This is a genomic window from Mycobacterium sp., from assembly GCF_046095365.1.
In the GTDB taxonomy this organism is placed as follows: domain Bacteria; phylum Actinomycetota; class Actinomycetes; order Mycobacteriales; family Mycobacteriaceae; genus Mycobacterium.
Map to the genome: position 1 here is coordinate 1 of NZ_JBJTJF010000082.1, position 52,465 is coordinate 52,465.

Annotated in this window: 51 protein-coding genes and 1 riboswitch; of the genes, 18 read left to right on the top strand and 33 right to left on the bottom strand. The window is 70.3% G+C overall.

Annotated features, from left to right (window positions below):
• Positions 1–1,117 (top strand): D-alanyl-D-alanine carboxypeptidase family protein (locus ACKOQ4_RS06985; protein ID WP_526290209.1); only part of this gene is annotated, 1,117 nt, incomplete at its 5' end.
• Here ACKOQ4_RS06985 and yhjD read toward each other — a convergent pair.
• Both yhjD and trpS read right to left on the bottom strand, forming a co-directional pair.
• Entirely contained in the window at positions 1,065–1,928 is an 864-nt protein-coding gene (gene yhjD / locus ACKOQ4_RS06990; RefSeq protein WP_526290211.1) for an inner membrane protein YhjD, read from the bottom strand. The genes ACKOQ4_RS06985 and yhjD overlap by 53 nt on opposite strands.
• Positions 1,928–2,938, bottom strand: coding sequence for a tryptophan--tRNA ligase (gene trpS, locus ACKOQ4_RS06995; protein ID WP_526290213.1), 1,011 nt, complete (start codon positions 2,936–2,938; stop codon positions 1,928–1,930). The genes yhjD and trpS overlap by 1 nt, the downstream gene beginning before the upstream one ends.
• 17 nt (positions 2,939–2,955) lie before the next feature.
• On the opposite strand from trpS, the gene ACKOQ4_RS07000 reads away from it, so the two are divergent.
• Positions 2,956–4,002, top strand: a complete 1,047-nt coding sequence (locus tag ACKOQ4_RS07000; protein WP_526290215.1) for an alpha/beta hydrolase — start codon at positions 2,956–2,958, stop codon at positions 4,000–4,002.
• Here the strand turns inward: ACKOQ4_RS07000 and ACKOQ4_RS07005 are convergent.
• Positions 3,999–4,592, bottom strand: coding sequence for a TetR/AcrR family transcriptional regulator (locus ACKOQ4_RS07005; RefSeq protein ID WP_526290217.1), 594 nt, complete (start codon positions 4,590–4,592; stop codon positions 3,999–4,001). The two genes, ACKOQ4_RS07000 and ACKOQ4_RS07005, sit on opposite strands and share 4 nt — an antisense overlap.
• 119 nt (positions 4,593–4,711) lie before the next feature.
• On the opposite strand from ACKOQ4_RS07005, the gene ACKOQ4_RS07010 reads away from it, so the two are divergent.
• From ACKOQ4_RS07010 to ACKOQ4_RS07020, 3 genes are read left to right on the top strand one after another with little or no spacing between them, the layout of a single operon-like run.
• On the top strand, positions 4,712–7,921 hold the full coding sequence (locus ACKOQ4_RS07010) for a cellulase family glycosylhydrolase (protein WP_526290219.1): 3,210 nt from the start codon (positions 4,712–4,714) through the stop codon (positions 7,919–7,921).
• Positions 7,918–8,757, top strand: a complete 840-nt coding sequence (gene ephH, locus ACKOQ4_RS07015) for an epoxide hydrolase EphH (protein ID WP_526290221.1) — start codon at positions 7,918–7,920, stop codon at positions 8,755–8,757. Before ACKOQ4_RS07010 ends, ephH begins: the two co-directional genes overlap by 4 nt.
• Before the next feature lie 21 nt (positions 8,758–8,778).
• A complete protein-coding gene (locus tag ACKOQ4_RS07020; protein WP_526290223.1) occupies positions 8,779–9,420 on the top strand; it encodes a TetR family transcriptional regulator in 642 nt (213 codons plus the stop codon).
• On the opposite strand, the gene ACKOQ4_RS07025 is transcribed toward ACKOQ4_RS07020, so the two are convergent.
• Positions 9,417–10,643 carry an NADP-dependent isocitrate dehydrogenase gene (locus tag ACKOQ4_RS07025; RefSeq protein WP_526290225.1) on the bottom strand — a complete coding sequence of 409 codons (1,227 nt, stop codon included), beginning with the start codon at positions 10,641–10,643 and terminating at the stop codon, positions 9,417–9,419. The genes ACKOQ4_RS07020 and ACKOQ4_RS07025 overlap by 4 nt on opposite strands.
• Positions 10,644–10,781: 138 nt before the next feature.
• Positions 10,782–10,902: riboswitch (SAM riboswitch) on the top strand.
• A 147-nt stretch (positions 10,903–11,049) separates the two neighbouring features.
• Here ACKOQ4_RS07025 and ACKOQ4_RS07030 point away from each other — a divergent pair.
• Genes ACKOQ4_RS07030 through ACKOQ4_RS07040 form a run of 3 tightly spaced genes read left to right on the top strand, consistent with a single transcriptional unit; the run spans position 11,050 to position 14,263 of the window.
• Complete coding sequence (locus ACKOQ4_RS07030; protein WP_526290227.1) at positions 11,050–12,363, top strand: bifunctional o-acetylhomoserine/o-acetylserine sulfhydrylase; 1,314 nt, start codon at positions 11,050–11,052, stop codon at positions 12,361–12,363.
• An 11-nt stretch (positions 12,364–12,374) separates the two neighbouring features.
• On the top strand, positions 12,375–13,514 hold the full coding sequence (metX, locus tag ACKOQ4_RS07035) for a homoserine O-acetyltransferase MetX (protein ID WP_526290229.1): 1,140 nt from the start codon (positions 12,375–12,377) through the stop codon (positions 13,512–13,514).
• Positions 13,511–14,263: a class I SAM-dependent methyltransferase gene (locus ACKOQ4_RS07040; RefSeq protein ID WP_526290231.1), complete on the top strand. Its 753-nt coding sequence runs from the start codon at positions 13,511–13,513 to the stop codon at positions 14,261–14,263. The genes metX and ACKOQ4_RS07040 overlap by 4 nt, the downstream gene beginning before the upstream one ends.
• Here the strand turns inward: ACKOQ4_RS07040 and ACKOQ4_RS07045 are convergent, their stop codons facing one another.
• Both ACKOQ4_RS07045 and ACKOQ4_RS07050 read right to left on the bottom strand, forming a co-directional pair.
• Positions 14,264–14,551, bottom strand: coding sequence for a DUF3017 domain-containing protein (locus ACKOQ4_RS07045; protein ID WP_526290233.1), 288 nt, complete (start codon positions 14,549–14,551; stop codon positions 14,264–14,266).
• Entirely contained in the window at positions 14,548–15,411 is an 864-nt protein-coding gene (locus ACKOQ4_RS07050) for a bifunctional methylenetetrahydrofolate dehydrogenase/methenyltetrahydrofolate cyclohydrolase (RefSeq protein WP_526290235.1), read from the bottom strand. Before ACKOQ4_RS07050 ends, ACKOQ4_RS07045 begins: the two co-directional genes overlap by 4 nt.
• Before the next feature lie 15 nt (positions 15,412–15,426).
• Here ACKOQ4_RS07050 and ACKOQ4_RS07055 point away from each other — a divergent pair, with 15 nt between their 5' ends.
• From ACKOQ4_RS07055 to ACKOQ4_RS07070, 4 genes are all read left to right on the top strand, one after another.
• Positions 15,427–16,644: an NADH:flavin oxidoreductase gene (locus ACKOQ4_RS07055; protein WP_526290237.1), complete on the top strand. Its 1,218-nt coding sequence runs from the start codon at positions 15,427–15,429 to the stop codon at positions 16,642–16,644.
• Between the two features lie 10 nt (positions 16,645–16,654).
• A complete protein-coding gene (locus ACKOQ4_RS07060) occupies positions 16,655–19,213 on the top strand; it encodes an ATP-binding cassette domain-containing protein (RefSeq protein WP_526290239.1) in 2,559 nt (852 codons plus the stop codon).
• Between the two features lie 23 nt (positions 19,214–19,236).
• Positions 19,237–19,461: a hypothetical protein gene (locus ACKOQ4_RS07065; RefSeq protein ID WP_526290241.1), complete on the top strand. Its 225-nt coding sequence runs from the start codon at positions 19,237–19,239 to the stop codon at positions 19,459–19,461.
• A 210-nt stretch (positions 19,462–19,671) separates the two neighbouring features.
• Positions 19,672–20,136: a tRNA (cytidine(34)-2'-O)-methyltransferase gene (locus tag ACKOQ4_RS07070; RefSeq protein ID WP_526290243.1), complete on the top strand. Its 465-nt coding sequence runs from the start codon at positions 19,672–19,674 to the stop codon at positions 20,134–20,136.
• 9 nt (positions 20,137–20,145) lie between these two features.
• On the opposite strand, the gene ACKOQ4_RS07075 is transcribed toward ACKOQ4_RS07070, so the two are convergent.
• The 3 genes from ACKOQ4_RS07075 to ACKOQ4_RS07085 form a co-directional block, all read right to left on the bottom strand.
• On the bottom strand, positions 20,146–20,787 hold the full coding sequence (locus ACKOQ4_RS07075; RefSeq protein WP_526290245.1) for a nitroreductase family protein: 642 nt from the start codon (positions 20,785–20,787) through the stop codon (positions 20,146–20,148).
• A gap of 73 nt (positions 20,788–20,860) precedes the next feature.
• Positions 20,861–21,025, bottom strand: a complete 165-nt coding sequence (locus ACKOQ4_RS07080) for a hypothetical protein (RefSeq protein WP_526290247.1) — start codon at positions 21,023–21,025, stop codon at positions 20,861–20,863.
• Positions 21,026–21,232: 207 nt separating this feature from the next.
• Positions 21,233–24,529 carry a DNA polymerase III subunit alpha gene (locus ACKOQ4_RS07085; protein ID WP_526290249.1) on the bottom strand — a complete coding sequence of 1,099 codons (3,297 nt, stop codon included), beginning with the start codon at positions 24,527–24,529 and terminating at the stop codon, positions 21,233–21,235.
• Positions 24,530–24,592: 63 nt separating this feature from the next.
• On the opposite strand from ACKOQ4_RS07085, the gene ACKOQ4_RS07090 reads away from it, so the two are divergent.
• Positions 24,593–25,303, top strand: coding sequence for a VIT1/CCC1 transporter family protein (locus ACKOQ4_RS07090; protein WP_526290251.1), 711 nt, complete (start codon positions 24,593–24,595; stop codon positions 25,301–25,303).
• 4 nt (positions 25,304–25,307) lie between these two features.
• Here ACKOQ4_RS07090 and ACKOQ4_RS07095 read toward each other — a convergent pair whose 3' ends face one another.
• Complete coding sequence (locus tag ACKOQ4_RS07095) at positions 25,308–26,177, bottom strand: MaoC family dehydratase (protein ID WP_526290253.1); 870 nt, start codon at positions 26,175–26,177, stop codon at positions 25,308–25,310.
• 121 nt (positions 26,178–26,298) lie between these two features.
• Between ACKOQ4_RS07095 and ACKOQ4_RS07100 the strand changes: the two genes are divergently transcribed.
• Positions 26,299–27,027 (top strand): histidine phosphatase family protein, encoded by a 729-nt coding sequence (locus ACKOQ4_RS07100; RefSeq protein ID WP_526290255.1) that lies wholly within the window; start codon positions 26,299–26,301, stop codon positions 27,025–27,027.
• Positions 27,028–27,048: 21 nt separating this feature from the next.
• On the top strand, positions 27,049–27,438 hold the full coding sequence (locus ACKOQ4_RS07105; RefSeq protein WP_526290257.1) for an acyl-CoA thioesterase: 390 nt from the start codon (positions 27,049–27,051) through the stop codon (positions 27,436–27,438).
• Between the two features lie 24 nt (positions 27,439–27,462).
• On the opposite strand, the gene ACKOQ4_RS07110 is transcribed toward ACKOQ4_RS07105, so the two are convergent.
• Positions 27,463–29,013, bottom strand: a complete 1,551-nt coding sequence (locus tag ACKOQ4_RS07110; protein ID WP_526290259.1) for a DNA polymerase Y family protein — start codon at positions 29,011–29,013, stop codon at positions 27,463–27,465.
• A complete protein-coding gene (imuA', locus tag ACKOQ4_RS07115) occupies positions 29,010–29,678 on the bottom strand; it encodes a DnaE2-dependent mutagenesis accessory factor ImuA' (RefSeq protein WP_526290261.1) in 669 nt (222 codons plus the stop codon). Before imuA' ends, ACKOQ4_RS07110 begins: the two co-directional genes overlap by 4 nt.
• Before the next feature lie 108 nt (positions 29,679–29,786).
• On the opposite strand from imuA', the gene ACKOQ4_RS07120 reads away from it, so the two are divergent.
• A complete protein-coding gene (locus ACKOQ4_RS07120; RefSeq protein WP_526290263.1) occupies positions 29,787–30,671 on the top strand; it encodes a fructose bisphosphate aldolase in 885 nt (294 codons plus the stop codon).
• An 8-nt stretch (positions 30,672–30,679) separates the two neighbouring features.
• Here the strand turns inward: ACKOQ4_RS07120 and guaA are convergent, their stop codons facing one another.
• Genes guaA through guaB form a run of 4 tightly spaced genes read right to left on the bottom strand, consistent with a single transcriptional unit; the run spans position 30,680 to position 36,893 of the window.
• Positions 30,680–32,254: a glutamine-hydrolyzing GMP synthase gene (gene guaA, locus ACKOQ4_RS07125; RefSeq protein WP_526290265.1), complete on the bottom strand. Its 1,575-nt coding sequence runs from the start codon at positions 32,252–32,254 to the stop codon at positions 30,680–30,682.
• Positions 32,255–32,290: 36 nt separating this feature from the next.
• Positions 32,291–34,084 carry an FAD-dependent oxidoreductase gene (locus tag ACKOQ4_RS07130; protein ID WP_526290267.1) on the bottom strand — a complete coding sequence of 598 codons (1,794 nt, stop codon included), beginning with the start codon at positions 34,082–34,084 and terminating at the stop codon, positions 32,291–32,293.
• A gap of 40 nt (positions 34,085–34,124) precedes the next feature.
• A complete protein-coding gene (locus ACKOQ4_RS07135) occupies positions 34,125–35,261 on the bottom strand; it encodes a GuaB3 family IMP dehydrogenase-related protein (protein WP_526290299.1) in 1,137 nt (378 codons plus the stop codon).
• Between the two features lie 18 nt (positions 35,262–35,279).
• Positions 35,280–36,893, bottom strand: coding sequence for an IMP dehydrogenase (gene guaB, locus ACKOQ4_RS07140; protein WP_526290301.1), 1,614 nt, complete (start codon positions 36,891–36,893; stop codon positions 35,280–35,282).
• Between the two features lie 122 nt (positions 36,894–37,015).
• Between guaB and ACKOQ4_RS07145 the strand changes: the two genes are divergently transcribed.
• Entirely contained in the window at positions 37,016–37,423 is a 408-nt protein-coding gene (locus tag ACKOQ4_RS07145) for a DUF5319 family protein (protein ID WP_526290269.1), read from the top strand.
• On the opposite strand, the gene ACKOQ4_RS07150 is transcribed toward ACKOQ4_RS07145, so the two are convergent.
• From ACKOQ4_RS07150 to ACKOQ4_RS07160, 3 genes are all read right to left on the bottom strand, one after another.
• On the bottom strand, positions 37,420–38,697 hold the full coding sequence (locus ACKOQ4_RS07150; RefSeq protein WP_526290271.1) for an anti-sigma-D factor RsdA: 1,278 nt from the start codon (positions 38,695–38,697) through the stop codon (positions 37,420–37,422). The two genes, ACKOQ4_RS07145 and ACKOQ4_RS07150, sit on opposite strands and share 4 nt — an antisense overlap.
• Positions 38,690–39,268 carry an RNA polymerase sigma factor gene (locus ACKOQ4_RS07155; RefSeq protein WP_526290273.1) on the bottom strand — a complete coding sequence of 193 codons (579 nt, stop codon included), beginning with the start codon at positions 39,266–39,268 and terminating at the stop codon, positions 38,690–38,692. The genes ACKOQ4_RS07150 and ACKOQ4_RS07155 overlap by 8 nt, the downstream gene beginning before the upstream one ends.
• Positions 39,269–39,349: 81 nt before the next feature.
• On the bottom strand, positions 39,350–40,168 hold the full coding sequence (locus ACKOQ4_RS07160) for a hypothetical protein (RefSeq protein ID WP_526290275.1): 819 nt from the start codon (positions 40,166–40,168) through the stop codon (positions 39,350–39,352).
• Positions 40,169–40,496: 328 nt separating this feature from the next.
• Between ACKOQ4_RS07160 and ACKOQ4_RS07165 the strand changes: the two genes are divergently transcribed.
• Positions 40,497–40,790: a WhiB family transcriptional regulator gene (locus tag ACKOQ4_RS07165; protein ID WP_526290277.1), complete on the top strand. Its 294-nt coding sequence runs from the start codon at positions 40,497–40,499 to the stop codon at positions 40,788–40,790.
• Here the strand turns inward: ACKOQ4_RS07165 and ACKOQ4_RS07170 are convergent.
• The 14 genes from ACKOQ4_RS07170 to ACKOQ4_RS07235 form a co-directional block, all read right to left on the bottom strand.
• Entirely contained in the window at positions 40,787–41,167 is a 381-nt protein-coding gene (locus ACKOQ4_RS07170; RefSeq protein WP_526290279.1) for a hemophore-related protein, read from the bottom strand. The two genes, ACKOQ4_RS07165 and ACKOQ4_RS07170, sit on opposite strands and share 4 nt — an antisense overlap.
• Positions 41,168–41,202: 35 nt before the next feature.
• Positions 41,203–41,478: a hypothetical protein gene (locus ACKOQ4_RS07175; protein ID WP_526290281.1), complete on the bottom strand. Its 276-nt coding sequence runs from the start codon at positions 41,476–41,478 to the stop codon at positions 41,203–41,205.
• Positions 41,479–41,484: 6 nt separating this feature from the next.
• On the bottom strand, positions 41,485–42,462 hold the full coding sequence (locus ACKOQ4_RS07180; protein WP_526290283.1) for an endonuclease/exonuclease/phosphatase family protein: 978 nt from the start codon (positions 42,460–42,462) through the stop codon (positions 41,485–41,487).
• 76 nt (positions 42,463–42,538) lie between these two features.
• Positions 42,539–44,158 carry a chaperonin GroEL gene (gene groL / locus ACKOQ4_RS07185; protein ID WP_526290285.1) on the bottom strand — a complete coding sequence of 540 codons (1,620 nt, stop codon included), beginning with the start codon at positions 44,156–44,158 and terminating at the stop codon, positions 42,539–42,541.
• A 104-nt stretch (positions 44,159–44,262) separates the two neighbouring features.
• A complete protein-coding gene (gene groES, locus ACKOQ4_RS07190; protein ID WP_509719797.1) occupies positions 44,263–44,565 on the bottom strand; it encodes a co-chaperone GroES in 303 nt (100 codons plus the stop codon).
• 206 nt (positions 44,566–44,771) lie between these two features.
• Positions 44,772–45,215 (bottom strand): nuclear transport factor 2 family protein, encoded by a 444-nt coding sequence (locus ACKOQ4_RS07195; RefSeq protein WP_526290287.1) that lies wholly within the window; start codon positions 45,213–45,215, stop codon positions 44,772–44,774.
• Positions 45,212–46,243 (bottom strand): tRNA (adenosine(37)-N6)-threonylcarbamoyltransferase complex transferase subunit TsaD, encoded by a 1,032-nt coding sequence (tsaD, locus tag ACKOQ4_RS07200; protein ID WP_526290289.1) that lies wholly within the window; start codon positions 46,241–46,243, stop codon positions 45,212–45,214. Before tsaD ends, ACKOQ4_RS07195 begins: the two co-directional genes overlap by 4 nt.
• Positions 46,243–46,674: a ribosomal protein S18-alanine N-acetyltransferase gene (gene rimI / locus ACKOQ4_RS07205; RefSeq protein WP_526290303.1), complete on the bottom strand. Its 432-nt coding sequence runs from the start codon at positions 46,672–46,674 to the stop codon at positions 46,243–46,245. The genes tsaD and rimI overlap by 1 nt, the downstream gene beginning before the upstream one ends.
• A gap of 23 nt (positions 46,675–46,697) precedes the next feature.
• Entirely contained in the window at positions 46,698–47,339 is a 642-nt protein-coding gene (gene tsaB / locus ACKOQ4_RS07210) for a tRNA (adenosine(37)-N6)-threonylcarbamoyltransferase complex dimerization subunit type 1 TsaB (protein WP_526290291.1), read from the bottom strand.
• Positions 47,336–47,800, bottom strand: coding sequence for a tRNA (adenosine(37)-N6)-threonylcarbamoyltransferase complex ATPase subunit type 1 TsaE (gene tsaE, locus ACKOQ4_RS07215; protein ID WP_526290293.1), 465 nt, complete (start codon positions 47,798–47,800; stop codon positions 47,336–47,338). Before tsaE ends, tsaB begins: the two co-directional genes overlap by 4 nt.
• Entirely contained in the window at positions 47,797–48,840 is a 1,044-nt protein-coding gene (locus ACKOQ4_RS07220) for an alpha/beta fold hydrolase (protein ID WP_526290305.1), read from the bottom strand. The genes tsaE and ACKOQ4_RS07220 overlap by 4 nt, the downstream gene beginning before the upstream one ends.
• Before the next feature lie 100 nt (positions 48,841–48,940).
• The gene (alr, locus tag ACKOQ4_RS07225) at positions 48,941–50,119 is read right to left on the bottom strand and encodes an alanine racemase (RefSeq protein ID WP_526290307.1); all 1,179 of its coding nucleotides are present in this window, start codon (positions 50,117–50,119) and stop codon (positions 48,941–48,943) included.
• Between the two features lie 38 nt (positions 50,120–50,157).
• Complete coding sequence (gad, locus tag ACKOQ4_RS07230; RefSeq protein ID WP_526290295.1) at positions 50,158–51,549, bottom strand: glutamate decarboxylase; 1,392 nt, start codon at positions 51,547–51,549, stop codon at positions 50,158–50,160.
• A 19-nt stretch (positions 51,550–51,568) separates the two neighbouring features.
• Positions 51,569–52,465: NAD(P)H-hydrate dehydratase (locus ACKOQ4_RS07235; protein ID WP_526290297.1), on the bottom strand; the 897-nt coding region annotated here is incomplete at its 5' end.

Genomic DNA, 52,465 nt, shown 5'->3' on the forward strand with positions numbered 1-52,465 from the left:
CAGCTGTCCCTACAAGGTGTCCACGCCGCCGGCGGTGGACGCCTCGGAGGTTCCCAAAGCGGGCGACCCGCCGCAGCCGCTGCCGGTGCCGGCCACCCCGGCCGGCGGCGAGGCGCTCAGCGGCTGCGGGGTGATCGTCGCCGCAGGCACCCCACCGCTGCCCGGCGACGTCTCGGCCGAAGCCTGGCTGGTGGCCGACCTGGACTCCGGCACGGTGATCGCCGCCCGCGACCCGCACGGCCGGCACCGCCCGGCCAGCATCATCAAGGTGCTGATCGCCATGGTCGCCATCAACGAGCTTCCGCTGAACAGGATCGTCGAGGGCACCCAGCAGGACGCCAACGCCGAGGGAACCAGGGTCGGGGTGGACGCCGGCGGCCGCTACACGGTCAACGACCTGCTGCACGGCCTGCTGATGCATTCCGGCAACGACGCCGCCCACGCGCTGGCCATGCAGCTGGGCGGGATGGATGTCGCGCTGGGCAAGATCAACACACTCGCCGCCAAACTGGGCGCGCGCGACACCCGGGTGGCCACCCCGTCCGGGCTCGACGGGCCGGGTATGAGCACCTCGGCCTACGACATGGGCCTGTTCTACCGGTACGCATACGCCAATCCGACGTTCGCCGGGATCGTGGCCACCCGCACCTACAACTTCCCCGGCCACCCGGCCAAGCCGGGCGAGGCGGCCGACCACCCCGGCTACGAATTGGAGAACGACAACAAGCTGCTCTACAACTACCCCGGCGCGCTGGGCGGCAAAACCGGCTTCACCGACGACGCCGGGCAGACCTTCGTCGGAGCGGCCAACCGCGACGGACGCCGGCTGGTGGCGGTGCTGCTGCGCGGCTCGCGCATGCCGATCGCACCGTGGGAGCAGACCGCGCACCTGCTCGACTACGGCTTCGCCACCGGACCGGAGGCCAAGATCGGCGAGTTGATCGAACCGGATCCCTCACTGATCCCGCCGAAGCCGGAGACGCCCAGCGTCAGCGTGCCGATCCTCACCGCGGACGCGCTGCCGGTGCGGATCGGCGTGGCGGTGGTCGGAACCGTGGTGGTGTTCAGCCTGATCCTGGCGGCCCGCTCACTGAATCAGCGGGTCGGGGCTCGCTGACCGGAGCCTCGGTGGCGGCCCATGCCGTGGCGAACAGCACGAGCCGCGCGGTGAGGTAGGCGAACACCATCAGGCCGAACACCGGGCCGAAGGTGGTTCCGGCAGGACCGTGCATCACCACCCGCAGGTACACCGAGGCGACCTGCTTGAAGAGCTCGAATCCGACGGCGGCGAGCAAACCCGCTCTGGCACAACGCCTTAACGGCAACTGCTGACGCGGCAGCCTGGCGATCAGCCAGGTGAACATCAACCAGGCAACCAGCACCGACATCAGCAACGAGGCTCCCCGCAGCGCCCCGACGACGTTGAGCGGACCACTTGCCAGCGCGGTCAGCCCGACTGTGACCATGCTGGCGACGAAGGTCGACACCAGCGCGGTCAGGTCGGAGATCTTGGTGGACACGAAGCCCTCCGGGGCCAGGCTGTCGGGGGACCACATCTGAGTCATCGCACCCCGCAGGTGGGTCATCCAGCTCAGCCCGGCCCACAACGCGGTGGCCATACCGATCAGACCCACCGAGGTGCGCGATGCGATGGCGGCGTCCATCAGGCTGATGATCTGCTGGGCGAAGTCCCCGGAGACCGTCGCCTTGACCCGGGCGTCGATCTCGGTGAGCACCTCAGGCCGACTGGCCAGCATGAAACCGACCACCGCGAAGCCGACCATGAGCAACGGGAACATCGCGAAGATCGTGAAGTAGGTGATCGCGGCCGCACAGAAGTCGCCCCGCGCGCCGTCGTAGCGCTGCTGGGCACGGACCGCGTGGTCCAGCCAGGGGTGGCGGGCACGCAGCCGGTCAAGCGTCCCCATCATGAGCCGGGCAGGAAACCAAGCCGCTCGTAGACCCGGGCCAGGGTCTTCCCCGCGATCTCCCGGGCCCGATCGGCGCCCGCGGCCAGCAGGCCCTGCAACTCCGCCGGGTCGCTGAGCAGTTCGTCGACCCGCTGCCGAATCGGGGTCACGTACTCCATGACGGCCTCGGCCGTGTCCGACTTGAGGTCACCGTAGCCGCGGCCGGCGTAGCCCTCGACCAGGGCGGCGATCGGGACGCCGGTGACCGCCGACTGGATGGACAGCAGGTTGGACACACCCGGTTTGGCGTCGGTGTCGAAGCGGATCTCGCGCTCGCTGTCGGTGACCGCCGAGCGGATCTTCTTGGCCGAACGCTGGGGATCGTCCAGCAGGTTGATCAACCCGGCGTCGGTGGCCGCCGATTTGCTCATCTTGGCGGTGGGTTCGGCAAGGTCGTAGATCTTCGCGGTCTGGCCGGCGATCATCACCTCCGGCACCACGAAGGTGTCCGGGAAACGGGCGTTGAACCGCCCGGCGACATCGCGGGCCAGTTCCAGGTGCTGGCGCTGGTCCTCGCCGACCGGAACCAGGTTGGTGTCGTAGAGCAGAACGTCGGCGGCCTGCAGCACCGGGTAGGTGAACAGTCCCACCGTGGCCGCGTCCGCGCCCTGCTTGAGCGACTTGTCCTTGAACTGGGTCATCCGCGATGCCTGGCCGAAACCGGTGAAACAGCCCAGCACCCAGGCCAATTCGGCATGGGCGGGCACGTGGCTCTGCACGAAGATGGTCGAGCGGGCCGGGTCGATTCCCAGCGCGAGGTACTGCGCGGCGGTCACCAGGGTGCGCCGGCGCAGCACGGCCGGGTCCTGCGGGACGGTGATGGCGTGCAGGTCGACCACGCAGAAGTAGGCATCGTAGTCGTCCTGCAGGCCGACCCACTGCTGGACCGCACCGAGCGCGTTGCCCAGGTGCAGGGAATCGGAGGTCGGCTGGACACCGGAGAAAACGACACGGGAATGCGGGCTCATGGTGGGACAATCCTGTCATGCGGAAATTCCTTGCGGTGCTGGCAGCGGCGACACTGGTGCTCGCCGGTTGCTCGAGCGGACCGGGTTCGTCGGACAAGCGGCCGGCCGGCGCCGCGGTGGTGCTGGTCTCCGGCGGCAATGCCACCAGCCCCTTCACCACCCGCGATCAGGCCTGTGCGACCGGCCTGGCGGCGGGCAACACCGACACCGCGTTGCGGGAGTTCCTGCTCGGCAAGGGATACACCGTCTACACCGCACCGGCCATGGCCGGGCGCGGCCAGGTGGTCGACCAGCAGGGGTTCGGGGCGTTCGGGGTCTGCCCGGTGACGTTGCCGGAGAACATGACGGTCAACTCGACCGGGAGCATCGACACCGCCGGTGAGCACCTGGCCAGGTTCGTCAACTGGCTGCACAACGAAAAGGGGGTCACCGACGTCGATTTCGTCGGCCACTCCATGGGCGGGCTTTACTCGCGGGCCGCGATCCGGGTGCTGGCCAGCACGGACAGCCCGGTCAAGGTACGTTCGCTGACCACCATCGGATCTCCTTGGCAGGGCACCTATCTTTCCGACTACGCCAACGACCTGATCCCCATGACCGACTGCAAGGGCGACAAACTGTGCGAAGGCGCGATGAAGGACTTCAGGATCCGCACCCTGCAACTGATGTCAGGCTCGGGCCGGGAGGCCAACAAGGCGTTCCTGATGGGTTCGGACGGGTGGAATCAGTTCCAGTCCGGGGTGCTCGACAAGATCCCGGTGACGCTGATCGCGGGCAAGAAGTTCACCCTGCCCGGACCGGGGATTCCCGCGGTGTGGCCGAATGACGGCATCGTCGCCGAGGAGAGCGCGCTGGCCACGGGCATCAGCGACCCGGTGCTGCCGCACCGGCGCTGCCACACCTTCGACGACACCCACAGCATCTTCGTCTCCAACCAGGCCGGCCTGGACTGGAAGACGGCACTGACCTGGGATCCCCGGGTGTTCGAGGTGCTGGCCCAGGCCATCGAGGACGCGCCGAAGGCTCTCGAGGGCGCCAATCGCGAGGGCTGCCCGACCGGTTAGCGCCGGGGCCGACCCGGCATGATCACACCGACCGCCGAGTCGACGACAGTCTCCAGATCGGCGCCCAACTGTCCCAGCAGCCACTGCTGCGCCAGTTCCGCCATCGCTCCGGCATACATCGCCGCCCCGACGAGGTCGGCGGTGCGCTCGCGAACCGCGCCGGGGAGGACGGATTTGCGCAGTTCCTCCTGCGTGGCCGTACGGCGTTGGGCCAGAACGGGATTCGTTCGCGCCTCGATGAACAGGATCTTGCCGCGGCCCGGATCCTCGGAACTGAAGCTGAGCACGGTGCGGATGCCCGCCGCCAGCCGCGCCCGGACGTCGGGTAGTCCGGCCATCGCTGTGGCGAGGGCTTCGGTCAAGTCGGCGACCACGACGTCGTAGACCGCTCCGAGAAGGGCGTCGGTGCCGGAGAAGCTCTCGGAGAAGTAGCGGGCGTGCAGGTCGCTGCGCCGGCACACCGATCTGAGGGTGACCGCAGCCTCGCCACCCTCGGCGAACAACCCGTAGGCGGCCCGAACCAGCATGGCCCGCCGCGCTGCCCGCCGATCGGCCTGCGACAGCCCGGCCCATCTCGACGTGCGCGGCATCCGACGAGGATAGCCCCGGCTTTTTCTCATGTTGCTTTTGGGATTTTCTATGCTATTTTTTGGCTACGTACGTATCCAATTCCTCGTTCCGCCTGATGGCGGGGGTCAGGAGCAATCTCGTGCATTCAGTGATCCGCGGCGCGGCGGCCATTGCGATCGGACTGGGCCTCGGAGTCGCCGGTGGCGGCGTCGCCCATGCCGACGACTCCGCCGACACCGCGACGCCCGCCTCCCCCGCACCCCCGGCCGCGAGCTCGCCGGCTGCCGAATCGCCGTCGCCGCATCGGGTTTCCCGCAACGGCCCAGCGGCACGCCCGACGCTCAAGCGACAGGCGGGGCTGAAACGTCGAGGGGCAGAGGCGGCCAGAACGGTGCCCCTGACGGCCGTCGCCGCCCCCGCACCGGCGGCTGCGGTGACCCCGAGGGTCGCGGCCAGGGGCTCAGGCGCCGCCCGCCGGCCGTTCGGCAACCGCCTGCCGACCGCGAGTCCGGTCCAGTACGCGTCGAGTACTCCCGCCGTGGCCACCGGGACGATCGGGGCCGTGGACCCAGACGGTGACCGTATCGAGTACGCGATCGCCAAGGCCCCGGCCCGCGGCAGCGTCGTCGTCGACAAGCTCGGCACCTACACCTACACCGCGGGTGCGGATCTGGCGGGCACCGGCGGATCGGACTCCTTCACAGTCACCCTGCGCGACAGCGGATTACGGCTGCTCTTCAGGCGGCGGGCATCGGTGCTGGTGCCGGTCGCCGTGACGGTACCGGGACCCCCGCCGGTCCCGCCGTCGTTGTCCATCGCCGACCTCGCGGTGACGGAAGGCAACGGTGAACACGCCCACTTCATGTTCGTGGCCACCCTGGACAAAGCCCCGACGGGCCCGGTCAGTGTCGGCTACGCGACCGCCGACGGCACCGCGAGGGCCGGGGTGGACTACACCGGCGCCTCCGGCACCCTCACCTTCGCGCCGGGGGTGACCACCCAGACGGTGCACGTCGGCGTCATCGGCGACACCGCCGCAGAACCCGGCGAGACCTTCACGGTGACGCTGTCCAACCCGGTGGGGGTGGTCATCACCCGTGCGGTCGCACTCGGGACCATCCTCAACGACGACGCCCCGCCGACGCCGACGCCGACGCCGACGCCGACGCCGGGGCTGAGCATCTCCGATGCCTCGGCCGTCGAGCCGGGTTCGGGCGGCATGGCCCCGGGCTTCCTGCACACCGCGGGAAACCAGATCCTGGACTCGCAGAACAAGACGGTGGCGATCTCAGGGGTCAACTGGTTCGGCATGGAGTCGACCACCCAGGCCCCGCACGGGCTGTGGACGCGAGGCTACAAGGACATGATCAACCAGATGTCCGGGCTGGGATTCAACACCATCCGGCTGCCCTACTCCAGCGAGTTGCTGCACACCACCGCCGCACCCAACGGCATCGACTTCGCCAAAAACCCTGACCTGCAGGGCCTCTCGGGTCTGCAGGTGATGGACGCCATCATCGCCTACGCCGGACAGCAGGGCATGCGGGTCATCCTCGATCACCACCGCAGCGGCGCCGGTGCGGGCACCTCCGAGAACGGCCTGTGGTACGACACCACCTACACCGAGGACGCCTGGGTCGCCGACTGGGCAACCCTGGCCGGGCGCTACAAGAACAACCCCACCGTGATCGGGGTGGACCTGCACAACGAGCCACACAACGGAACCTGGGGCGGCGGCGGGGCCACCGACTGGGCCCGGGCGGCCGAGCGGGCCGGCAACGCCGCCCTGGCGGTCAACCCGAACCTGCTGATCTTCGTCGAGGGCGTCGAGACCTACCAGGGCCAGAACTACTGGTGGGGGGGCAATCTGATGGGCGTCAAAGACCGCCCGATCGTGCTGTCGGTGCCCAACCGGGTGGTCTACTCCCCGCACGACTACCCCAACTCGGTGTTCCCCCAGAGCTGGTTCCAGACCGCCGACTTCGGCGCCGGCCTGCCCGCTGTGTTCCGGAAGGCCTGGGGCTACATCTACGAGAACAACATCGCCCCGGTCTACATCGGCGAGTTCGGCACCAAACTCACCGACCCCAAAGACGCGGTCTGGTTTGAGGCCATCACGTCCTACATCTCCGGGGACCTCGACAACAACGGCACCACCGACATCCCCGCCGCGAACCAGGACATCAGCTGGACCTTCTGGTCCTGGAACCCCAACTCCGGGGACACCGGCGGCATCCTGGCCGACGACTGGACCACCGTCAACCAGACCAAGATGACCTACCTCGCCCCGATCCAGTACAGCGCCGGGAACGGCACATCGCAGGCATCGTTCACCGTCACCCTCAACGCCCCCGCCACCCAGACGGTCTCGGTCGGCTACGCCACCGCCAACGGCACGGCGACGGCCGGCGGCGACTACACGGCCACCACCGGCACACTGACCTTTGCACCGGGTGAAACCCGCAAGATCGTCTCGGTCGCGGTGAACGGCGATGCCCTGACCGAGGGCAGCGAGGACTTCCACGTCGTGCTGTCCAACCCCTCGGGAGCCACCCTGACCGACGCGATGGCGATGGGCGTCATCGCCGACCGTGCGACGGCGACCACGCCCCCGACCGGAACCACAGGGGGCGGGGGGACCGTGCCGGCGCCCGCCGACAGCGGCCCCTACACCGACATCATGACCTTCGGCATGTTCCACGGCAGCAGCCATACCGGCATGGACGCCCTGGCAGGCGGCCGGACGGCGATCACCACCGAAGCACTGGTCGCCTACAACGATCTGCGGCGCTTCGCCGGCCTCGCACCGGCGAAGCTGGAGGACGTCGGCAGGTGGGCCTTCGCCAACCAGCTGACGAACAACGCGCAGGCCTGGGACAGCGAACTGCAGGGCGTCGGGCTGTACTACGCGATGCAGGGCGCCAAGGTCGGCTGGATCGCCGCCGACAAGTACACCCCGCAGATCGTCGCCGACGCCGAGCGCACGGCCAGGCTGGGCTCCGCGGAGGACGTCATGGCGATGGTGAGGCGATACGGTCACACCGGTTTCGCCGACTATCTGACGACCAGCGGGAACCAGACGGCTTTCGTCGACACCCTGAAAATGGAGCCGCACTACGGCGGCTGGATGCATGACCGGGCGAACGGCCGGCTGCTCATCGAGGGTTCGGCCACCGCGCACGACGTCAATCACCTCACCGTGCTCAGCCACGATCAGATGCAGCCGTTCATGAACGACACCTGGGACTGGCCGCAGTGGCCGGCCCTGGACGTTTCAAGACAGCGGGTGATCGCCTATTACCAGAGCATGGTGACTCTGGGTGACCCCCGCGGTACCGTGCGGGTATGACCGGCCGGGCGCCGATCCACCTCGGCGCGGGGGAACCCGTCCTGCTGCTGCACCCGTTCATGATGTCGTGCTACGTCTGGCACGACGTCGCTCCAGCACTGGCCCGGACCGGTGAACTGGAGGTCTTCGCCCCGACGATGGCGGGCCACAACGGCGGGCCGCACACCAGCTCCTGGTTCCTGGACACCGCCACCCTGGCCGACCACGTGGAGACCCAACTGGACGAGCTGGGCTGGGACAGCGCCCACATCGTCGGCAACTCCCTCGGCGGATGGGTCGCCTTCGAACTGGAACGCCGCGGGCGGGCCCGCACCCTGACCGCGATCGCCCCGGCCGGCGGCTGGCACCGCTGGTCGCCGGTCAAGTACGAGATCGTCGCCAAGTTCGTCGCGGGCGCCCCGGTCTGGCTGACCGCGATGGCTCTGCGGCAGCGCGCGGCCAGACTGCCGGGCGCCCGGGCGGCGGCGAGCGTGCCGGTCAGCGCGACCCCGGCCGGGCTCAGCGACGCCGACCTGCTCGAGATCATCGACGACGTGACCCACTGCCGGGCCTATTACCAGCTGCTGGTCAAGGCGCTGCTGCTGCCCGGACTGATGGAACTGGCCGGCACCACCACCCCGACCAACCTGGTGATCTGCGGGAAGGACCGGGTGCTGCCGCATCCGCGCTACACCAGGCACTTTCTGCGCCACCTGCCCGACATCGACCGGATCACCACCCTGACCGACGTCGGGCACATCCCGATGTTCGAGGCGCCGCAGCTGATCGCCGACCTGATCGCGGCCTGGGTCGACGAGCACCGCCCCCGACTGAGGGAGGCATCACCGGCGGGCTGACCAAGTCGTTAAAATCGGGTCGTGGGGAACCAGAGCAGATCAGCGGCGACGCGACAGAAGATCATCGACGCGGGCGTGGAGCTTTTCGCGGGCAAGGGGTACGGCACGACGTCGCTGAACGACATCACGTCGGCGGCCCATGTGACGACCGGCGCCTTCTACTACCACTTCGGTTCCAAGGAGGCGCTGGCCGCCACGATCGTCGCCGACGGGTGGCCCAAGGCCTGGGAAGTCATCGGCGCCTGTATCGAGTCCCCGGCGCCGGGCCTGGAGAACGTCATCGTGATGACCTTCGCGCTCAGCGAACTGATGAAGCGGGACAAGTCGGTCTGGATCGCCAACCACCTCAACCAGTCGCTGGGGCTGCTCAACGAGGACGGCCGGATCGCCTTCGAACGCAAGGCGCGAAGCTTCATCGAGGGGGTGGCCGGGGCGATCAACCAGACCGACATCCGTCCCGAGGTCACTCCACTGGAGCTGGGCAACCAGGTCTGGATGACCGTCCACGGCTGCCATCTGCTGTCCGACGCGACCGGCGACAGCGTCTCCCAGCGCCTCGAGCAGAGTTGGCGGATGCTGCTGCGGGCCAGTGTGCCGGTCGAGTCACTGCCCTACTTCGAGCAGTTCCTGGCCCGCACGGCCAAGCACTACCGCACCGATTAGGCCAGCGCCCTCTTGAGGTTGTCGGCCAGGGTCGCCAGGAACTGCTCGCTGGTCTCCCAGGGCTGATCCGGACCGATCAGCAGCGCGAGATCCTTGGTCATCTGGCCGCCCTCCACGGTGTGGACGACGACCTCCTCGAGGGTCTCGGCGAAGTCGATGACCTCGGGGGTGCCGTCGAGCTTCCCGCGGTGCTGCAGACCCCGCGTCCAGGCGAAGATCGACGCGATCGGGTTGGTCGAGGTGGGCCTGCCCTGCTGATACTGGCGGTAGTGCCGGGTGACGGTGCCGTGCGCCGCCTCGGCTTCCACGGTCTTGCCGTCCGGGGTCATCAGCACCGAGGTCATCAGGCCCAGCGAGCCGTAGCCCTGGGCGACGATGTCGGACTCGACGTCGCCGTCGTAGTTCTTGCAGGCCCACACGTAGCCGCCCTCCCACTTCAGGCAGGAGGCGACCATGTCGTCGATGAGCCGGTGCTCGTAGGTCAGCCCGCGGGCGTCGAACTGGGCCTTGTAGTCCTCGTCGAAGATGCGCTGGAACTCGTCTTTGAACATGCCGTCGTAGGCCTTGAGGATGGTGTTCTTGGTCGACAGATACACCGGGTAGTTCTGTTGCAGCGCATAGGAGAACGTCGAGTGCGCGAAGTCCTGGATGGACTTCTTGAAGTTGTACATCCCCATCACCACCCCGCCGTCTTCGGGGATGTGCACCACCTCGTGCACCATCGGCTCGCTGCCGTCGTCGGGGGTGAAGGTCAGCGTGACGGTGCCGGGGCGGTCCACCTTGAAGTTGGTCGCGCGGTACTGGTCGCCGAACGCGTGCCGGCCGATGATGATCGGTTTGGTCCAGCCCGGCACCAGGCGGGGAATGTTGGAGATGACGATCGGCGCGCGGAAGATCGTGCCGCCGAGGATGTTGCGAATGGTGCCGTTGGGCGACAGCCACATCTTCTTGAGGTTGAACTCCTTGACGCGGGCCTCGTCGGGGGTGATGGTGGCGCACTTGACGCCGACGCCGTGCTTGAGGATGGCCTGCGCGGAGTCGATCGTGACCTGGTCGTCGGTTGCGTCGCGGTTCTCCATGCCCAGGTCGTAGTACTCGAGGTTGACGTCCAGGTGCGGCAGGATCAGGGTTTCCTTGATGAGCTTCCAGATGATGCGGGTCATCTCGTCGCCGTCGAGCTCGACGACGGTGCCCTTGACCTTGATCTTGTGTCCGCTCGCCATGTGAGTAGCCCGTCCTCCTCAACCCGGCGGGCACGTGCCCGCGGGGCCAACATTACAAGGGCTGACCGGTCCGCGACGGGCCGTGTCGCCGGAAGACCGGGTGGCCAGCCGGCGCGGTTGTGCGATAGGCTTTCCGACGGTCATGAGCGCCAGCATCAAGCCCCGGCTTGCTGGCCGGCAACCCTCCAACCGCGGTGGGGTGCCCCGGGTGATGACCAGGTTGAGCAGCCGACGAGCGGCTGCACGGCAAGCGCGGGTCCGCCATGACGGGCCCCCCGAGTAGACAGGGAAACCTGATGCGGAGCCCTCATATGTGTCGCTGTCGCTGATCCACGCCGCGTTTCGTCGCACCCGACGAGCCCTCCGTGAAACCCAGCCCAGTCGACCCCCAAGGAGCCACACCCCCATGACCACCAGCGACAACTGGTCGTTCGAGACCAAGCAGATCCACGCCGGCCAGACCCCGGGAGACACCCACGCGCGGGCGCTGCCGATCTACCAGACCACGTCCTACACCTTCGACAGCACCGACCACGCCGCCGCGCTGTTCGGGCTGGCCGAACCGGGCAACATCTACACCCGGATCATGAATCCGACCACCGACGTGGTCGAGCAGCGCATCGCCGCCCTCGAGGGCGGGGTCGCCGGACTGCTGCTGTCGTCCGGCCAGGCCGCGGAGACCTTCGCGATCCTCAACGTCGCCGGGGCCGGGGACCACATCGTCTCCAGCCCGCGGCTGTACGGCGGCACCTACAACCTGTTCCACTACACGCTGCCCAAGCTGGGCATCGAAACGACCTTCGTCTCCGACCCCGACGATCTGGACGCCTGGCAGGCGGCGGTGCGGCCCAACACCAAAGCGTTCTTCGGCGAGACGATCTCCAACCCGAAGATCGACATCCTCGACACCCCCGGGGTGTCCGGAGTGGCCCACGCCAACGGGGTCCCGCTGATCGTCGACAACACCATCGCCACGCCGTACCTGATCCAGCCGATCGCCCAGGGCGCGGACATCGTCGTGCACTCGGCGACCAAGTACCTGGGCGGCCACGGCACCGCCATCGCCGGGGTGATCGTCGACTCCGGCAACTTCGACTGGACGTCCGGCCGCTTTCCCGGCTTCACCACCCCCGACCCGAGCTACCACGGCGTGGTGTTCGCCGACCTCGGCGCGCCGGCGTTCGCCCTCAAGGCCCGGGTTCAGCTGCTGCGCGACCTCGGTTCGGCGCCGGCGCCGTTCAACGCCTTCCTGATCGCCCAGGGGCTGGAGACGCTGAGCCTGCGGATCGAGCGGCATGTGTCAAACGCGCAGAAGGTGGCCGAGTATCTCCAGGGCCGTGACGACGTGGTCGGCGTGAATTACGCCGGCCTGCCCGGCTCGCCGTGGTACGAACGCGGCAAGGCACTGGCTCCCAGGGGAACCGGTGCCGTGCTGTCCTTCGAGTTGTCCGGCGGAGCCGAGGCCGGCAGGGCCTTCGTCGACGCGCTGGAACTGCACAGCCACGTGGCCAACATCGGAGACGTGCGCTCGCTGGTGATCCACCCGGCGTCCACCACCCACCAGCAACTCTCCGCCGAGGAGCAGTTGTCCACCGGTGTCACCCCCGGACTGGTGCGCCTGGCGGTCGGACTGGAGGGCATCGACGACATCCTGGCCGACCTCGAACAGGGCTTCACCGCCGCCGGGGCGGCCGCCGGGCACGTCGCGGCGGCACGTTGAAGGAATCCGACGTGACCCTGTCCTACGAGCGCATCGAAGCCCTCCCGGCGGAGGGCCAGATCGGTGTCGTCGACATCGGTCCGCTGGAGTGCGAGAACGGTGCGGTCATCGACGACGTCTCGATCGCCGTGCAGCGCTGGGGCACGCTGTCCCCCAACCGCGACAACGTCGTCGTCGTGCTGCACGCGCTCACCGGAGACTCGCACATCACCGGCCCGGCCGGCCCGGGCCATCCCACTCCGGGCTGGTGGGACGGTGTCGCGGGCCCCGGGGCGCCGATCGACACCGACCGGTGGTGCGCGGTGGCCACCAACGTGCTCGGCGGCTGCCGGGGCTCCACCGGACCGAGTTCGCTGGCCCGCGACGGCCGGCCGTGGGGGTCGAGGTTCCCGCTGATTACGGTTCGCGACCAGGTCAACGCCGATGTGGCCGCGCTGCGGGCACTCGGCATCGGCGAGGTCGCGGCGGTTGTCGGCGGGTCGATGGGCGGTGCCCGGGCACTGGAGTGGATGGTCGGCTACCCCGACCGGGTCCGCGCCGCGCTGGTGCTGGCCGTCGGCGCGCGGGCAACCGCCGACCAGATCGGAACCCAGAGCAGCCAGATCGCGGCCATCAAGTCCGACCCGGACTGGCAGGGCGGCGACTACTACGGCACCGGCCGTTCACCGGACTCGGGCCTGCAGCTGGCCCGCCGGTTCGCCCACCTGACCTACCGCGGCGAGACCGAACTGGACACCCGGTTCGGCAATTCCGGCCAGGGCAGCGGAAACGACCGGGAGGACCCGCTGGCCGGCGGGCGCTACGCGGTGCAGAGCTACCTGGAGCACCAGGGCGCCAAACTCATCCGGCGCTTCGACGCGGGCAGCTACGTGACGCTGACCGAGACGCTGTCCAACCACGACGTGGGCCGCGGCCGCGGCGGGGTCGCGGCGGCGCTGCGGGCCTGCCCGGTGCCGGCGGTGGTCGGGGGCATCACCTCCGACCGGCTCTACCCGTTGCGGCTCCAGCAGGAACTGGTCGAACTGCTGCCCGGCGCCGACCACCTCAACGTCGTCGAGTCGATCTACGGCCACGACGGGTTCCTGATCGAAACCGAGGCCGTGGGCCAGCTGATCCGCGAGACCCTGGCACTGGCCGACGGGCAGCGGTGACGCCCGCGGACGGCGGCCGCAGGGAACGCTCGCTGTCGTTCGGCTCGCAGGCCGCGGCCTACGAGCGGGGCCGGCCGTCCTATCCCCCGGCGGCCGTCGATTGGCTGCTCACCGCGGGCGCCGGCCCACCGGTGCGCGACGTGCTGGACCTCGGCGCCGGCACCGGCAAGCTGACCAGCCGGCTGGTCGAGCGGGGCCTGAGCGTGGTGGCGGTGGACCCGATCCCCGAGCTGCTCGACGTGCTGCGCGCCACGCTTCCGGACACCCCCGCCCTGCTGGGCAGCGCCGAACAGATCCCGTTGCCGGACAGCAGCGTCGACGCGGTCCTGGTGGCCCAGGCCTGGCACTGGTTCGACACCGCGCGAGCCGGGGCGGAGATAGCCCGGGTGCTGCGGTCCGGCGGCCGGCTCGGGCTGCTGTGGAACGTGCGCGACACCCGGCTGGGCTGGGTCAGGGACTTCGGTGAGATCGTCGGGCGCGAGCACGACTGGGCCGACACCGCCGTCGAACTTCCCGCGCCCTTCACCGGCGTCGAGACGCACAAGGTGGAGTGGACCAACTACATCACCCCGCAGGCGCTGATCGACTACGTCGCCTCGCGCAGCTACTGCATCACCTCACCGGCCGAGGTCCGCAGCCGCACCCTCGAAGAGGTACGCACGCTGCTCGACACCCACCCGGCGCTGGCCAACGCACAGGGCATCGCACTGCCTTACATCACGGTGTGCGTGCGGGCGACGCTCGATTAGTCAGCTCGTGCCGAGCGGATCGATGGTCCAGGCGGTGTAGAGCATGATCGCGCTGATCGTGGTCATGGTGGCGAAGTCCAGGCTCTTGCCGCGCACCGCCAGCAGCCCGGCCCGATCATCGGGCAGCACCAGGCGCAGGGCCGCCGCCACCCCCACGCCCACCCCGATCAGGAAGGCCCCGCGGCGCCAGAATCCGGCGGCGACGAGCACCAGCGCAACGGCGAAGATGCCCGCGACGGTCAGGATCGGCCACTGCGTGCGCAGCACCTCACGGGATCTGGAGTTCACCGGCGGGCTTCTGCCAGATCCGCTTCCGCTCGTTCAACGACGTTGGTCAGCAGGAAGGCCCGGGTCAACGGTCCGACGCCGCCGGGGTTCGGCGACACCTGCCCGGCGACGTCCCACACGTCCGGCGCCACGTCCCCGGTGAGTTTTCCGTCCACCCGGCTCACCCCGACATCGACCACCGCCGCGCCCGGGCGCACCATGCCGGCGGTGAGCATGTGCGGCACCCCGACAGCGGCCACGATGACGTCGGCCTGACGGGTCAGCGACGCCAGATCGCGAGTTCCGGTGTGGCACAACGTCACCGTCGCGTTCTCGGTACGGCGGGTCAGCAACAGGCCCAGCGGGCGGCCGACGGTGATCCCGCGGCCGATGACCACCACGTGCGCACCGTCGATCGGAACGTCGAAGCGGCGCAGCAGCGCCACGATGCCGCGCGGGGTGCACGGCAGCGGCGCGGGCTCGCCCAGCACCAGCCGGCCCAGGTTGGTCGGGTGCAGGCCGTCGGCGTCCTTGGCCGGGTCGATCCGCTCCAGGGCGGCGTTCTCGTCGAGGTGACGGGGCAGCGGCAGCTGCACGATGTAGCCGGTGCAGTCCGGATTGGCGTTGAGCTCGTCGATGGTGTCGTTGAGTTGACCGGCGCCAGCGTCGGCCGGCAGGTCCCGGCGGATGGAGGTGATGCCCACCTTGGCGCAGTCGGAGTGCTTGCCCTTGACGTAGGCGTGCGAGCCGGGGTCGTCGCCGACCAGAACGGTGCCAAGGCCGGGTGTCCGGCCCGCCGCGGTCAGGGCGGCGACCCGGCCGGCGAGGTCGGCGAAGATCTCGTCGCGGGTGAGCTTGCCATCCAGCGTCTGCGCGGGCACGGCTACATTCTGCATATGGGCGCCGCTCCCGATGTCCTCAGCCCGGCCCAACTGGGTCCGATCACGCTGCGCAACCGGGTCATCAAGGCGGCCACCTTCGAGGCGCGCACGCCGCACGCGCTGGTCAGCGATGACCTGATCGCCTTCCACCGGGCGATGGCCGCCGGCGGGGTCGGGATGACGACGGTGGCCTACTGCGCGGTGAGCCGGGGCGGGCGCACCGACGCCTCGGCGCTGTGGATGCGTCCGGAGGCGGTGGCGGGTCTGCGGCGGCTGACCGACGCGGTGCACGCCGAGGGGGCGGCGGCCAGCGCCCAGATCGGCCATGCCGGGCCGGTCGCCAACGCGCGCTCCAACCGGGCCCCCGCGCTGGCGCCGGTGCGGTTCTTCAACCCGCTCTCGATGCGGTTCGCCCGGCACGCGACGCGCCACGACATCGACGAGGTGATCGCCGGACACGCCACCGCGGTGCGCCACGCCATCGACGCCGGGTTCGACGCCGTCGAGATCCACCTAGGCCACAACTACCTGGCCAGTGCGTTCCTCTCCCCGCTGATCAACCGCCGCTCGGATGAGTTCGGCGGCTCACTGGCCAACCGTGCCAAGCTGGCCCGCGGCATCGTGCGGGCGGTGCGCCAGGAGGTGTGGCGGGACGGCAAGCCCGCCGTCGCGGTGACCGCCAAGCTCAACATGTCCGACGGGGTACGCGGCGGCATCGGGATCGAGGAGGCGCTGCAGACCGCGCGCTGGCTCCAGGACGACGGCGGACTGGACGCGCTGGAACTGACCGCCGGCAGTTCGCTGCTCAATCCGATGTACCTGTTCCGCGGCGACTCGCCGATCAAGGAGTTCTCGGCGGCATTCAAACCCCCGCTGCGCTGGGGCATGCGGATGACCGGTACGAAATTCCTCCGCGAGTACCCCTACCGGGACGCCTTCCTGATGCGCGACGCCGAGCAGTTCCGCCGCGAGCTGACCATGCCGCTGATCCTGCTCGGCGGGATCACTGACAGGGACGCGATGGACAGCGCGATGGCGGCGGGTTTCGATTTCGTCGCGATGGGCCGGGCGCTGCTGGCCGAACCTGATCTGATCAACCGGATACGGGCCGACACCTCGGTCAGATCCCTGTGCACGCACTGCAACAAATGCATGCCGACGATCTATTCGCGCACTCAGTGCGTCCTGACCGGGGGGCCCGGTGACCGCCGAGGAGACCCGCCCTCGGGTTAGAGTGGCGCCGATGAGCCGACCCTCCGCACCCGCTCTGACCGTCAGGTACAACCCCGACGGCCGCGCACAGCAGGGGCCCGCGCGCACCTTCGCCGCCGGACACGACGTCGTCATCGGCCGCGACCTCAGGGCTGACGTGCGCATCGCGCATCCGCTGGTGTCCCGCGCCCACGTCGTGCTGCGGTTCGACCACGACCGGTGGACGGCGGTGGACAACGGCTCGCTGAACGGGATGTACGTCCGGGGCAGGCGGGTGCCCGAAGCAGACATCACCGACGGAATGACGCTCAACGTCGGCAACCCGGACGGCCCGGCGGTGACCTTCGGCATCGGCGCCCACCACGGCACGCCCGGACGGCCGCCGCAGACCTCGACGGTGAAGATCCCGCGGCATCAGCCCGGTTACCCCACCACCCCGCCGCCCGTGCCGCTGCCCGTTCCGCCGCCGATGCCGACGCCGCCGCCGAGCTATCCGTCCTACCCCGCCACCGTGCCGCCGGCAGCGCCGCCGAGCCGGCCGGCCATCCCGGTGCCGCCGGACGCCGCACCCACCCAGATGGGGCCCTCGCCGCGGACCGGCAGCACCACCAACCTGGCGACGTCGATGCTGAAGATCCTGCGGCCGGGTTCCTCGCCGGCGGACGCCCCGCCGGGGTCGTTGACGATCGGCCGGGCCGGCGACAACGACATCGTCATCCCCGACGTGCTGGCCTCGCGCCACCACGCCACGCTGATCCCGGCCCCGGGCGGCACGGAGATCGTCGACAACCGTTCCATCAACGGCACTTTCGTCAACGGGACCCGAGTGGACAAGGCGCTGCTCGGTGACGGCGACGTCGTCACGATCGGCAACGTCGACCTGGTGTTCGCCGATGGAACGCTGGCGCGCCGTACCGAGACCACCGCCGCCGCTGGGACCGGCGGGCTGGACGTGCGCGGGGTGACCTGGACCATCGAGGGCACCAAGACGCTGCTGGAGAACATCTCGTTCACCGCGCGGCCGGGCACGCTGACCGCGGTGATCGGACCGTCCGGCGCCGGCAAGTCCACCCTCGCCAAGCAGATCGCCGGCTACACCCACCCGACCAGCGGAACGGTCAGTTTCGAGGGCCACAACATCCACGCCGACTACGCCTCGCTGCGCTCCCGGATCGGCATGGTGCCGCAGGACGACGTCGTGCACGGGCAGCTGACGGTCAACCAGGCGCTGATGTACGCCGCGGAACTGCGGCTGCCACCGGACACCACCACGCAGGACCGTGCCGAGGTGGTCGAGCAGGTGCTGTCCGAACTGGAGATGACCCAGCACGCCGACACCCGGGTGGACAAGCTCTCCGGCGGCCAGCGCAAGCGGGCGTCGGTGGCGCTGGAACTGCTGACCGGCCCGTCGCTGCTGATCCTCGACGAGCCCACCTCGGGACTGGACCCCGCACTGGACCGCCAGGTGATGACGATGCTGCGCCAGCTCGCCGACGCCGGCCGGGTGGTGCTGGTGGTCACCCACTCGCTGACCTACCTCGACGTGTGCGATCAGGTGCTGCTGCTGGCACCCGGCGGCAAGACGGCGTTCTGCGGGCCGCCCGGCCAGATCGGCCCGGCGATGGGAACGACCAACTGGGCCGACATCTTCTCGACCGTCGCCGGGGACCCGCAGGCGGCCAACGACCGGTACCGGGCGCTGGTCGGGCCGCAGCCCCCGCCACCGCCCGCCGACCAGCCGTCAGACCTCGGCGAGCCGGTGCACACCAGCCTGCGCCGGCAGTTCTCCACGATCGTGCGCCGCCAGGCCCGGCTGATCGTCTCCGACCGCGGCTACTTCTTCTTCCTGGCGCTGCTGCCGTTCATCATGGGCGTGCTGTCCCTGGCGGTGCCCGGCACCGTCGGCTTCGGGGTGCCCGACCCGATGGGCGGCTCCCCGAACGAACCCGGGCAGATCCTGGTCTTCCTCAACGTCGGGGCGGTATTCATGGGCACCGCGCTGACCATCCGCGATCTGATCGGCGAGCGCGCGATCTTCCGCCGCGAGCAGGCGGTGGGGCTGTCGACGACGGCCTACCTGCTGGCGAAAGTGGGCGTCTACACGCTGTTCGCAGTGCTGCAGTCGGCGATCATGGTCGCGATCGTGGTGTGGGGCAAGGGCGGTCCCACCCGCGGCGCGGTGGCGCTGGGCAACCCGTCGCTGGAGCTGTTCGTCACCATCGCGGCCACCTGTGTCGCCTCGGCCAACCTGGGCCTGCTGCTCTCGGCGCTGGCCAAGTCCAACGAGCAGATCATGCCGCTGCTGGTGGTGGCCATCATGAGCCAGCTCGTCTTCTCCGGCGGCATGGTCCCGGTCACCAATCGGGTCGTGCTCGACCAGCTTTCCTGGCTCACCCCGGCGCGGTGGGGTTTCGCCGCGTCGGCCTCGACCGTGGACCTGATCAACCTGGTGCCGGGACCGCTGACCCCGAAGGACCGGTGGTGGAAACACCAGGGGTCGAGTTGGTGGTTCGACATGGCGATGCTGGCCGGGCTCAGCGTGCTCTATCTGGCGGCGGTCCGCTGGAAGATCCGGCTCAAGTCCGCATGAGGCTGCCCGATACATTGCTCGCCATGGAAACGGGCCGGCTGCGCCGGCGTTGGCTCGCGGCATGCGTCACCGCCGGGCTGCTGGCCAACCTGGTGGGCGGCTTCAGCTTCGCGGTGACCGCGGTGTTCCTGGTGATCTATCTGACCGGGGCCGCGCTGATCGGGCGCGACGACGACGCCGACGGCTCATCCGGTGAGGAAGCCGAGCCCGGGACCGGGCCGGACGCCGAGCGCGCCACGACCGAGTGACCGTGTCCGCGGCGATGTTCCCTTCGCCGAACCTTGCCATCGGCGGAACCCCCTCACCTCCAGGCACTGCGGTAGAGCGGCCGTCGCGTCGACCCCGGCGGTAGTCTTTCCGCTGTGGGGCAGGACGATCTCAGCGACATCCGGCGGCGGCTGCCGGCAGCTCAGCTGATCGAGTCGCTGATCGACCAGCGGGACCGCTAGACCGGCCCGTTGTTCAGGATCCTGTTCTTCTCGCCCCGCATCGCCCCCAACACCGGCAACGCGATCCGGATGGTGGCCGCGACCGGCTGTGAACTGCACCTGGTGGAACCACTCGGGTTCGACCTGTCCGAACCGAGGCTGCGCCGAGCCGGGCTGGACTACCACGACCTGGCGACGGTGAGCGTTCATCGCAGCCTCGAGGATGCCTGGGCTGCGGTGGCGGGTTCCCGGGTCTTTGCATTCACCGCCCATGCCGAACGATCCTTCAGCGAAATCAGTTATGCCCCAGGCGATGTGCTGCTGTTCGGACCGGAACCGACCGGCCTGGACCAGGCGACGCTGGCCGACCCGCGCATCACCGCGCAGGTGCGCATCCCGATGCTGCCGGGCCGGCGGTCGCTGAACCTGTCCAACGCCGCCGCGGTGGCCGCCTACGAGGCGTGGCGGCAGCACGGCTACGGCGGCGCTGTGTGAGCGCCGGTCTCACCAGCTGTCCCAGTGCGTCAACTGCTCGGCCGGCAGCCGCTTCGCCAGTTTGAAGTCGGTGCCCTTGGTGTAGGCGATCGGGAACAGTCCGCCCTGCGCATAGCGCTCGAATGGGATTCCCAGCAGTTCGGCGGCCTGTTTCTCGCCGTCACCGATCAGATGCAGTGTGGTCCACGCGGTCCCCAGCCCGCGACTGCGCAACGCCAGCATGAAACTCCACACCGCCGGCAGCAGTGACCCCCAGTACGAGGCCTGCATTCCCACCGGCGCGTCGTCCGGGCGCCCCTCCAGCAGGGGGATCATCATCACCGGGGCCTTCTGCATGTTCTCGTTGAGATATTTCGCGGAGTTCATGACGGCGTCCATCTGCTGGTCGCGGATGTCGCCGCGCTCCGGCTTGGGCAAATCCAGATACGGGGTGGCGTTGGCGCGGTAGATGTCGGCCAGTGCGGCCTTCTTGGCAGGATCCTCGACGAACATCCACTGCCAGCCCTGAGCGTTGGATCCCGTCGGGGCCTGCAGCGCGATCTCCAGGCAGTCCATCAGAACCTCGCGCGGAACCGGCTTGTCGAAGTCGAGTCGCTTGCGCACCGATCGGGTGGTGGTCAGAACTTCGTCGGCGGTGAGGTTGAGGGTCATGACAGGAGACTACGTGCCGTGACCGAAGACCGCGGACATGAATGCTGTCCGCACGGGGCTGTCCGGCGGGAGGCTAGCCGGCGGCGCGGAACTCCATGCGCTGCGGGGAGAAGACCCGGGCCCGGCGCTGAGCCTGGGTCTCGGCGACCTCGGTCAGGCCGTCCGCCAGGTCGGCGTATCCGCGAGTGCGAAGGATGCTCTCGACGTATCCGACGAGCTGGATCTCGGATTCGGTCATCATTGGCCAGTCCCCCGGGTAGTTGCTGCGGGCGTTCGAAAACAGTGCGGTCAATGTAGCACCGGAGCGCCGGCGGTTTGGTCACGGAGCGCTCGTTTCTGCATGTCGGAGGGGTAAACCGCCTGTTCGGCCGAAAGCGCACGGCAACAATTCAGGTTCCTCTCAGGTCATGCTTAATGGCCCCCCAGGAATTTGCCACCGGCCCACTCACCGGAAATCCCGGGACGACGACCGCACCGCCATCGCCAGCGTTCCGATCCGGTCGGCCATCACAGTCACCGCGCCGCCGGCGTTCTGCACCCGGCCGCGAATCAGCAACGCCGGCGCGGTCTGGGCCACCCGCCGGTGCCGCGCCCAGACCCCCGGTGTGCACAGCACGTTCACCATGCCGGTCTCGTCCTCAAGGTTCACAAAGGTCACACCCCGGGCCGTCGCCGGGCGCTGCCGATGGGTGACCGCCCCGGCGACCAGCACCCGGCTGCCGTCGGGGACCGCGGCCAGCCGCCCGGCCGGGATGACGCCCAACCCGTCGAGGTCGGCACGCAGGAACTGGGTGGGGTAGCTGTCCGGCGAGACACCGGTGGCCCAGACGTCGGCCGCGGCCAGTTCCACCTCGCTCATGCCGGGCAGTGCGGGAACGGTGGAGGACGAGCCCACCCCGGGTAGCCGGTCGGGCCGCTCTGCGGCGGCGGTACCGGCCGCCCAGAGTGCCTCCCGGCGGGAGGTGCCGAAGCACCCCAGCGCGCCGGCGGTGGCCAGCGCCTCGCTCTGGGGAACCGACAGCTGAACCCGGCCGGTCAGATCCAGCAGCGAGGCGTACGCGCCGTTGGCCCGGCGCTCGTCGGCGATGCGTTGCGCGAGTTCGTCTCCGACATGGCGAACCGCACCCAGGCCCAGGCGGACCTCGAGCCCGCCGTTCTCCAGAGTGGCGTGAGGCAGGCTCGCATTGACGCACGGGCCGTGCACCGCGACCCCGTGGCGCCGGGCATCGGCGACCAGCGACTGCGGCGAGTAGAAGCCCATCGGCTGGGCCCGCAACAGCGCCGCGCAGAACGCCGCCGGGTGATACAGCTTGAACCAGGACGAGTAGTACACCAGCGAGGCGAACGACAGCGAATGACTTTCCGGGAAGCCGAAATTGGCGAACGCCTCGAGCTTCTCGTAGATGCGGTCGGCGACCTCGCCGGTGATGCCGTTCAGATCGGCCATGCCCTCATAGAACCTCGCCCGCAGCCGGCGCATCTTCGCGGTGGAGCGCTTGGACCCCATCGCGCGGCGAAGCTGGTCGGCCTCCGCCGCCGAGAATCCCGCACAGTCCACCGCCAGTTGCATCAGCTGCTCCTGGAAGAGCGGAACCCCCAACGTCTTTCGCAGTGCCGGCTCCATCGAGGGGTGGTCGTAGGTGACCGGTTCCAGGCCGTTGCGCCGTTTGATGTAAGGGTGCACCGACCCGCCCTGGATGGGCCCGGGCCGGATCAGCGCCACCTCGACCACGAGGTCGTAGAACACCCGCGGCTTGAGCCGCGGCAGGGTGGCCATCTGAGCGCGCGACTCCACCTGGAAAACCCCGACGGAGTCTGCGCGCTGCAGCATCTCGTAGACACCGGGGTCGGACAGATCCAGCCGGGCCAGATCCACTTCGATCCCCTTGTGCTCGGCGACCAGGTCGATCGCATAGTGCAGGGCCGAGAGCATGCCCAGCCCCAGCAGGTCGAACTTGACCAAACCGATTGCGGCGCAGTCGTCTTTGTCCCACTGCAGCACGCTGCGGCCAGGCATCCGGGCCCACTCCACCGGGCAGACGTCAGCGATCGGCCGGTCGCAGATCACCATGCCCCCGGAGTGGATACCCATGTGCCTGGGCAGGTCGGCGATCTGTCCGGCAAGATCGGCCACCTGCCCGGGAATGCCGTCGAGGTCGCCGGAATCGGTCAGCGGACCCCAGCGGCTGATCTGTTTGCTCCAGGCATCCTGCTGGCCCTGGGAGAACCCCAGTGCCCGCGCGGTGTCGCGCACCGCACTGCGGCCGCGGTAGGTGATCACGTTGGCGACCTGCGCGGCGTAGTCGCGGCCGTACCGGGCGTAGACGTACTGGATGACGTTCTCGCGCAGGTCCGACTCGATGTCGATGTCGATGTCCGGCGGCCCGTCGCGGGCCGGCGACAGGAAACGTTCGAACAGCAGGCCGTTGGCCACCGGGTCGACCGAGGTGACTCCCAGGGCGTAGCAGACCGCGGAGTTGGCGGCCGACCCCCGGCCCTGGCACAGGATGTTGTTGCGACGGCAGAACTGCGTGATGTCATGCACCACAAGGAAATAGCCCGGGAAGTTCAGTGCTGCGATCACGTCGAGCTCCCGCTCGATCTGGACGTAGGCCCGTGCCGCGCCGGCCCGTGGGCCGTAGCGTCCACCCGCTCCGGCCATGGTCAGCTCGCGCAGCCAGCTGTCCTCGGTGTGGCCCTCGGGAACGTCGAACGGGGGCAGTTGCGGGGCGATCAGCGCCAGTTCGAAGGCGCACCGCTCACCGAGATCGGCGGCAGCGGCGAGCGCTTCGGGGTGCCGGGCGAACCGCCGGGCCATCTCCTCCCCCGATCGCAGGTGCGACCCGCCCAGCGGGACCAGCCAGCCGGCCGCCTCGTCGAGGGACTGCCGGGCCCGGATCGCGGCCATCGCCGCCGCCAGCCGGCCGCGGCCCGGATCGGCGAAATGCGCTCCGGTGGTGGCGACCACGCCGACCCCGAACCGCGGCGCCAGAGCGGCCAGCGCGGCATTGTGCTCGTCGTCGAGCGGGTGGCCGTGGTGGGTCAGCTCGATGCTGACCCGACTGGGCCCGAACCGGTCCACCAGATCTGCCAGGGCCTCGGCCGCGGCATCCGGACCGCCGGTCGAGAGCGCCTGGCGCACATGGCCTTTGCGGCAACCGGTCAATATGTGCCAGTGGCCGCCGGCAGCCTCGGTGAGCGAGCCGTAGTCATAACGCGGTGCGCCCTTGCGCCCGCCGGCCAAGTGGGCGGCCGCCAGCTGGCGGGACAGTCGCCGGTAGCCCTCCGGATCGCGGGCCAGCGCCAGCAGGTGCGGGCCGGGCGGGTCCGGCGCCTCGGTGCGGGCGATGCCCGCCAGCGACAGCTCGGCGCCGAAGACGGTGCGCACCCCGAGTTCGCGGGCCGCCTCGGCGAAACGCACCACCCCGTACAGCCCGTCGTGATCGGTCAGCGCGATCGCGCCCAGACCAAGCCGGGCGGCCTCCTCGACGAGCTCCTCGGGGGTGCTCGCACCGTCGAGAAAGCTGAACGCCGAGTGGGCGTGCAACTCGGCGTATCGGACCCTCGAGGGACGGAGTTCGGCGTCGGGGGGCGCCAGATATCCGGGCCGTCTGCGCGACCAGGCCGGGCTGTCGCTGCCGTCGGCGACCGGCTGGGACAGCGGGTGGCGCCGTGCCGGGGGCCTGCTGTTGAGCACCCGCTCCATCTCCGACCAACTCGGCGGCCCGTCGTTCCAGCCCACCCTCGGAGTCTATCGAACATGAGTTCGATAGAACAGTGGAACTGTTCGCCCTAGGCTCATCCGGTGACTTCAGACATCCATCCCGCCGAACCCCACGTCGGCGCCATCAACACCAAGCTCAACTGGCTGCGGGCCGGGGTGCTCGGCGCCAATGACGGCATCGTCTCGGTGGCCGGCATCGTCATCGGCGTCGCGGCGGCCACCGAGGACCGCGGGCCCATCTTCGCCGCCGGGGTGGCCGGCCTGGCCGCCGGCGCGCTGTCGATGGCGCTGGGCGAGTACGTCTCGGTGAGCACCCAGCGCGACACCGAGAAGGCGCTGCTGGCCAAGGAGCGCCGGGAACTGGCCGAATACCCCGAGGAGGAGTTCGAGGAACTCGTGGGGATCTACCGGGGCAAGGGACTCTCGCCGGAGACCGCCCAGACGGTGGCCCGCGAGCTGACCGCGCACGACGCCTTCGCCGCGCACGTCGACGTCGAACTGGGCATCGACCCCGACGAGCTGACCAACCCGTGGCACGCGGCGATCTCCTCGGCGATCTCCTTCACCGTCGGGGCGCTGCTGCCGATGCTGGCGATCCTGCTGCCGGGGCCTTCGGTGCGCATCCCGATCACCTTCTTCGCCGTGCTGGTAGCACTGGCCGTCACCGGCTGGATCAGCGCCCGGCTCGGTGGGGCCGACGCGACCCGCGCCACTCAGCGGGTGGTGATCGGGGGCGCCTTGGCGATGGTGGTGACCTACGCCATCGGCCGCGCGATGGGCGGGGTCATCTAGCGGCTCACCCGGTGTACTCGGCGACGCCGTCGTCGAGCACCACCCGGGACTCGGATCCGTCCGGACCGGCCGCCTCGGTGCGGTAGAGCGCCCGGCCGGACCCGGTGCGCCAGATCGAGGTGGTCAGCGTCTCGCCGGGGAACACCGGCGAGGAGAACCGCGCCGACATGGCGGTCAGCCTGGCCGCCTCGCCGCCGGCCAGTTCGGCCAGCAGCGCCCGGCCGGCGAACCCGTAGGTGCACAGCCCGTGCAGGATCGGCTTGGGGAACCCGGCCAGCTCGCGGGCGAACCACGGGTCGCTGTGCAGCGGGTTGCGGTCCCCGGAGAGCCGGTAGATCAGCGCCTGGTCCTCCCGGGTCGGCAGGCTGACACGGGCGTCGGGCTCGCGGTCGGGGAACTCCGGGGCCGGTGGCCGCTGGCCGGGCTGGCCGCCGAACCCGCCGTCCCCGCGGATCACCAGGGTGGTCAGCGTCTCGGCGACCTGCGCGCCGGTGGCCGGGTCGCTGCCCCGGGCGCGCAGCATGATGATGGCGTTCTTGCCCTCGCCCTTGTCCTGGATGTCGGCCACCTCGGCCACCACCGACAGCGCGCCGGCCGCGGGCAGGGGCGCCGACAGCCGGATCTCCTGCGAACCGTGCAGCAGCCTGCCCCAGTTGAACGTGCCGACCAGCGGCGCGGCGGCGAACCCCATGCAGCAGATCACCGCGAAGGTGGGCAGCACCTGCTGAGGCACGTCGTGGCTGTTCTCGGTGGTGAACGCCAGCTCCTCGGTGCCGGCCCCGACCCCGAGCGCGTAGAGCATGGTGTCGCGGTCGGTCCACTCGTAGAGCCTGGGTTCGGTCACCGCACCGATGGCCGCGGGGTCGATTGCCATTGCCGCTCCTGTCTGTCCCGGGGATTCCTTCATCGTCGCACTGGACCGGAATTCTGCCCGCCGGGCCGGGCAAGAGGCCGAATTCTGCCCGCCGCGGCGGCGAACAGTGCACGCTGTCGGTATGCACGTTTCACGCGCCCGTAGAGCCTCCTCCGTCCTGGCGATGGTGATGTCGGTACTGCTGGTCGCCGCCTGCGGCGGCCAGTCCAAGCCAGACGCCCGCGACATCACGCTGACCTTCATCCGCCATGCGGAGTCGGAGGCCAACGCCTCCGACGTCGCCTCCACCACGGTGCCGGGCCCGCCGCTGACGCAGCTGGGACGGGAGCAGGCCGAGACCCTGGCCGGCAAGCTGACCGGCAACAACTACGACGGGGTGTACGCATCGGAGATGCTGCGCTCCCAGCAGACCGCCGAGCCGGTGGCCAAAGCGCTCGGCGAGCAGGTGACGGTGCTGCCGGGCCTCAACGAGATCCCGGCCGGCTGGTTCGAGGGAATCGCGATGAAGGACACCTCCGGCACCTTCATGCTCGGCCCGGAGTCCTGGCTCAAGGGCGACCGCCGGTTCGGCATCCCGGGGTCGATGAACGGAAACCAGTTCAACACCGCGTTCACCGCAGCGGTGCAGAAGATCTACGACAGCGGCCAGGACAAGCCGATCGCCTTCTCCAGCAGCCTGGCCATCATGATGTGGACGCTGATGAACTCCCGCAACGGCAAGCCCAGCCTGCTCAACGACCACCCGATACCCAATGTGGGCCGTGTGGTGGTGACCGGCAACCCGATCACCGGATGGATGCTCGTCGACTGGGACGGGATCACCAACTTCTCCATCGACGAAGCTGCGTGAGTTCCGCTGCGCCACTTCGCAATGCCGTTGCGGGTGCGCTATGTGGAATGTGACATGCAGGGCCGGGTGTTCAACGGCCACTACCTGACCTGGGTAGACATGGCCCACACCGAGGCGCTGCGTGCACTTTTCGGCGGTTACCAGGCCCTGACCGAGCGTGGGATCGACGTCGTGGTGGCCGGCGCGGAACTGGCGTTCCGGAGGCCCGCGCACTTCGACGACGAGCTGACGGTCAGCGTCACGATAGAGCCGCCGGGACACACCTCGCTGCGCAGCCGCTACCGGATCGACCGCGGAGCCGACCTGATCGCCGAGGCGTCGGTCACCCACGTCTGCGTGGACGCGGCGGACTTCGTCAAGACCGAGTGGCCGGACTGGTTCCGCGAGCGACTCGACGCGTCTCATTCGTAGACGTCTTTCATTCGTAGACGCCTTTCATTCGTAGACGCCTTCCAGGTGCCACCGGCACTGCCGGTAGAACAACAGCAGCGCGGTGCCCGCCACCAGAACCTGGGCCCGCGCGCAGGGCCCGGACCGTTCGGGGTCCCACCACCTCTCGTCCACCGGCCACGGCCCTGCCCACCAGCTCAGCTCACCGCGGTAGGAAGGGCCGTCCAAGCTCGCCGGCTCCGCGGTGAACATCCCGCGGGCGGTCACCCGGACCGGATCACCCTGTGCATCAAGCAGTTCCACGGCCGCACCGTCCCGATCCGCATCCAGGAGCACGGTCGGGGCCGGCCGGGGAAGCCGGCCGGGCCAGGGGCGATCGGGCATGGCCCGCGGCAGCGGCTCATCACCGAGCGGGGTCAGGGTGATCCGATCGGCGGGTCCGCGTCCACCGCTGAGCACCGGCACCTGTACCGCCTCCTGACCCAGTAAACCCTGGACACGGACCAGGGCGCGGCGGGCCCGCTGCCGGTCCTCCTCACCGAGCCCGCCCCACAGCGGCAACTGGAGCGCCTCGGCGGACACCACCTCCACCGGCCGCAGGCGCAACTGGATCACCGGGCCGGCCCGCCGGGACGTCAGCCAGCCGTCGAGCTGCCAGCGGACCCGGTCGGCGGTGGCGTCCTCGGTCAGCGGTTCGGCACACCGCCACACCCGGGTCGCCTCGCCGCCGGCGGTGACCGCGTGAATGGCCAGCCGGGTGCATCCGACCCCGGCCGCCTCCAGGCTGCGATGCAGGGCGACGGCCAGCGTGCGACCGGCGAACGCGGCCGCGTCGACCCGGTCTATCGGCGGGTCGCAGTCCAGGACCGCGTCGAGCTCGGGAGGCAGTTCACGTCCGCAGGGCCCGCGAGCGGGCTCCCCCCGGGCGAAACGATGAGCGACCACCGCATCAGTCCCGAACCGGGAGGCGACGTCCCTACGGGGCAGTGCGGCGAACTGACCCAGGGTTCGGATTCCCATGCGCCACAACAGATCCGCCAGCTCGCCACGGCCGGATCCGGAGAGACTGGGCTCGGCCGCCAACTGCCGGACCGACAGTCCCGACAGGAACGCCGCGTCCCGGCCGGCCTCGACCACCCGGCCCGAGCGGGCCGCGAACACCGCGGTGGGCAACTGGTCGGCGACCCCCACCTGGGACTCGGCCCCGGCGGCGGCGACGGCGTCGACGAGGCGCTCGGCGGCGGCCTGCTCGGAGCCGAAGTAGCGGGCCGCTCCGCGAACCGGCAGCACCAGCAGGCCCGGCCTGAGCACCTCAGCCCGTGGCACAACGTCATCCACCGCGGCGATCACATCCTCGAAGAATCGGGCGTCGCGGGCCGGGTCGGCGGCGGCGATGTGCACCTGCGGGCAGCGGGCCTGCGCTTCCCGCCGGCGCAGGCCGCGGCGCACCCCGGCCTCGCGGGCCGCCGCCGAGCAGGCGGCCACCCGATTGGCGTGCACCACGGCGACCCGTGCGGTCGGCGGCAGCCCGGCCGCCGCCGCCGCGGCCACGGCGGGCCAGTCCATACACCAGATGGCCAGCACCCGGACGGTCATGTCCGCCCCCGGGCCCGAACCGACACCCGCACCCGGCTGATCCGGCCGCAGCCCGGTACCGGCATGCCGCAGCGGTCCGCGGTGATGTCGTAGCCGCACACCCTGGCGTCCATCCGCATCGACGCGCCCTGCCACTGCCCGCCGCTGACCAGCAGGGTGCAGCCTCGCTGCCGGGCCCGGGCCACCACCGCGCGCGACCGGGCGGGCGGCACCCGCAGACCGGCCAGGCCGAGCAGCACCAGATCCATCCCGTCCATCAGCACCGCGGCCACCTCGACAGGATCGGAGCCCGGGTGCGGGATCACCGCGAGCCGGCTGAGGTCGGCACCCATCTCGGCGGCTGCCAGCAGGCCGAAATCCGGCAGCCCGACAACGGCCACGTGACCGCCGCCGGCCGACACCGCGGCGGCCAGGCCCACCGGCAGCGAACGGGCTCCCGAGAGCACCGCGACCGTGCCTCTCGGCAACCCGGCCGGGAGCAGCTCAGGCAGGGCATCCGGAACCACCAGCAAAGACTCGGCGGCCGGGATCGCGCTCTGGCCGGGCTGCGCCGGACACCATCGGGCGCCCACCTTGCCGGATACCGCCGCCATCTGCCGTCGTAGCTGTTCTACCTGTTCAGCGCGGTTGAGTTGACGCCCCTCCGGGGCGATCGCCGCCGTCATCGCCCACCTCCAACCCGACAGAAACCACACCGTATTCGAATATATGTTCGAGTCTTGAGTAAACACCTCCCCTCCGACATCCGTCAAGAGCTCTGGCACCATGAGGCGATGAACCCCGAGCAGGCCGCGAAGATGGCCCACGGACCCGGTTTCGTCGCCGCCCTGGACCAGAGCGGGGGCAGCACACCCAAGGCGCTGCGGCTGTACGGAATCGCCGAGGACGCCTACTCCGGAGACGCGCAGATGTTCGAGATGGTCCACCGGATGCGAACCAGGATCATCACCAGCCCCGGCTTCGACGGGCGTCGGATCATCGCCGCCATCCTCTTCGAGGACACCATGGACCGCGACGTCGATCACCGGCCCACCGCCGACTATCTGTGGAACGTCAGGAACATCGTGCCGATCCTGAAGGTGGACAGAGGACTTGCCGCCGAACAGGACGGCGCCCAGGTGATGAAGCCGATACCGGGTCTGGCCGCGCTGCTCGACCGCGCGCTGGCCAAGGGCATCTTCGGCACCAAGATGCGCTCGCTGATCACGCTGCCCGGCAGGGGCCTCGACGCGGTGGTCGACCAGCAGTTCGAGGTGGCCGGGCAGATCCTGGACGCCGGCCTGGTGCCCATCATCGAGCCCGAGATCGACATCCACAGCCCGGCGAAAAACGAAGCCGAGCAGCAGTTGAAGGCGGCGATCATCGACCGCCTCGGCACCCTCGGCGCCGGCCGGCAGGTGATGCTGAAACTGACCCTCCCCGAAACCGACGACCTCTACCTCGACCTGGTCGGCGACCCCCGGGTGATGCGCGTGCTGGCGCTGTCCGGCGGCTACACCCGCGCGGAGGCCTGCCGGCGGCTGTCGGCCAACCACGGCATGATCGCCAGCTTCTCGCGGGCGCTCACCGAGGGACTCACCGCCGCGCAGAGCGACGCGGAGTTCAACGCCGCACTGGACGCGGCGATCGCCGAAATCGCCGCCGCCTCAAGCACCTGAGGGTGGGATCACTCCCATTCGATGGTGCCCGGCGGCTTGCTGGTCAGATCCAGCACCACCCGGTTGACCTCGGGCACCTCGTTGGTGATCCGGGTCGAGATCCGCTCGAGCACGTCATAGGGAACCCGGGTCCAGTCAGCGGTCATGGCGTCCTCGCTGGAGACCGGGCGCAGCACGATCGGATGACCGTAGGTGCGGCCGTCGCCCTGCACACCGACCGATCGGATGTCGGCCAGCAGCACCACCGGGCACTGCCAGATCTGGGCGTCCAGGCCTGCTGAGGTCAGCTCCTCGCGGGCGATCAGATCGGCGCGGCGCAGCGTGTCCAACCTCTCGGCGGTCACCTCTCCGACGATCCGGATACCCAGACCGGGCCCCGGGAAGGGTTGGCGCGCAACGATTTCCTCGGGCAGCCCGAGTTCGCGGCCGACAGCGCGGACCTCGTCCTTGAACAGCAGGCGCAGCGGCTCCACCAAGGCGAACTTAAGGTCGGGCGGCAGACCGCCGACATTGTGGTGGCTCTTGATGTTGGCCGCGCCACTGCCGCCGCCGGACTCGACGACGTCGGGGTACAACGTGCCCTGGACGAGGAACTCGACGGGCTCGGAGTCGTTCTCGGACATGAGGTCCCGCACCGCACCCTCAAACGCGCGGATGAACTCGCGGCCGATGATCTTGCGTTTGCCCTCCGGGTTGCTCACCGCGGACAGCGCCTCGATGAACCGGTCCGCGGCGTCGACGGTGACCAGTCGCGCCCCGGTGGCGGCGACGAAGTCCCGCTGCACCTGATCGCGTTCCCCGGCCCGCAGCAGGCCGTGGTCGACGAAGACACACGTCAGCCGGTCACCGATGGCCCGCTGGACCAGCGCCGCGGCCACCGCGGAGTCCACTCCCCCGGACAGGCCGCAGATCGCGCGGCCGCCGCCGATCTGCCGCCTGACCTGATCGATCAGCGTCTCGGCGATACCGGCCGCGGTCCAGGACGCGCCGATGCCGGCGAAGTCGTGCAGGAACCGGCTGAGCACCTGCTGGCCGTGCGGTGAGTGGATCACCTCGGGGTGGTACTGCACCCCGGCGAGCCGGCGGCCGCGGTCCTCGAAGGCGGCAACCGGTGCGCCCGCACTGGCGGCGGTCACCTCGAAGCCCGCCGGCGCCGCCGTCACCGCGTCGCCGTGACTCATCCACACCGGCTGATTGCCGGGAAGTCCCGAATGCAGTTCCCCACCAATCACATTGAGTTCGGTGCGTCCGTACTCACTGGTGCCGGTTCGCTCCACGGTCCCGCCCAGCGCCTGGGCCATGGCCTGAAACCCGTAGCAGATACCGAACACCGGCACCCGCAGGTCGAACAGTGCCGGGTCGAGCCGGGGAGCCCCCTCGGCGTAGACGCTGGCCGGTCCGCCGGAGAGCACGATCGCCTGCGGATCCTTGGCCTTGATGTCCTCGACGGTCGCCGTGTGCGGGATCACCTCGGAGAAGACCCGCGCCTCCCGGACCCGCCTGGCGATCAGCTGGGCGTACTGGGCACCGAAGTCGACCACCAGGACGGGCCGCGGTGAACTGGAGTGGTCAGGCGGTTGCACCGGGACAGTCTAAGTCCCCCCGGACACGGGCCACGCTCACGCCGGAGCGCTGCGGTCCACCGCGACCGGCGCCGCCGGAGCCTGCAGGATGATCGCCGCCGTCGCCGGCGATCCGGACGTGATCTGGACGATCGGCAGCGACCGCAGGGCCCCGGGCGCATCGGCCGGCACCACCGGCCGGACCGGCGGGATCGGGTCGACCCGTCGATAGGGCTCACCCTGGGCCGGGCGGCGGTCCTGCTCGCCCTTGTTGGGCCACATCGCCGCGGCCCGCTCGGCCTGGGCGGTGATGGACAGCGACGGGTTGACGCCGAGGTTGGCCGAGATCGCCGCCCCGTCGACCACATACAGCGAGGGGTATCCGTGTACCCGCTGATAGGGGTCGATGACGCCGGTCTCGGGACTGTCGCCGATCGCGGCCCCGCCGAGGAAGTGCGCCGTCATGGGGATGTTGAACAACTCGCCCCAGGTGCCGGACGCCACGCCGTCGATCTTCTCGGCGATGCGCCGGGTGGCCTGGTTGGCCACCGGGATCCACGTCGGGTTCGGCTGGCCGTGCCCCTGCTTGCTGGTCATCCGCCGGCCGAAGATCCCGCGCTTGGTGAACGTGGTGATCGAGTTGTCCAGGTTCTGCATCACCAGGGCGATGACGGCACGCTCACTCCACCGGCGCGGGATGAAGACCTTCGACGCCCGCACCGGGTGGCGGGCGGCGCTGCGCAGCATCTGCTTCCAGCGCGGCACGTCGGTGCCCCCCGGCCCGGTGCCGTCGGTCATCAGGGTCTGTAGCAACCCCATGGCGTTGGAGCCCTTGCCGTAGCGGCACGGCTCGATGTGGGTGTCGGCGGTGGGATGGATCGAGGAGGTGATCGCCACCCCGCGGGTCAGATCGAGATCCGGGTCGACCTTGAGGGTCTGCGCGCCGACGATCGACTCGGAATTGGTGCGGGTCAGCACGCCGAGCCGGGAGGACAGCCGCAGCTTTCCGGCGTCGCGCATCCTGAACAGCAGGCTCTGGGTCCCGTAGGTGCCGGCGGCCAGCACGAGATGCCTGGCGGTGTAGGTCTTCCGGCCCCCCGGAAGCAGTCGTCCGGTGCGCTTGGTCCGCACCTCCCAGGTGCCGTCGCCGCGCTGCTCGAATCCGGTGACGGTGGTCATCGGAATAACCTGTGCGCCCGCCTTTTCCGCCAGCCCGAGGTAGTTCTTCACCAACGTGTTCTTGGCCCCGTGCCGGCATCCCGTCATGCACTCGCCGCATTCGATGCATCCGGTGCGGGCCGGACCCACCCCGCCGAAGAACGGGTCGGGCACCGTCTGGCCGGGCTGCTTCTGCCCGTCGACGCCGAAGAACACACCGACCGGTGTGGGGGTGAAGGTCTCCCCGACGCCCATCTCGTCGGCGAGATCCTTCATGATCCGGTCGGCGTCGGTGAAGGTCGGGTTCTTGACCACCCCGAGCATCCTGCTGGCCTGGTCGTAGTGCGGCATCAGTTCCGCGCGCCAGTCGGTGATGTGAGCCCACTGCTTGTCGTTGAAGAACGGGTCGGGAGGCACGTACAGGGTGTTGGCATAGTTGAGCGACCCGCCGCCGACACCGGCCCCGGCCAGTATGAGCGCGTTGCGCAACAGGTTGATGCGCTGGATGCCGTAGCACCCGAGGGCCGGCGCCCAGACGAAGTCCCGCAGCCGCCACGAGGTCTTGGCGAACTCATGGTCTGCGAAGCGCCGACCGGCCTCCAGCACGCCGACGGTGTAGCCCTTCTCGATCAGACGAAGCGCGGTGGTGCTGCCACCGAAACCCGAACCGATGATCAGTACGTCGAAGTCCATGGCGCAAGTATGCGCCACCGGCGAGACCGGCCGAAAACGCTCAGTTGCCGACGCTCAGGGCGACCTTCTGGAACTCCTTGAGGTCGCAGTAACCGGCCTTGGCCATCGACCGGCGCAGCCCGCCGACGAGGTTGAGCGAGCCGAACGGGTCATCGGAGGGCCCGTTGAGCACCTGATGCAGCGGCGCGCGCTGTCCCGCGGCGACTTCGAGCAGCGCGCCGCGCGGAAGCGACGGGTGCGCGGCGGCGGCCGGCCAGAACCACCCCGAGCCGAGCGCCTCGGCGGCCACCGACAGCGGCGTGCCCAGAAGCACGGCGTCGGCGCCGCAGGCGATGGCCTTCGCCAACTCCCCGGAGGTGTGGATGTCGCCGTCGGCCAGCACGTGCACATAGCGGCCCCCGGTCTCGTCGAGGTATTCCCGGCGGGCGGCGGCGGCGTCGGCGATGGCGGTGGCCATCGGGACGTTGATGCCCAGCACCTCGTCACTGGTGGTCACTCCGGCGGTGGACCCGTAACCGACGATCACCCCGGCGGCCCCGGTGCGCATCAGGTGCAGCGCGGTGCGGTGGTCGGCGACACCACCGGCCACCACCGGGACGTCGAGTTCGGAGATGAAGGTTTTGAGGTTCAGCGGCTCCCCGGTGCCGTCCCGGCCCTGGGCCACCCGCTCCGCGGAGATGATGGTGCCCTGGATCACCAGCAGGTCGATGCCCGCCGCGACCAGTGTCGGCGTCAGTGCCTGGGCGTTCTGCGGGCTGACCCGAACCGCGGTGGTCACGCCGGCTTCGCGGACCCGGGCCACCGCCTCGCCGAGCAGGTCGAGGTCGAGCGGCGCGGCATGGAACTTCTGCAGCAGACCGATGGCCGCGGAGCCGTCGTCGGACTCGGCGGCCCGCACCACCCGGTCGATCTTGTCGGCGACGTCGGCGTGCCGGCCGATCAGCCCCTCGCCGTTGAGCACGCCCAGCCCGCCGAGCCGGCCGAGTTCGATGGCGAACTCCGGCGACACCAGGGCATCGGTCGGGTGGGCGATGACCGGGATCTCGAAGCGATAGGCGTCCAGTTGCCAGGAGGTGGAGACGTCCTTGGACGAGCGGGTGCGCCGCGACGGGACGATGTTGATGTCGCGGAGTTCGTAGGTCCGGCGGGCGGTCCGGCCCATGCCGATTTCAACCATGTCGCGCACGGGGAGTCCTCAGCGGGCGTAGTAGTTGGGCGCTTCGACGGTCATGGTGATGTCGTGCGGGTGGCTCTCCTTGAGCCCGGCCGCGGTGATCTGGACGAACTGCGCGCGCTGCAGATCGGCGATGGTGGGCGCCCCGGTGTATCCCATGGCGGCGCGCAGTCCGCCGGTGAGTTGGTGGATGACGGTCGACAGCGGCCCGCGGAAGGGAACCCGGCCCTCGATCCCCTCGGGCACCAGCTTGTCCTCGGAGAGCACGTCATCCTGGAAGTAGCGGTCCTTGGAGAAGGACCCGCGGACGGCACCCGCCTCCCCGCGGCCCTGCATGGCGCCGAGAGACCCCATGCCGCGGTAGCTCTTGAACTGCTTGCCGTTGACGAATATCAGCTCGCCGGGCGCTTCGGCGGTGCCGGCCAGCAGTGAGCCGAGCATGGCCGTGGACGCGCCCGCCGCCAGTGCCTTGGCGATGTCACCGGAGTACTGCAGGCCGCCGTCGGCGATCACCGGCACGCCGGCGGGGGCGCAGGCGGCGACCGCCTCCATGATCGCGGTGATCTGCGGGGCCCCGACTCCGGCCACCACCCTGGTGGTGCAGATCGAGCCCGGTCCGACACCCACCTTTACGGCGTCGGCGCCGGCTTCGACGAGCGCGGCGGCCGCGCCGCGGGTGGCGACGTTGCCGCCGACCACCTCAACCCGTTGGCCCACTTCGCCTTTGACCTTTCCCACCATGTCGAGAACCCGGCGGTTGTGCGCGTGAGCGGTGTCGACGACGAGCACGTCGACGCCGGCATCGACGAGTGCCATTGCCCGATCCCAGGCGTCGTCGCCGACGCCGACGGCCGCGCCGACGAGCAGCCTGCCGTCGCTGTCCTTGGTGGCATGCGGATGCTTCTCGGTCTTGACGAAGTCCTTCACGGTGATCAGACCGGTCAGCCGGCCGTGACCGTCGACGATGGGCAACTTCTCGATCTTGTTGCGGCGCAACAGCCCCAGTGCGGCATCGGCGGTCACACCCTCCTGGGCGGTGATCAACGGCGTCTTGGTCATGACCTCGGCGACGCGCTTGCTCATGTCGACCTCGAAGCGCATGTCGCGATTGGTGATGATGCCCAGCAACTCGCCGCCGGCACCCACCACCGGCAGACCGGAGATGTGGAAGCGCGCGCACATCGCGTCGACCTCGGCGAGGGTGTTGTCCGGCGAGCAGGTCACCGGATCGGTCACCATCCCGGCTTCGGAGCGTTTGACCATCTCCACCTGGCTGGCCTGCTCGGCGATGGACAGGTTGCGGTGCAACACCCCGATACCGCCGGCCCGGGCCATCGCGATCGCCATCCGCGCCTCGGTCACGGTGTCCATGGCCGAACTGACCAGCGGCACCTTCAGGCGGATCTTGCGGGTCAGCCTGCTGGAGGTGTCGGCGGTCGCCGGGATCACGTCGGAGGCGGCCGGCAGCAGCAGCACGTCGTCGAAGGTCAGACCCAGCATCGCGACTTTGGTGGGATCGTCGCCGCCGGTCCACAGCGGACTGGAGGTCTGCGGCCCGCCCAGCCGGCCGTCCAGCCCTTCGGCCCGGTCTGTGCTGCCTTCGGCCCGGTCTGTGCTGCCTTCGGCAATGGACATCTGCGGGGCCTCCATCAGCGGGTACGAGTACCCCATCCTACGGCTACCGGAATGGTTTCCCGATGGCGGCGGCATCCTCGACTAGACCCGCGCTCCCGATGCTGCTCGGCTAATGTGGAGCCGTGCGCGACCACCTGCCGCCGGGATTGCCGCCCGACCCGTTCGCCGACGACCCGTCGGATCCGACAGCGGCACTGGATGCGCTCGAACCCGGTCAACCGCTGGACCCCCAGGAGCGGGCGGCCGTCGAGGCCGACCTTGCCGACCTCGCGGTCTACGAGGCGTTGCTGGCCGGCCGGGGAATCCGCGGTCTGGTGGTGTGCTGCGACGAGTGCAACCAAGACCACTACCACGACTGGGACATGCTGCGCGCCAACCTGCTTCAACTTCTGGTCGACGGGACCGTCCGACCGCACGAACCGGCCTACGACCCGGAGCCGGACTCTTATGTCACGTGGGACTACTGCCGCGGCTACGCCGACGCGTCACTGAACGAGGCGACGTCGGACTACTACGACGGCTTGCGCTAACCGACCGGAACCGGAACGGGCACCGTCGTGGTGACGGCGGCCGGGGGCGCCTCGCTGGTAACCATGGGCACTTCGGTCGTGGTCACAGGCGCCGGGGCGGCCTCGGAGGTATTGACGGCGGCGGTTGAGGGCTGCGTCTCAGCCTGCGTCTGCACCGCCGTGCTCGCCGGAGCCGGCGCGGCGGTCTCCGGAGTCACCGACGCCGCGGCGGGGGCCTCGCTCATCGCGGGGACCGGGGTCGTGGTCGGAGCTTCGACACCGGTAGGCGCGGCACTGGTCGGGGTCGAAACCGGCTGGCTCTGCCCGGTAGGCGCGGCACTGGTCGTCGGGGTCGGTGCCGGCTGGCTCTGCCCGGTGGACGCGGCACTGGTCGACGGGGTCCCGGCCTCGGTGGCCGCCGCCGGGCTGCTCGACTGCGTCGAACTGGTCGCGGCGGTCGATTCCGGGCCGGTGGTGGTGGGCGTAGTCGAGTCGCTGAGCACCGGCGCGCTGGGAACGCTGGTCGGCGGGGCGAGGGCCGGCACCAGCTCGGCTGCCGAGGGCGGCACGGTATAGACGACACCGGGGGCGGCGGTGGCCTCCGGGTCGCGTTCCACCACCTTGGCCGACAAGTCGTTGAACTGGTCGCGCAGGTCCTGCCTCTGCTCCTCGTCGACGACGCTTTCCACCTGGGTGCTGACGGCCACCAGCTTGTCCTGGGCCTGGTCCCAGGCACCCTGCTCGATCAGGTTCTGGACCTGGTTGAGTTCGGTGCGCGCCGCCAGTCCGATCTGGGCGTCACGAACCTGCTTGGGCGCGCCGAACATCATGGTGCGCAGGCCGTAGAGGGCATCACCGGGGCCGGCCCCGGCCACCAGGGCACCGAAGCCGCCGATGCACAGCACCGCGGCCGCCGCCGCGCCGACCGTGCTCAGCCCGCGCCGGTTCCGCCGCGGGCTGGTCGGAGCGGCGGTGGTGTTCCACCGCTCGCGGCCCGGGCCGGAGCCCTTCTGCCCGCGCCCGGCCTCGAGGGCGGCGATCGCGTCCGAATCGGTGATCAGACCGGTGGCAGGCGGCCAGCGCATCTCGTCGCGCCAGCTGCCCAGCAGGGCGGCGAGCTCGGCGTCGGCGGCATCGTTCAGGGCAACCGGACGACCGTCGGCAAGGGCGTCAAGGAACCCGTCGGTGCGGCGGACGGCGTCGATCGACGGCTCGGGCCCCTCGTGTCTGGGCCCCGCATGTCTGGGCCCCGCATGTCTGGGCCCCGCATGTCTGGGCCCCTCATGTTCAGGCATAGTCAAACCCCCCGCCGGCGATCTCGGACTTCAGCCGGGCCAGGGCACGGTGCTGGGCGACCCGCACCGCGCCGGGCGTGCTGCCGACAGCCTCGGCGGTCTCCTCAGCGGACAGGCCCACCACGATCCGCAGGGTGAGGATCTCCCGCTGCTTCTCGGGAAGCACGGCCAGCAGTTTGCCCATCCGCGCCGCGGAGTCGGACTGCATCGCCATCTGCTCGGGACCGGCGTCCAGCGAGTACCGTTCCGGCACCACGTCGGTCGGGTCGGAGCGGTTTCGGGCCGCCGCGCGATGGGCGTCGGCGACCTTGTGCGAAGCGATGCCGTACACGAAGGCCAGGAAGGGGCGTCCCTGATCCTGATAGCGCGGCAGCGCCTGGATGGCGGCCAAGCAAACCTCCTGTGCGACGTCGTCAGCTGAGAGACCGCTGCGCTCTGCAGTCCCGACCCGGGCCCGGACGTACCGGACAACGATGGGGCGGATGGTCTCCACTACCTCCCGAAGCGCGTCCCGGCTGCCGGCTATCGCCTCGGCAACAGCGGCGTCGAGACGCTCTCCTGGAATGGTCATCGACGGCGAGTTCTCCAACGTTACGTGCAGGGCTTTTGTATTCGCGTTGCTTCAGCTAGTGACAATATCGGCCGAACCCGGTCACCGGCCGTCACCGGTCTTCCACCGGCCGCCGTGCCGGGTCACGAAACCGGCGTTGCGGTCCCTCAGCTCGGCGATTGCCGCCGGGCCGCGCTCGCCGCTGCCGATGCCGGCGAGCAGGCAGGCGGAGGCCCACGCCAGCGGCGCCAGCCCGAGTGACTGCGCACTGGCCAGGGCCGAGTCGGCCACCGCACGCGCCCCGGCCAGGTCTCCGGCGCAGCTAAGCGCCGCGGCCAGCACGACGTCGCTCTTGACCCGGTGGCGTCGCAGCGCCGGCAGGGCGGCCTCGGCACGTTCGACGCCGCGGCGGGCGTGGGTGGTGGCGGTGGCCCCGTCACCGGCGGCCATCGCCAGTTCAGCACGCACCCAGGCCAGCCTGATCTGCTGGCGGGCCGGCACCCCGCCCGCCTGCCGGAACAGCTCGTCGGCTCGACGCAGCAGGGTCGCCGAGGCCGGTAGCCGGCCGACCCCGAGGGCGTCGGCCGCCAGACCGATCAGGGCGTCGCCGCCCGCCTCGGAATCGCCGCCGGCCCGGGCCCAGGCGCGCCCGTCCACGTCATGGGCGCGCCAGTGCCAGCCGAGCTGGCGCAGGAAGGACGCCCGGGTGCTCAGCGCCAGCGAGGCCAGGCGCGCGCCGGGCGCACCGCGCAGCAACTCGGTCAGGGCGGCGTTGGCGGCGGCGTAGCGGCCCTGACCCCCGGCCGCCACCGCGTACAGCCACAGGTCGTTCGGTTCGCGCGCGGCGGGAATAGGCCAGCGTCCCGGATCCGCACCGAACGCGGCTGCGGCGGCGGGGTGGGCCGCCGAGTGCTGGGACATGGGGTCGCGACGCCTTCGCTGGGCCGGTTAAGAGTTTGTGCTGCCCAGGTTACGACCGTGTCAACTCCGGCTGTGAAACCGGGCGCCGCCGAGGTATTCCGGGGGTCTCCCACCCGGAGTGCTGGGCGAATCCGGAATCGGAGGGTATCGAGAAGTGAACGCGACGTAAATTCGGCCCGTGCAGCTCCGGCCGACACGAAACCGTGATCTATTGACGCGGTTTCGTGACCCCTCCTAGCGTAGGGAGCGCGAGTAGTCAGCGTCGACCACTCTCGGAATCGTCCGCGACTCGCAGGTGCGAGACACGCACGGAGAGAGGGGTTTTCACATGCTACAGCCGCAGCAGCTACCCGGTCCGAACGCCGATCTGTGGGACTGGCAGATCCAAGGACTGTGCCGGGGCGTCGACTCCGCGGTGTTCTTCCATCCGGACGGCGAACGGGGCCGCGCCCGTGCCCAGCGGGAGATGCGGGCCAAGCAACTCTGCCTGCAGTGCCCGGTCATCACCCAGTGCCGGACCCACGCGCTGACGGTCGGCGAGCCGTACGGCATCTGGGGCGGCTTGAGCGAGACCGAGCGCGAGCTGCTGCTCAAAGGCGGGATGCGCCGGCGGAGCGCCTAGGACGGCAACGCAACGCCGGGCAACGCACCGCCGGGCAGCGCGCCGTCGGGAGTCCCAATTCCGCAGCGGGCGCGAACGTCGGCCAGGGGCTGGCGGACGGCACGGATCTCGTCTCTTGTCCTCGGGTTGGCGTCGAGGTAGGCCTGGACGTCGGCGAGCACCTGATCACGCGGCCGGCCTTTGAGGCCCGTCGCGAACTCGTTGACATCCGGATGGGTGAACAGATAGGCCGCGGTGGCCGCCGACACCCCGGCGGCGACCCCGGCGATGTCGGCGGCCGTGCAGTTCGGCTCGTCGGCGGATGCCGGCGGGGCGACCAGGAAGGCCGCACCGAGTGCGACGGCGACGGAGCGGCGAACCGCGGCGGTGACGGGCATGATCGGGTCTCCTTGGGGTGAGAGGCGCCGGCCCGCTACCGGGGCCGCGGGCGGTTGCCACCGCCGATGTTCGGCAGGTCCCAGATGATGCCGGGGTTGTAGTCGTCGTAGAAGTCGCAGGCCGGGTTTCCGTAGCAGGGATACGGGTCGTAAGCGGGCACGCTCGTCGGCGCACCGGAACTGCCCTTGACGGTTCCGCTGGCGCACAGCGTGCTGCCGGTGACGGTGTTGCAGTCCGCGGCGGCCGGGGACGCGACGACGAGCCCCGCCGCGGAGGCTGCGGCGGTGAGCAGCAGGACGGTTCGGCGCACGGTGTCTCAGACCGCCGGGTCCAGCGGAATCCGGACAGTTGCCAGCAGGGCGCGGTGATCGGTGCCCTTGATCTTGACGGTCTTGATCGACGAGGCGGCGGCGTTGCGGGTCAGCACGTGGTCGATGGTGATCACCGGCGGAAGCCAGCTGTCGGCTTTGAACGTGGGGGCGTATCCGGCGCCGGTCTGGTCGACGGCGTCCCGGTAGCCGTCGGTGAGCAGGTCGCGGAACTGGCGCATGTCGGGAGTGCTGTTGTAGTCGCCGCTGACGATCACCGCCCCCGGTCCGGCCTCCCTGGCGAAGTTGTCCAATTGCGCCTTGGCGCCGGACATTCCGTAGTTCCAGTCCTCGACGGTGTTCTCATCGCCGGCGACCGGGGACATGACGTGCACGCTGGCGATGATCGGTTCGTGGCGCAGTCCGGGAAACTCCACCCGGGCCGCAGGCATGCTGACGTTGCGGTGCCGGGGCGCGGACAGCGGGTCGATCGGGTAGCGGCTCCAGAATCCGATCCCGCCCGCGCCCGGGCCCGGTTGGAGCACCGAGTAGGGGAAGGCTTCCCCGATGCCCTGCTGGGTGAAGCGCTCGACCGCCTCGGGTGTCAGTTCCGCCACGGCGACGACGTCGGCGTTGTCCCTGGCCAGGGCGACGAACTGCGCCGGGTCGGCCCGGCCGTACCGCAGGTTGGAGGCGAACACACGGATTTCGGCGGACCGTCCGACGTCGGACGGTCGGCCGAAGTAGTACCAGGAAACCTGGATCGCCACCGTCGCGGTCACCAGGAACACCCCGATGACCGACAGCACGACGCGCCGGCTCGCGACCGCCAGCGCCAGCCCGACGACGGCGATCAGCGGCACGAAGGTCGCCCCGACCGACAGCACCAGACGCGGGATGCTGGTGACGGGCTGGGCACGGAACACCAGCGCGACGGCGCTGAACGCGAGCAGCAGGGCCGAGACGGCGGTCGCTGTGACACGCACCCAGCCGGAGGACCCGCCGCGCGGGCTGCGGCCGGGGCTGTGCCTGCCGGACAACGCTACGGTCTTCCTCTGGCGATCAGTGGGCGTGACCGTGGTGACCGTGCCCGTGCGGCTCCTGCTCGGCCGGCTTCTCCACGATCGCCGTCTCGGTGGTCAGCACCATCCGGGCGACCGATGCCGCGTTGAGCACCGCCGACCGGGTCACCTTCACCGGGTCGATGACCCCGTCGGCGACCAGGTCGCCGTAGGTCAGCGTTGCGGCGTTGAAGCCATGTCCGGCCGGCAACTCGACGACCTTGTTGACCACCACGGCGCCGTCCAGGCCGGCGTTGGCGGCGATCCAGTACAGCGGTGCCGACAAGGCGTCGGCGAACACCTCCACACCCAGCGCCTCGTCGCCGGACAGACTGTCGCGCAACGACTTCAAGGCCGCGCGGGCCTGGACCAGCGCGCTGCCGCCGCCGGGCACGATGCCCTCCTCGACGGCCGCCTTGGCCGCCGCGACAGCGTCGTCCACCCGATGCTTGCGCTCCTGCAGGGCGGTCTCGGTGGCGGCGCCGACCTTCACCACGGCCACCCCGCCGGCCAGCTTGGCCAGCCGCTCCTGCAGCTTCTCCCGGTCCCAGTCGGAGTCGGTGGTCTCGATCTCGCCCTTGAGTTGGTTGATCCGGCCGGCGATCGCCTCGTGGGTGCCCCCACCGTCGACGATCACCGTGTCGTCCTTGCTGACGACGACCCGGCGGGCGGTTCCCAGCACGTCCAGACCAACCTCGCGCAGCAGCAGGCCGACGTCGGGGTTGACCACCTGCCCGCCGGTGACGACGGCCAGGTCCTCCAGGAACGCCTTGCGCCGGTCACCGAAGAACGGGGCCTTGACCGCCACGGCCTTGAGCGTCTTACGGATCGCGTTGACCACCAGGGTGCTCAACGCCTCTCCTTCGACGTCCTCGGCGACGATCAGCAGCGGCTTGCCGGACTCGGCGACCTTCTCCAGCAGCGGCAGCAGGTCGGGCAGCGAACTGATCTTGTCGCGGTGCAGCAGCACCAGTGCGTCTTCGAGGACGGTCTCCTGGGAGTCGAAGTCGTTGATGAAGTAGGCCGAGATGTAGCCCTTGTCGAAGCCGATGCCCTCGGTCACCTCCAGAGCGGTCTCCATGGTGGTGGACTCCTCGACGCTGACGACGCCGTCGGCACCGACCTTGGTCATGGCCTCACCGACCAGTTCGCCGATCTCCTCGTCGCGCGAGGACACCGTGGCGACCTGGGCGATGCCGGTCTTGCCCGACACCGGGGTGGCCGCGTCCAGCAGCGCCTGAGAGACGGCGTCGGCCGCCTTGCCGATCCCCGCGCCCAGCGCGATCGGGTTGGCCCCGGCGGCGACGTTGCGAAGGCCGTTCTTGATGATCGCCTGCGCCAGCACGGTCGCGGTGGTGGTGCCGTCTCCGGCGACGTCGTTGGTCTTGGTGGCCACGGACTTGACCAGTTGCGCGCCGAGGTTCTCGAACGGATCCTCCAGGTCGATCTCGCGGGCGATCGTCACGCCGTCGTTGGTGACGGTCGGACCTCCCCACGACTTGGTCAGCACCACGTGCCGGCCGCGCGGGCCGAGGGTGACGCGCACGGCGTCGGCGAGTTTGTCGGCGCCGGCCTCCATGGCGCGCCGGGCGGTTTCGTTGTATTCGATCTGCTTGCTCATGAGGTCCTGTCCCTGCCTAACCTTCTCGGACTGTCCCGCAGAGTGGTCCGCCCCGGAAATGCCCGACGTCTGGACGGGGATTTACGGGGCGGCTCACATGCTGCTTACTTGTTGACGACCGCCAGCACGTCACGGGCGGACAGGATCAGGTACTCCTCGCCGTTGTACTTGATCTCGGTGCCGCCGTACTTGCTGTAGATGACGGTGTCGCCCTCGGCGACATCGAGCGGAATCCGCTTTTCGCCGTCCTCGTCCCACCGGCCGGGGCCGACGGCGACGACGGTGCCCTCCTGGGGCTTCTCCTTGGCGGTGTCAGGGATGACGAGACCCGACGCGGTGGTCGTTTCGGCCTCGTTGGCCTGGACGAGGATCTTGTCCTCGAGGGGCCTGATGTTCACGCTCGCCACGTGATCCTCCACTGTTGATGATCGCCGGACCCGGGGATTGTTCCCCGGAACCGGTCGGATTAACCAGGTTTTGGCATACGGCCCTCGCACCGTCGTCGCGGGTGCCGGCACAGGGGTTGTCCGCCTGCCGCCTAGCACTCTATACCGGCGAGTGCTAGCACTCAAGCGGGGTCGGTGCGATTCGCCGAGGGCGAAGTCCGGGCGGCTCAGCGATCCATCGCGGCCGGGTCGATGAGCAGGTGATCGGACACGTTGCCGGTCATCTCGACGTCGGCGATGCGCTGGGTGAAGTGCCAGCCGCCCGGATCCCGGGCGAAGTCGTCGTAGTAGCGGCCGACCACGACCGGTTGCAAGGGCAGCCGGCCGGTGGCCTGCACGACGCAGAAGGTGGACCGGGCCGCGGCGGTGTCGCCGTCGACTTCGACGATCGGGTTGAGCACGAGGTGGCGGGTCTTCGGCGTGCCGTCGTCGAACCGGCGGGTGGTCATGGCGAACACCGCGGCGATGTTGCGGGCGCCGGTCACCCTCGGGGTGCGCGGCCCGCCGAAGGCGGCGCGGCCGAGCAACTCCCCCACGGCGTCGAAGTCGCCGGCGTCGACGAGTTCGGCGTAGCGGTGGATCAGATCCAGGATCTCCTCGCGGTCGGTCATGCCACCTGCCCCCGGACCACCGGCAGTCCCGGATCGCTGGCCACCTCCAGCGCCGAGGGCGCGGCCCCGGCGGCCACCAGGTGCGCGGCGAACGAGGCGATCATCGCCCCGTTGTCGGTACACAGCCTGGGCCGCGGAATGCGCAGTGTCAGACCTGCTGCGGCACAACGCTGTTCGGCCAGCTCCCGCAACCGGCTGTTGGCGGCGACTCCCCCCGCGATCAGCAGCGTGCCGACTCCCCGATCGGCCGCGGCCCGCACCGCCTTGGCGGTCAGCACGTCGGCCACCGCCTCCTGGAAACCCGCGGCGACGTCGGCGGCGTCGGCGTCCGGGTGGGACTCGACGTAGCGGGCGACCGCGGTCTTGAGGCCGGAGAAACTGAAGGCACAGGGGGCATCCCGCGGGCCGGTCATTCCGCGCGGGAAGACGATCGCGTCGCGGTCGCCGGTGCGGGCCAGGTCGTCGAGAACCCTGCCGCCGGGGTAGCCCAGGCCGAGCAGGCGGGCCACCTTGTCGTAGGCCTCCCCGGCGGCGTCGTCGACGGTGCTGCCGAGTTCGACGATCGGCTCGGCCAGGGACCGCAGGTGCAGCAGGTGGGTGTGCCCGCCGGACACCAGCAGGGCCACGCTCTCCGGCAGCGGACCGTGGTCGAAGACGTCGGCGGCCAGGTGGCCGCCGAGATGGTTGACCGCGTAGAACGGCACGCCCCAGGCCGCGGCGTAGGCCTTCGCCGCGGCCACCCCCACCATCAGGGCGCCGGCCAGACCGGGTCCGATGGTGGCTGCCACCACGTCCGGGCGCTCGATCCCGGCGGCCTCCAGCGCCCGCCGCACGGTGGGGCCCAGCGCCTCCAGGTGCGCCCGCGAGGCCACCTCGGGCACCACCCCGCCGTAGCGGGCGTGCTCGTCGACGCTGGAGGCCACCTCGTCGGCCAGCAACGTGACGGTGCCGTCACCGTCGAGGGCGGCGACTCCCACTCCCGTTTCGTCGCAGGAGGTTTCGATGGCCAGCACGGTCCGGCGCGTCATCACCGGTCCCCTCTGCGCATGGTGAAGGCATCCGCGCCGCTGGCCCGGTAGTAGCGCCGGCGCAGACCGACGGTGACGAAGCCGAGGCTCTGGTAGAGGGTGATCGCGGGCTCGTTGTCGGTACGCACCTCCAGATACACCGCGGCGTCCCCGACGTCCTCCAGCAGCCGGGTCATCAAGGCTCGCCCGATGCCCAGCCGCTGGTAGGCCGGGTCGACGCCGATGGTGTGGATCTCGTATTCGAACGGCGCCACCCTGCCCAGCCGGGCCACGCCGGCGTAGCCGACGAGTTTGTCGTCGACCCGGGCGGCCAGGTAGCGGTTGTGCGGGGCGGCGAGTTCGCGCACGAACGCCGCCTCCGGCCAGGGGTCGTCGCCGTCGAAGAGCAGCGCCTCCAGCTCGGCGCAGCGCGCGGCGTCGTCGCGGGTCATACCGCCGTAGTCCACCGGGCCGCTCACCGGATGACCCCCGCCCGCTCGGCCAGCGTCTTGGCATCAGGGCGGCGTAGATAGAGCGGGACCAGCGGGCCCGGGTCGCTCGCCCAGTCGCCGACGGCGGCGGCCAGGCCGGCCGGCGAGGGGTGATCCGGACCCACCCGCGGCAGGTCGAAAAGTGCGCAGTGCGCCGGGGAACCGGCCACCGCGCCCGCCCCCCGAACCTCGGCGGGGGCGTCCACCCCCGGACCATCGATGCGCGCACCGTCGCGGTAGCGGGCCCAGTACACCTCGCGACGGCGCGCGTCGGTGACCACCAGCACCTCACCGGCGGTACACACGCCGATGGCGTCCAGGGAGCACACCCCGTGGACCGGGACCGAGAGGGCGTGGCCGTAGGCGGCCGCCGTCGCCATCCCCACCCGCAGGCCGGTGAAGGGGCCCGGTCCGCATCCGACCACCACCGCGTCGACCCCGTCCAGCGTGAGTCCGGCATCACGCACTGCCGCAACGACATTCGGGGTCAGAAGTTCAGCGTGGGCATGCACATCCACCGCGATACGCTCGGCGAGGGTCTCGGTCCGGCCGTCGTCGTGGCGGCGCAGCACACCGGCGATCACCGCCGGCGTGGAGGTGTCGATGGCCAGGACGACCCGGCTCACGGCGAGCTCCACTGCCACGTCGCGGTGCGGACATCGCCGTCGGGCAGCCGCTCCAACTCGACGCACAGGTGGCGATCGGAGAGCCGTTCGGCCAGCCCCTCGCCCCACTCGACCACCGCCACGGCCCGGTCGAGGTCGGTGTCGAGATCCAGCGAATCCAGTTCGGCCATCACATCGGCACCGAGCAACCGGTAGACGTCGACGTGGATCATCGCCGGATCTCCCTGCCGGCGGGCCCGGTGCACCCGGGCCAGTACGAAGGTCGGCGACGTCACCGGGCCCTCGACGTCCATTCCCTGCGCTATCCCTTTGGCCAGAACGGTTTTCCCGGCGCCCAGCGGACCGGACAGCACCACGACGTCCCCGGCCCGCAGCTGCCGGCCGAACCGCACGCCGAGGGCGATGGTGTCCTCCGCTGTGGGCAGTGACGCCCGGCCGGCGTCGAGGCGAAGGTCGCTCACCGGTCCCGCAGCCGCCGGGCGAAGGCGACGAGCCGCGACGGTGTTGCCCTTTCCACCAGGCGGACCAGTGCGTCGTTGATGACCTCGGGCCGCTCCATCTGCACCAGGTGCGCAGCCCCCGGCACGATCACCAGCACCGAGTCGGGCAGCGCGGCGGCCATGTCCTCGGAGTTCCGCACGGGTGTGAGCATGTCCCGGTCGCCGCAGGCGATCAGCGTGGGAATGCGGGCCAGCACCGGCAGCGCGGCGGTCTCGTCGTGAACCTCCAGGGCGTGCAGGAAGGCCACCAGGGTGTCGATCGGGGTGTCGTGGATCATCTCCTCGCTGAACTGCACGACGCTGGGGCTGATCGCCTCGTCGCCGAAGGAGGCGGTCGTCAGGATCGGCCGCAGCGCCGAGCGGGCGGCGCCGCGAGTGCGGTGCACGAACTTCGGCGCGTACCGGGCCGCGAAGCGGACCGCTTCCAGGGCCGGGTTGCGCAGGATCTCGCCCAGCGGCGAGCGGGCCACTCCCTCGGCGGCCGAGGAGATGATCGCCGCTCCGACGATGCGCCGGCCGTAGCGCTCGGGGAACTGGCGGGCGTGGGACAGCACCGTCATCCCGCCCATCGAGTGGCCCACCAGGACCACCGGTCCGCGCGGAACCATCACGTGCAGAACGGTTTCCAGATCACGCCCCAGTTGCTCGACGGTGTAGGTGCCGAAGGGCGCCGAGCCGGACTGGCCGTGTCCGCGCTGGTCGTAGAACACCATCCGGACCTGTTCCCCCCAGCGCTCGGCCAGGGCCGCGCGCTGGAAGTGGAACGACCCCATCCGCATGCAGAATCCGTGCGAGAAGACGACCGTCAGCGGCGCGGTCACCGGTCCGACCTCGCGCACCACCAGCGGAACACCGTCGTCGGTGGTGATCACACATCCCCGGTCGGCCTCCAGCAGTGCGAAATCCTCGCCCTGGTAGGCGTCGTTGATGGCTTTGCGCTGCCGCAGCGCCTTGGCCGCCGCGGCCGTCCCGACCGCGCTGAGCCCGGCGACCCCGGCCATCAGGCCGGCTCGCCCGTCCGGGCCCGGAACGCTCTGCGGGATGGCCGGGCCGGGTGGAAGGTCGCGTGCGCGGCGGCGGGAGCGCCTGAACCTGCGGGACTTACCGGCCATCGGCGCCGGACCCCCGGTAGCTGCGGCGCACCCGCCCCCGCGGGCTGGTGACCACCTCGTAGTGGATGGTGCCGAGCGCCTCGGCCCAGTCCTGGGCGGTCGGCTCGCCGTCGGCGCCCGGCCCGAAGAGCACGGCGCGGTCGCCCTCGGCGACGTCGGGCACCCCGGGGCCGAGGTCGACGACGAACTGGTCCATGCAGATCCGGCCCACGCTGCGCCGGAGCCGGCCGTTGATGAGCACGTCGACGCGCCCGCCGAGGGCCCGGAAGACACCATCGGCGTAGCCGATCGGCAGCAGCGCGACGCTGGTGTCCGCCGGCGCGATCCAGGTGTGGCCGTAGGAGACCCCCTCCCCGGCGCGCAACCGCTTGACCATCGCCACCGGGCAGGCCAGCGTCATGGCCGGGCGCAGGCCCATCGCGCCGCGGTCCGGCACCGGGCTCAGGCCGTAGACCGCGATACCCGGTCGGACCATGTCGAATCCGAGATCGGGACGGGTCATCGCCGACGGCGAGTTGGACAGGTGCGCCACCTCATAGTCGACACCGCGGCGGCGCGACTCGGCGAGCATCTCGGTGAATCGTTGCGCCTGAACGTCGTTGACCGGATTGTCCGGTTCGTCCCCGCAGGCCAGGTGGGACATGATGCCGCGCACCCGGACGGCCCCGGCGGCGGCCGCGCGGCGCAGGGCGTCCAGGACGTCGGGGAACTCGCCGGGCCCGACGCCGTTGCGGCTCAGGCCGGTGTCGACCTTGACGGTCACCACGGCCGCGCACCCGGTGCGCTCCACCGCGCCGAGGAGGTCCTCGACCTGTCGCTGCGAGGAGACCCCGATCTGCACGTCGGCGCCCAGCGCCGGGGCGAAGTCGGTGCCGGGCGCGTGCAGCCAGGCCAGCACCGGGGCGGTGATGCCGTCGCGGCGCAGCGCCAGGGCCTCGTCGACGGTCGCGACGCCGAGTTCGGCGACCCCGGCGCCCAACGCGGCGCGGGCCACCTCGGTGGCGCCGTGCCCGTAGCCGTCGGCCTTGACGACCGCCATGACCTCGGCGGGGCCGGCGTGCTCCCGGAGCACACGCACATTGTCGGCGATCGCCCCGAGGTCGACGAGGGCTTCGCCGTTGGCGGCGGCGAGCGGTTGCGTCGGGGGCGTCAACGGCGTTGTCTGCATGGTCATATCACCACCGCCGATTGTCCCAGAAGACCGGATCAGTGCGCGAAGTGCTCCTGGGTGAAGTGACCTTGGGGCCGGATCGCGTCGAGGTGGTCGAGCACGGCGTGCAGGTCCTCCCACAGTGACCGGGCGAGGTCTGCGGAGAACCCTTCCCGGACCACCACCCGCAGCACTGAGATGTCCTGCGCGCCCTCGGGCATGGTGTAGGCCGGCACCTGCCAGCCGTAGGACCGCAGCGCCGCGGACACGTCGAACTCGGTGTAGCCGAAGTCCCCGGACAGCCGGAACGCCACCACCGGCAGCTTGGAGCCGTCGGAGATGACTTCGAAATGCTTGGACTTCCTGAGCTGGTCGGAGAACCACCGGGCGGTGCCGGACAGCGTCTGCATGACATGGGTGAACCCGGCCCGGCCCAGACGCAGGAAGTTGTAGTACTGCGCGACGACCTGGTTGCCCGGCCGGGAGAAATTCAGGGTGAAGGTGGGCATGTCGCCGCCGAGGTAGTTCACCCGGAACACCAGGTCCTCGGGCAGGTGCTCGGAGCTGCGCCACACCACGAAGCCCAGTCCCGGGTAGGTGAGCCCGTACTTGTGGCCGCTGACGTTGATCGAGACCACCCTGGGCAGCCGGAAGTCCCACTTGAGGTCGGGCTGCAGGAACGGCACGACGAAACCGCCACTGGCGGCGTCGACGTGCACCGGGATGTCCAGCCCCCTCTTCTTCTCCAGTTTGTCCAGTGCCGCGCAGATCTCGGCGATCGGCTCGAGCTCACCGGTGTAGGTGGTGCCCAGGATGCCCACCACGCCGATGGTGTCCTCGTCGACCGCCGCGACGACCTGCTCGGGGGTGATGACGTAGCGGTCCTCGCCCATCGGCAGGTAGCGCGGTTCGACCTCGAAGTACTTGCAGAACTTCTCCCACACCACCTGGACGTTGGAGCCCATCACCAGGTTGGGGGTGCGCTTCTTCCAGCCGCTGCCGTCCTTGCCGCCGACCCGTTCCTTCCACCGCCACTTCAGGGCCAGACCGCCGAGCATCACCGCCTCCGAGGAGCCGATGGTGGACACCCCGATGGCGCTGGCGGCGTCGTCGTCGCGCAGATTCTCGGCATGGAAGAGGTCGGCGACCATTGCCACGCAACGGGATTCGATCGCCGCCGTGGCCGGGTACTCGTCCTTGTCGATCATGTTCTTGTCGAAGGTCTCGGCCATCAGCTTCTCGGCCTCGGGGTCCATCCAGGTCGTGACGAAGGTGGCCAGGTTGAGCCGGGAACTGCCGTCGAGCATCAGTTCGTCGTGGATGAACCGGTAGGCCGCTGCGGGCTCCATCACCTCGTCGGGCAGCCGCAGCGAGGGGATCGGGTCGGTGGACAGCCGCCCGGTGTAGGCCGGGGCGATCGACGGGGATCGGTATTTCACGTGCGGCATGGCAGTCCTTCTCTCGGGGTCACAGCGCGGCGATGGCGGTTCGGATATGGGACAGGATTCCCGACGCCGACGTCGGCACCGACAGCGGTCCCGGATCGGCCGCCGAGGCGTTGGCGGCACGGGCGTGGACGAAGGCCGCCATCGCGGCGGCCTCCCCGGGCGGCAGCCCGGCGGCCAGGAGGGCTCCGATGACACCGGAGAGCACGTCGCCGGACCCGGCGGTGGCCGCCCACGAGCCGCCGGCGGGGTTGAGGTAGGTCAGGCCGGACGGTTCGGCGATCACGGTGACGTTGCCCTTGAGCAGGACCGTCGCGCTCAGCGTCCGGGCCAGCCGGCCGGCGGCGGCGACCCGGTCCCCGCCGGGCGGACCGAGGCCGAACCTGGCGTACTCCCCGGCATGCGGTGTGAGCACCGTCGGCGCGGCCCGGGCGGCGAGCAGATGCTGGTGCTCGGCCAGGATGCTCAGTCCGTCCGCGTCGACGATCACCGGGAGGTCGCTGTTGAGCGCGAACATCAGCGCAGTGACGGCGGTCTCGTCGGCGCCCAGCCCGGGCCCGACGCACCAGGCCTGTACACGGCCGGCCGCCGCGGCATCGGGGACGGCCACCACCTCCGGCCAGTGCGCGACCACCTCGGCGGCGGCGGAGCCCGCGTAGCGCACCATCCCCGACGTCGCGGCGACCGCCGCGCCCGCGCACAGGATCGCCGCGCCGGGATAGGTCGCCGAGCCGGCCAGCACGCCGACGACGCCCTGGGTGTACTTGTCGTCGCGCGGGCCGGGCACCGGCCAGCGGGCCCTGACGTCGCCGGCATCCAGGCCGACCAGGTCGGTGCGGGGCAGATCCAGGCCGATGTCGACGACCTCGACGCGGCCGCAGTCGGCCAGCGCGTGCACCGGCTTGAGCCCGCCGAAGGT

Bases quoted from the DNA above. Each gene is read 5' to 3' on its own strand.
- yhjD (WP_526290211.1), bottom strand. From the start codon at position 1,928: ATGGGGACGCTTGACCGGCTGCGTGCCCGCCACCCCTGGCTGGACCAC.
- trpS (WP_526290213.1), bottom strand. From the start codon at position 2,938: ATGAGCCCGCATTCCCGTGTCGTTTTCTCCGGTGTCCAGCCGACCTCC.
- ACKOQ4_RS07000 (WP_526290215.1), top strand. From the start codon at position 2,956: ATGCGGAAATTCCTTGCGGTGCTGGCAGCGGCGACACTGGTGCTCGCC.
- ACKOQ4_RS07005 (WP_526290217.1), bottom strand. From the start codon at position 4,592: ATGCCGCGCACGTCGAGATGGGCCGGGCTGTCGCAGGCCGATCGGCGG.
- ephH (WP_526290221.1), top strand. From the start codon at position 7,918: ATGACCGGCCGGGCGCCGATCCACCTCGGCGCGGGGGAACCCGTCCTG.
- ACKOQ4_RS07025 (WP_526290225.1), bottom strand. From the start codon at position 10,643: ATGGCGAGCGGACACAAGATCAAGGTCAAGGGCACCGTCGTCGAGCTC.
- ACKOQ4_RS07030 (WP_526290227.1), top strand. From the start codon at position 11,050: ATGACCACCAGCGACAACTGGTCGTTCGAGACCAAGCAGATCCACGCC.
- ACKOQ4_RS07055 (WP_526290237.1), top strand. From the start codon at position 15,427: ATGGGCGCCGCTCCCGATGTCCTCAGCCCGGCCCAACTGGGTCCGATC.
- ACKOQ4_RS07060 (WP_526290239.1), top strand. From the start codon at position 16,655: ATGAGCCGACCCTCCGCACCCGCTCTGACCGTCAGGTACAACCCCGAC.
- ACKOQ4_RS07065 (WP_526290241.1), top strand. From the start codon at position 19,237: ATGGAAACGGGCCGGCTGCGCCGGCGTTGGCTCGCGGCATGCGTCACC.
- ACKOQ4_RS07075 (WP_526290245.1), bottom strand. From the start codon at position 20,787: ATGACCCTCAACCTCACCGCCGACGAAGTTCTGACCACCACCCGATCG.
- ACKOQ4_RS07080 (WP_526290247.1), bottom strand. From the start codon at position 21,025: ATGACCGAATCCGAGATCCAGCTCGTCGGATACGTCGAGAGCATCCTT.
- ACKOQ4_RS07095 (WP_526290253.1), bottom strand. From the start codon at position 26,177: ATGGCAATCGACCCCGCGGCCATCGGTGCGGTGACCGAACCCAGGCTC.
- ACKOQ4_RS07100 (WP_526290255.1), top strand. From the start codon at position 26,299: ATGCACGTTTCACGCGCCCGTAGAGCCTCCTCCGTCCTGGCGATGGTG.
- ACKOQ4_RS07105 (WP_526290257.1), top strand. From the start codon at position 27,049: ATGCCGTTGCGGGTGCGCTATGTGGAATGTGACATGCAGGGCCGGGTG.
- ACKOQ4_RS07110 (WP_526290259.1), bottom strand. From the start codon at position 29,013: ATGACCGTCCGGGTGCTGGCCATCTGGTGTATGGACTGGCCCGCCGTG.
- imuA' (WP_526290261.1), bottom strand. From the start codon at position 29,678: ATGACGGCGGCGATCGCCCCGGAGGGGCGTCAACTCAACCGCGCTGAA.
- ACKOQ4_RS07120 (WP_526290263.1), top strand. From the start codon at position 29,787: ATGAACCCCGAGCAGGCCGCGAAGATGGCCCACGGACCCGGTTTCGTC.
- ACKOQ4_RS07130 (WP_526290267.1), bottom strand. From the start codon at position 34,084: ATGGACTTCGACGTACTGATCATCGGTTCGGGTTTCGGTGGCAGCACC.
- ACKOQ4_RS07135 (WP_526290299.1), bottom strand. From the start codon at position 35,261: ATGGTTGAAATCGGCATGGGCCGGACCGCCCGCCGGACCTACGAACTC.
- guaB (WP_526290301.1), bottom strand. From the start codon at position 36,893: ATGTCCATTGCCGAAGGCAGCACAGACCGGGCCGAAGGCAGCACAGAC.
- ACKOQ4_RS07150 (WP_526290271.1), bottom strand. From the start codon at position 38,697: ATGCCTGAACATGAGGGGCCCAGACATGCGGGGCCCAGACATGCGGGG.
- ACKOQ4_RS07155 (WP_526290273.1), bottom strand. From the start codon at position 39,268: ATGACCATTCCAGGAGAGCGTCTCGACGCCGCTGTTGCCGAGGCGATA.
- ACKOQ4_RS07160 (WP_526290275.1), bottom strand. From the start codon at position 40,168: ATGTCCCAGCACTCGGCGGCCCACCCCGCCGCCGCAGCCGCGTTCGGT.
- ACKOQ4_RS07165 (WP_526290277.1), top strand. From the start codon at position 40,497: ATGCTACAGCCGCAGCAGCTACCCGGTCCGAACGCCGATCTGTGGGAC.
- ACKOQ4_RS07170 (WP_526290279.1), bottom strand. From the start codon at position 41,167: ATGCCCGTCACCGCCGCGGTTCGCCGCTCCGTCGCCGTCGCACTCGGT.
- groL (WP_526290285.1), bottom strand. From the start codon at position 44,158: ATGAGCAAGCAGATCGAATACAACGAAACCGCCCGGCGCGCCATGGAG.
- ACKOQ4_RS07195 (WP_526290287.1), bottom strand. From the start codon at position 45,215: ATGACCGACCGCGAGGAGATCCTGGATCTGATCCACCGCTACGCCGAA.
- tsaD (WP_526290289.1), bottom strand. From the start codon at position 46,243: ATGACGCGCCGGACCGTGCTGGCCATCGAAACCTCCTGCGACGAAACG.
- rimI (WP_526290303.1), bottom strand. From the start codon at position 46,674: ATGACCCGCGACGACGCCGCGCGCTGCGCCGAGCTGGAGGCGCTGCTC.
- ACKOQ4_RS07220 (WP_526290305.1), bottom strand. From the start codon at position 48,840: ATGGCCGGGGTCGCCGGGCTCAGCGCGGTCGGGACGGCCGCGGCGGCC.
- alr (WP_526290307.1), bottom strand. From the start codon at position 50,119: ATGCAGACAACGCCGTTGACGCCCCCGACGCAACCGCTCGCCGCCGCC.
- gad (WP_526290295.1), bottom strand. From the start codon at position 51,549: ATGCCGCACGTGAAATACCGATCCCCGTCGATCGCCCCGGCCTACACC.